At 48.2% G+C, this 57,138-nt stretch carries 56 protein-coding genes (1 of these 56 cut by a window edge); 27 read left to right on the top strand and 29 right to left on the bottom strand.

What is annotated here, in order from left to right:
* Positions 1-369 precede the first annotated feature (369 nt).
* Positions 370-1,599, top strand: coding sequence for a tetratricopeptide repeat protein (locus ACTHUR_RS07360; RefSeq protein WP_004519703.1), 1,230 nt, complete (start codon positions 370-372; stop codon positions 1,597-1,599).
* A 44-nt stretch (positions 1,600-1,643) separates the two neighbouring features.
* Entirely contained in the window at positions 1,644-2,822 is a 1,179-nt protein-coding gene (gene coaBC / locus ACTHUR_RS07355; protein ID WP_039862104.1) for a bifunctional phosphopantothenoylcysteine decarboxylase/phosphopantothenate--cysteine ligase CoaBC, read from the top strand.
* 54 nt (positions 2,823-2,876) lie between these two features.
* Here coaBC and era read toward each other — a convergent pair whose 3' ends face one another.
* Together era and rnc are read right to left on the bottom strand one after the other, a co-directional pair.
* Positions 2,877-3,806 carry a GTPase Era gene (gene era, locus ACTHUR_RS07350; protein ID WP_036493257.1) on the bottom strand — a complete coding sequence of 310 codons (930 nt, stop codon included), beginning with the start codon at positions 3,804-3,806 and terminating at the stop codon, positions 2,877-2,879.
* Positions 3,807-3,870: 64 nt separating this feature from the next.
* The gene (rnc, locus tag ACTHUR_RS07345; protein ID WP_003683027.1) at positions 3,871-4,590 is read right to left on the bottom strand and encodes a ribonuclease III; all 720 of its coding nucleotides are present in this window, start codon (positions 4,588-4,590) and stop codon (positions 3,871-3,873) included.
* A gap of 254 nt (positions 4,591-4,844) precedes the next feature.
* On the opposite strand from rnc, the gene ACTHUR_RS07340 reads away from it, so the two are divergent.
* The 3 genes from ACTHUR_RS07340 (at position 4,845) to nusB (ending at position 6,290) form a co-directional block, all read left to right on the top strand.
* Complete coding sequence (locus tag ACTHUR_RS07340) at positions 4,845-5,168, top strand: DUF2185 domain-containing protein (protein WP_039862122.1); 324 nt, start codon at positions 4,845-4,847, stop codon at positions 5,166-5,168.
* A 93-nt stretch (positions 5,169-5,261) separates the two neighbouring features.
* Complete coding sequence (ribH, locus tag ACTHUR_RS07335; RefSeq protein ID WP_003748562.1) at positions 5,262-5,741, top strand: 6,7-dimethyl-8-ribityllumazine synthase; 480 nt, start codon at positions 5,262-5,264, stop codon at positions 5,739-5,741.
* A 120-nt stretch (positions 5,742-5,861) separates the two neighbouring features.
* Complete coding sequence (nusB, locus tag ACTHUR_RS07330; protein ID WP_004519698.1) at positions 5,862-6,290, top strand: transcription antitermination factor NusB; 429 nt, start codon at positions 5,862-5,864, stop codon at positions 6,288-6,290.
* A gap of 117 nt (positions 6,291-6,407) precedes the next feature.
* Here the strand turns inward: nusB and ACTHUR_RS07325 are convergent, their stop codons facing one another.
* Positions 6,408-6,830 carry a type IV pilin protein gene (locus ACTHUR_RS07325; protein WP_004519697.1) on the bottom strand — a complete coding sequence of 141 codons (423 nt, stop codon included), beginning with the start codon at positions 6,828-6,830 and terminating at the stop codon, positions 6,408-6,410.
* A gap of 289 nt (positions 6,831-7,119) precedes the next feature.
* Here ACTHUR_RS07325 and ACTHUR_RS07320 point away from each other — a divergent pair, with 289 nt between their 5' ends.
* From ACTHUR_RS07320 to nagZ, 10 genes are all read left to right on the top strand, one after another.
* Positions 7,120-8,301 carry an efflux RND transporter periplasmic adaptor subunit gene (locus ACTHUR_RS07320; protein WP_004519696.1) on the top strand — a complete coding sequence of 394 codons (1,182 nt, stop codon included), beginning with the start codon at positions 7,120-7,122 and terminating at the stop codon, positions 8,299-8,301.
* Between the two features lie 81 nt (positions 8,302-8,382).
* Positions 8,383-10,320, top strand: coding sequence for a MacB family efflux pump subunit (locus ACTHUR_RS07315; protein WP_070695414.1), 1,938 nt, complete (start codon positions 8,383-8,385; stop codon positions 10,318-10,320).
* 63 nt (positions 10,321-10,383) lie between these two features.
* Positions 10,384-11,766, top strand: a complete 1,383-nt coding sequence (locus ACTHUR_RS07310; protein WP_039862103.1) for a TolC family protein — start codon at positions 10,384-10,386, stop codon at positions 11,764-11,766.
* Positions 11,767-11,877: 111 nt separating this feature from the next.
* The gene (locus ACTHUR_RS07305; RefSeq protein WP_049344865.1) at positions 11,878-12,744 is read left to right on the top strand and encodes a DUF808 domain-containing protein; all 867 of its coding nucleotides are present in this window, start codon (positions 11,878-11,880) and stop codon (positions 12,742-12,744) included.
* A gap of 55 nt (positions 12,745-12,799) precedes the next feature.
* Positions 12,800-14,347, top strand: coding sequence for an apolipoprotein N-acyltransferase (gene lnt / locus ACTHUR_RS07300; protein ID WP_004519692.1), 1,548 nt, complete (start codon positions 12,800-12,802; stop codon positions 14,345-14,347).
* Positions 14,348-14,626: 279 nt separating this feature from the next.
* Positions 14,627-15,490, top strand: coding sequence for an RNA polymerase sigma factor RpoH (gene rpoH, locus ACTHUR_RS07295; protein ID WP_004519690.1), 864 nt, complete (start codon positions 14,627-14,629; stop codon positions 15,488-15,490).
* Positions 15,491-15,637: 147 nt separating this feature from the next.
* Positions 15,638-16,891, top strand: a complete 1,254-nt coding sequence (gene hemA / locus ACTHUR_RS07290) for a glutamyl-tRNA reductase (RefSeq protein WP_003684306.1) — start codon at positions 15,638-15,640, stop codon at positions 16,889-16,891.
* Between the two features lie 245 nt (positions 16,892-17,136).
* A complete protein-coding gene (locus ACTHUR_RS07285; protein WP_004519688.1) occupies positions 17,137-18,636 on the top strand; it encodes a DegQ family serine endoprotease in 1,500 nt (499 codons plus the stop codon).
* 132 nt (positions 18,637-18,768) lie between these two features.
* Positions 18,769-20,289, top strand: coding sequence for a Na+/H+ antiporter NhaC family protein (locus ACTHUR_RS07280; RefSeq protein ID WP_004519687.1), 1,521 nt, complete (start codon positions 18,769-18,771; stop codon positions 20,287-20,289).
* Positions 20,290-20,386: 97 nt separating this feature from the next.
* Complete coding sequence (gene nagZ, locus ACTHUR_RS07275) at positions 20,387-21,472, top strand: beta-N-acetylhexosaminidase (protein WP_039862102.1); 1,086 nt, start codon at positions 20,387-20,389, stop codon at positions 21,470-21,472.
* A gap of 79 nt (positions 21,473-21,551) precedes the next feature.
* Here the strand turns inward: nagZ and ACTHUR_RS07270 are convergent, their stop codons facing one another.
* Positions 21,552-22,298 carry an amino acid ABC transporter permease gene (locus ACTHUR_RS07270; RefSeq protein ID WP_049344868.1) on the bottom strand — a complete coding sequence of 249 codons (747 nt, stop codon included), beginning with the start codon at positions 22,296-22,298 and terminating at the stop codon, positions 21,552-21,554.
* Between the two features lie 327 nt (positions 22,299-22,625).
* Here ACTHUR_RS07270 and trhP point away from each other — a divergent pair, with 327 nt between their 5' ends.
* Complete coding sequence (gene trhP, locus ACTHUR_RS07265) at positions 22,626-23,981, top strand: prephenate-dependent tRNA uridine(34) hydroxylase TrhP (RefSeq protein ID WP_004519683.1); 1,356 nt, start codon at positions 22,626-22,628, stop codon at positions 23,979-23,981.
* A 67-nt stretch (positions 23,982-24,048) separates the two neighbouring features.
* Here trhP and hemC read toward each other — a convergent pair whose 3' ends face one another.
* A complete protein-coding gene (gene hemC, locus ACTHUR_RS07260; RefSeq protein WP_107848928.1) occupies positions 24,049-24,978 on the bottom strand; it encodes a hydroxymethylbilane synthase in 930 nt (309 codons plus the stop codon).
* A 118-nt stretch (positions 24,979-25,096) separates the two neighbouring features.
* On the opposite strand from hemC, the gene ybeY reads away from it, so the two are divergent.
* The 5 genes from ybeY (at position 25,097) to ACTHUR_RS07235 (ending at position 28,984) form a co-directional block, all read left to right on the top strand.
* On the top strand, positions 25,097-25,612 hold the full coding sequence (gene ybeY / locus ACTHUR_RS07255) for an rRNA maturation RNase YbeY (protein WP_049344870.1): 516 nt from the start codon (positions 25,097-25,099) through the stop codon (positions 25,610-25,612).
* Position 25,613: 1 nt separating this feature from the next.
* Complete coding sequence (locus ACTHUR_RS07250) at positions 25,614-26,456, top strand: HlyC/CorC family transporter (RefSeq protein ID WP_049344871.1); 843 nt, start codon at positions 25,614-25,616, stop codon at positions 26,454-26,456.
* Positions 26,453-27,190 (top strand): methionine ABC transporter ATP-binding protein, encoded by a 738-nt coding sequence (locus ACTHUR_RS07245; protein WP_049322796.1) that lies wholly within the window; start codon positions 26,453-26,455, stop codon positions 27,188-27,190. Before ACTHUR_RS07250 ends, ACTHUR_RS07245 begins: the two co-directional genes overlap by 4 nt.
* Before the next feature lies 1 nt (position 27,191).
* A complete protein-coding gene (locus tag ACTHUR_RS07240; protein ID WP_070587440.1) occupies positions 27,192-27,878 on the top strand; it encodes a methionine ABC transporter permease in 687 nt (228 codons plus the stop codon).
* A gap of 194 nt (positions 27,879-28,072) precedes the next feature.
* Positions 28,073-28,984 (top strand): MetQ/NlpA family ABC transporter substrate-binding protein, encoded by a 912-nt coding sequence (locus ACTHUR_RS07235; protein WP_070695416.1) that lies wholly within the window; start codon positions 28,073-28,075, stop codon positions 28,982-28,984.
* Between the two features lie 595 nt (positions 28,985-29,579).
* Here ACTHUR_RS07235 and ACTHUR_RS07230 read toward each other — a convergent pair.
* The 10 genes from ACTHUR_RS07230 to ACTHUR_RS07185 form a co-directional block, all read right to left on the bottom strand.
* Positions 29,580-30,599: an FAD:protein FMN transferase gene (locus tag ACTHUR_RS07230; protein ID WP_070695418.1), complete on the bottom strand. Its 1,020-nt coding sequence runs from the start codon at positions 30,597-30,599 to the stop codon at positions 29,580-29,582.
* Between the two features lie 119 nt (positions 30,600-30,718).
* Positions 30,719-31,213, bottom strand: coding sequence for a nitrous oxide reductase accessory protein NosL (locus tag ACTHUR_RS07225; protein WP_070695420.1), 495 nt, complete (start codon positions 31,211-31,213; stop codon positions 30,719-30,721).
* Entirely contained in the window at positions 31,210-32,040 is an 831-nt protein-coding gene (locus tag ACTHUR_RS07220) for an ABC transporter permease (RefSeq protein WP_070695422.1), read from the bottom strand. The genes ACTHUR_RS07225 and ACTHUR_RS07220 overlap by 4 nt, the downstream gene beginning before the upstream one ends.
* Entirely contained in the window at positions 32,037-32,936 is a 900-nt protein-coding gene (locus ACTHUR_RS07215) for an ABC transporter ATP-binding protein (RefSeq protein WP_004519672.1), read from the bottom strand. Before ACTHUR_RS07215 ends, ACTHUR_RS07220 begins: the two co-directional genes overlap by 4 nt.
* A 56-nt stretch (positions 32,937-32,992) precedes the next feature.
* Positions 32,993-34,372, bottom strand: a complete 1,380-nt coding sequence (locus ACTHUR_RS07210; RefSeq protein ID WP_440361193.1) for a nitrous oxide reductase family maturation protein NosD — start codon at positions 34,370-34,372, stop codon at positions 32,993-32,995.
* Between the two features lie 198 nt (positions 34,373-34,570).
* On the bottom strand, positions 34,571-36,538 hold the full coding sequence (gene nosZ / locus ACTHUR_RS07205; protein WP_004519669.1) for a TAT-dependent nitrous-oxide reductase: 1,968 nt from the start codon (positions 36,536-36,538) through the stop codon (positions 34,571-34,573).
* 109 nt (positions 36,539-36,647) lie between these two features.
* Positions 36,648-38,942, bottom strand: a complete 2,295-nt coding sequence (locus ACTHUR_RS07200; RefSeq protein ID WP_191620597.1) for a NosR/NirI family protein — start codon at positions 38,940-38,942, stop codon at positions 36,648-36,650.
* 468 nt (positions 38,943-39,410) lie between these two features.
* Positions 39,411-40,472 carry a trimeric porin PorB gene (gene porB / locus ACTHUR_RS07195; RefSeq protein ID WP_070503692.1) on the bottom strand — a complete coding sequence of 354 codons (1,062 nt, stop codon included), beginning with the start codon at positions 40,470-40,472 and terminating at the stop codon, positions 39,411-39,413.
* A 314-nt stretch (positions 40,473-40,786) separates the two neighbouring features.
* Positions 40,787-41,632, bottom strand: a complete 846-nt coding sequence (truA, locus tag ACTHUR_RS07190; RefSeq protein ID WP_004519666.1) for a tRNA pseudouridine(38-40) synthase TruA — start codon at positions 41,630-41,632, stop codon at positions 40,787-40,789.
* 227 nt (positions 41,633-41,859) lie between these two features.
* A complete protein-coding gene (locus ACTHUR_RS07185; protein ID WP_004519665.1) occupies positions 41,860-43,848 on the bottom strand; it encodes a FimV/HubP family polar landmark protein in 1,989 nt (662 codons plus the stop codon).
* A 353-nt stretch (positions 43,849-44,201) separates the two neighbouring features.
* Here ACTHUR_RS07185 and ACTHUR_RS07180 point away from each other — a divergent pair, with 353 nt between their 5' ends.
* From ACTHUR_RS07180 to dtd, 6 genes are all read left to right on the top strand, one after another.
* Positions 44,202-44,735, top strand: a complete 534-nt coding sequence (locus tag ACTHUR_RS07180; protein ID WP_049336720.1) for a septation protein A — start codon at positions 44,202-44,204, stop codon at positions 44,733-44,735.
* Positions 44,735-45,025, top strand: coding sequence for a YciI family protein (locus ACTHUR_RS07175; RefSeq protein ID WP_004519663.1), 291 nt, complete (start codon positions 44,735-44,737; stop codon positions 45,023-45,025). Before ACTHUR_RS07180 ends, ACTHUR_RS07175 begins: the two co-directional genes overlap by 1 nt.
* Positions 45,022-45,294 carry a BolA family protein gene (locus ACTHUR_RS07170; RefSeq protein ID WP_049322785.1) on the top strand — a complete coding sequence of 91 codons (273 nt, stop codon included), beginning with the start codon at positions 45,022-45,024 and terminating at the stop codon, positions 45,292-45,294. The genes ACTHUR_RS07175 and ACTHUR_RS07170 overlap by 4 nt, the downstream gene beginning before the upstream one ends.
* A 68-nt stretch (positions 45,295-45,362) precedes the next feature.
* The gene (locus tag ACTHUR_RS07165; RefSeq protein WP_049336722.1) at positions 45,363-46,235 is read left to right on the top strand and encodes a peptidylprolyl isomerase; all 873 of its coding nucleotides are present in this window, start codon (positions 45,363-45,365) and stop codon (positions 46,233-46,235) included.
* 44 nt (positions 46,236-46,279) lie between these two features.
* On the top strand, positions 46,280-47,044 hold the full coding sequence (locus ACTHUR_RS07160) for a peptidylprolyl isomerase (RefSeq protein ID WP_049336724.1): 765 nt from the start codon (positions 46,280-46,282) through the stop codon (positions 47,042-47,044).
* Positions 47,045-47,142: 98 nt separating this feature from the next.
* Positions 47,143-47,604, top strand: a complete 462-nt coding sequence (gene dtd / locus ACTHUR_RS07155) for a D-aminoacyl-tRNA deacylase (RefSeq protein WP_049336726.1) — start codon at positions 47,143-47,145, stop codon at positions 47,602-47,604.
* 59 nt (positions 47,605-47,663) lie between these two features.
* Here the strand turns inward: dtd and ACTHUR_RS07150 are convergent, their stop codons facing one another.
* From ACTHUR_RS07150 to hisC, 14 genes are all read right to left on the bottom strand, one after another.
* Positions 47,664-48,182 carry a gluconokinase, GntK/IdnK-type gene (locus ACTHUR_RS07150; protein WP_049336727.1) on the bottom strand — a complete coding sequence of 173 codons (519 nt, stop codon included), beginning with the start codon at positions 48,180-48,182 and terminating at the stop codon, positions 47,664-47,666.
* A gap of 91 nt (positions 48,183-48,273) precedes the next feature.
* Positions 48,274-49,659 carry a GntP family permease gene (locus ACTHUR_RS07145; RefSeq protein WP_004519658.1) on the bottom strand — a complete coding sequence of 462 codons (1,386 nt, stop codon included), beginning with the start codon at positions 49,657-49,659 and terminating at the stop codon, positions 48,274-48,276.
* Between the two features lie 557 nt (positions 49,660-50,216).
* Positions 50,217-50,993, bottom strand: coding sequence for a twin-arginine translocase subunit TatC (gene tatC, locus ACTHUR_RS07140; RefSeq protein WP_039862097.1), 777 nt, complete (start codon positions 50,991-50,993; stop codon positions 50,217-50,219).
* Positions 50,994-51,008: 15 nt separating this feature from the next.
* Positions 51,009-51,671: a Sec-independent protein translocase protein TatB gene (gene tatB / locus ACTHUR_RS07135; protein ID WP_440361194.1), complete on the bottom strand. Its 663-nt coding sequence runs from the start codon at positions 51,669-51,671 to the stop codon at positions 51,009-51,011.
* Positions 51,672-51,674: 3 nt separating this feature from the next.
* Entirely contained in the window at positions 51,675-51,878 is a 204-nt protein-coding gene (gene tatA / locus ACTHUR_RS07130; protein ID WP_003679438.1) for a Sec-independent protein translocase subunit TatA, read from the bottom strand.
* Between the two features lie 35 nt (positions 51,879-51,913).
* A complete protein-coding gene (locus ACTHUR_RS07125; RefSeq protein WP_004519654.1) occupies positions 51,914-52,237 on the bottom strand; it encodes a histidine triad nucleotide-binding protein in 324 nt (107 codons plus the stop codon).
* A 118-nt stretch (positions 52,238-52,355) separates the two neighbouring features.
* The gene (locus tag ACTHUR_RS07120) at positions 52,356-52,679 is read right to left on the bottom strand and encodes a phosphoribosyl-ATP diphosphatase (RefSeq protein WP_003679440.1); all 324 of its coding nucleotides are present in this window, start codon (positions 52,677-52,679) and stop codon (positions 52,356-52,358) included.
* A gap of 32 nt (positions 52,680-52,711) precedes the next feature.
* Complete coding sequence (gene hisI, locus ACTHUR_RS07115; protein ID WP_004519653.1) at positions 52,712-53,119, bottom strand: phosphoribosyl-AMP cyclohydrolase; 408 nt, start codon at positions 53,117-53,119, stop codon at positions 52,712-52,714.
* A 43-nt stretch (positions 53,120-53,162) separates the two neighbouring features.
* Positions 53,163-53,930, bottom strand: coding sequence for an imidazole glycerol phosphate synthase subunit HisF (gene hisF, locus ACTHUR_RS07110; protein WP_049336730.1), 768 nt, complete (start codon positions 53,928-53,930; stop codon positions 53,163-53,165).
* Between the two features lie 40 nt (positions 53,931-53,970).
* On the bottom strand, positions 53,971-54,288 hold the full coding sequence (locus ACTHUR_RS07105) for a hypothetical protein (RefSeq protein ID WP_004519651.1): 318 nt from the start codon (positions 54,286-54,288) through the stop codon (positions 53,971-53,973).
* Between the two features lie 178 nt (positions 54,289-54,466).
* Positions 54,467-55,204: a 1-(5-phosphoribosyl)-5-[(5-phosphoribosylamino)methylideneamino]imidazole-4-carboxamide isomerase gene (gene hisA / locus ACTHUR_RS07100; RefSeq protein ID WP_049336731.1), complete on the bottom strand. Its 738-nt coding sequence runs from the start codon at positions 55,202-55,204 to the stop codon at positions 54,467-54,469.
* Positions 55,205-55,276: 72 nt separating this feature from the next.
* On the bottom strand, positions 55,277-55,921 hold the full coding sequence (hisH, locus tag ACTHUR_RS07095) for an imidazole glycerol phosphate synthase subunit HisH (RefSeq protein ID WP_049336732.1): 645 nt from the start codon (positions 55,919-55,921) through the stop codon (positions 55,277-55,279).
* Between the two features lie 169 nt (positions 55,922-56,090).
* Positions 56,091-57,047: an imidazoleglycerol-phosphate dehydratase HisB gene (gene hisB / locus ACTHUR_RS07090; protein WP_070587450.1), complete on the bottom strand. Its 957-nt coding sequence runs from the start codon at positions 57,045-57,047 to the stop codon at positions 56,091-56,093.
* Positions 57,048-57,066: 19 nt separating this feature from the next.
* Positions 57,067-57,138 carry the final stretch of a histidinol-phosphate transaminase gene (gene hisC, locus ACTHUR_RS07085; protein ID WP_049336735.1) on the bottom strand. Its footprint extends 1,014 nt past the window's final position, so the window shows 72 of its 1,086 coding nt (coding positions 1,015-1,086); the start codon falls outside the window, past its right edge; the stop codon is at positions 57,067-57,069.

The raw sequence follows: 57,138 nt of genomic DNA, 5'->3' as shown, positions 1-57,138 counted from the left end.
TTTAGCAAATGTCAACTAAAATTATCGAAAATTCTAACTAACTGTGTTATACTGTCTGCTTCGTTTTCTTCACCGCGTCAGCAGCGAAGAACCGAACTATACGCCTACCTACAAAACCAGTCAACACCCAACTTCAAAAAAATTAAAATTTTTTCACAACTATCTGTATTTAAATAATTTAAAATTTATTGGATTTTATCGTTCGATAGATAAAACAGATATCCAAAGATAAATAGTCCTGCAGTTTTACTCTTAATTGCCACATTCAAACACTCTATATCTCTATACTACTGGCGCTTTAGTCCCATCTACTCTTACAATCTCTACTTTCTCCAATAAAACAATCATAAATTTAGAATAGTCCCTATTATGAATAACGAAAAGATTCAACAAAAATTTGAACAAGCATATCACTCTTTTATCGAAGAGGAAAATTACGAGGAAGCGCTAAAACGTGCCGAGATTCTTTGCCTTCTCAATCCACAATCTGTCGAATTTCATCACAAAGTTGCTTATGCCTATCTGAAGCAGTTGAAATGGGAAAAAGCCATTGAGGCTGAAATGAAAACGTTAGAGCTGGATAGCACCTATATTCCTGCTTTGGATTTACTTGCCCATGCTTACGGCGCCCTAGATAATTGGGAAAAAACCGGGTTTTACGGTCATCAGGCTTTGGTTCTAAAAGACAAAGCCATCCCAGACCTAGAACATGAAATAATTCCGACATCAGCTCCAAAAAACGGCAAACGGATTATCTCCTTTTCTTTATTTGGCAATAATTCCAAATATATTGAGCCTGCCGTCTTAAACACCCAGCTTGCTCCTGTACTTTTCCCCGGTTGGACATGTCGTTTTTATATTGACGATTCTGTATCGGCTGAAGCTATTCAACGATTTAGAAATAACGGTGCAGAAGTGATTAAGGTTGGCGCTCCATTGGACAACTGGCCGGGTACGATGTGGCGCTTTCTTGCCATCAATGATCCCGAGGTTGAATACGTTATTTTCCGTGATGCAGATTCTATTATTTGTTATCGTGATGCAGCGGCCGTATCCGAATGGATAAAAAGTGGTACACTATTCCACACTATTCGTGACTCGGGCTCGCATACTGCCCTAATTCTTGCGGGTATGTGGGGCGCTAAAGCGGGCGCAGTCCCAGATATGCAGGAAAGGATTCAAAACTTTGTCGACGAGGGCTATCCTTCCAGGCATTTTGCCGACCAAGATTTTCTAGAAAAAGAATTGTGGGCCTATATCCGTCAGAATCTGTTTGCACATGACAGATTATTTGATTTCTGTAATGCACACGAAATTCCCGGCGAGTTCTACTCTAATTATCAAATCGCTTTCAGCGAAGGGGTCACCAGCTTTAATGCAACGACTGATTATGAAGACGGCAGTCTGGCAAGATGGACGCTGTACTCCAGTGCTTCGCCTTTGGTCAATCCGGACTACTCGCTCAATGTTGTTCCTGAATTTAAAGTCTGCAGTTATGTGACTGAAGTGAAAAACGGGGTGGTTTCAGCATTCTTACCGAAGAGATATGGCAATGCGATTAAAGCAAAACTGGCCAGGATCAACATCGAACAAATCTAATTTGATTTGATTCCTATATACCTCATTTAATGAACCCATTATTTATGAGCAAACACATTCTCCTCGGCATTACCGGCGGTATTGCGGCGTATAAATCTTGCGAACTGGTCAGACTGCTGAAAAAGCAAGGACATTCTGTATCAGTGGTAATGACAGATTCTGCGACGGAATTTGTCTCCCCACTGACTTTCCAAGCTTTAACCGGCAACCCTGTTTTATCGGATACCTATTCAGGCACTTCCAATAATGGCATGGCGCACATCAATCTGACGCGTGAAGCTGACGCATTTCTTATTGCACCAGCCACTGCCAATACGATCGCCAAAATTGCCAACGGATTGGCTGACAACCTGTTGACTACTTTGGCCGCAGCCAGAAAATGTCCTTTGGCCGTTGCGCCTGCAATGAATGTCGAAATGTGGAACAACCCTGCCAACCTGCGCAATATTGAGCAGCTGGTTTCAGACGGCATTACCGTGTTTTACCCAAACAGCGGCGAACAGGCTTGCGGCGAAACAGGTACCGGCAGAATGGTCGAAGCGGTCGATCTGGCAGATTTGTTAGAGGATTTATGGACACCCAAGCTATTGAGCGGCAAAAAAGTTCTGATTACAGCCGGCGCAACGTTTGAAGCCATCGATCCTGTCCGCGGCATTACCAATATTTCCAGCGGACAAATGGGCATGGCTTTAGCACGTGCGTGCCGTGCTGCCGGAGCGAAAGTCACGCTGATTTACGGTCAAATTCAGATGGCCTTGCCAGCAGGCTTGGCTCATTCCGAACAAGCTGTCAGCGCAGAAGCCATGTATCAGGCAGTTCACCGCCATATCCATGAGCAAGATGTCTTTATTTCCGTTGCAGCCGTTGCAGACTATAAAGTCAAAAACAGCAGCAACGAGAAACTGAAGAAAAACGGCAATCAGCCTCCAATTATCGAACTGACGGAAAATCCGGATATTCTCGCATCCGTTGCCGCCCTACCTTCTCGACCATTCTGCGTCGGCTTTGCTGCCGAAAGCCATCAGGTTTTGGAATTTGCTCGGGCAAAACGTTTGCGCAAAAACGTACCGATGCTGGTAGCCAACCAAGTTTCCGTTTCCATGGGCAAACCAACCAATCAAATCACCATTATTGATGACCTTGCCGAAACCTCATTTCCGGAAACATCCAAACGCCAAGCAGCGGATGAAATCGTCAAACGTCTGACTGAGTTGTTGGCTTGATAAAAAAAGGCCGTCTGAAAATTTTTCAGACGGCCTTTGTTCAAACACATTAAATCACAATCCCAATTCGCGCAGGAAACGAATATCGTCTGCCCAACCGGATTTCACTTTCACCCAAATCTTCAAAAAGACTTTGGTATCAAATAATTTTTCCATATCAAGGCGGGCTTCAGTAGAAATTTTCTTCAATTTCTCCCCACCCTTGCCAATCAAAATCGCCTTTTGGCTGTCTTTATCGACCAACACCGCGATATAAATGCGGAACAGTCCGCTTTCCTCTTCCTCAAACTGCTCCACTTCAACATTCATCGCATACGGCAACTCTTCGCCCAAATAACGGAACAGTTTTTCGCGCACAATCTCCATCGCCAGAAATCGGCTGGATTTATCCGTCACCATATCTTCCGGATACATCGGGATACTTTCCGGCAGATACGGCTTGAGCAATTCCAGCAAATTGGCAATACGCAGACCATGTTTCGCGCTGACTGCCTCGCTGGCGGCAAATTCAAACTCTTGGCGCACTTCATTGATAAAAGCCTCAAGCGCAAATTTGTCTTTGGCTTTATCTTTATCGATTTTATTGACCACCAATACCACAGGCGTATGCTTAGGCAACTGCTTCAGCACCACGCGGTCCGCATCGGTAAAGCGCATGGCTTCCACCACAAAAACCACCACGTCCACGCCGCTCAACGCTTCGGTTACGTTTTGATTAAGACGGTCATTCAAGGCATTGCGGTGATTGGTTTGAAAACCAGGCGTATCGACAAACACAAATTGCGCCGTGTCGTCGGTGTAAATACCGGTTACACGGTTGCGCGTGGTTTGTGCTTTTTTACTGGTAATACTGATTTTCTGACCAATTAAATGGTTCATCAGCGTGGATTTGCCGACATTCGGACGACCCACGATGGCCACAAAGCCGCAACGATAATCCGTCGGGTGTTGCGACTCGTTTTGCAAAAAGGTTTCGATATCCATTTATATATGACTTTCTTGATTGTTTCAGACGGCCTTTGCATTTTTTCAAAGGCCGTCTGAAGTATCATTTTTTAGCTTTTTTCAAAGGGAACTTCTGTTCCAACCACTCTAAAGCTTCACATGCCGCTTTTTGCTCGGCCACTTTCCGACTGCTGCCGCGTGCATTGCAGATGAAACCGAGTTCGCCCAAATCACAGGAAATCACAAACATCGCATCAGCCGTCTGCTCCGCCTGCTCTTCGATTCGGTATTTCGGCAGGGCAAAGCGACGTGCCTGCAAGGCTTCCTGCAAAGCGGTTTTACTGTCTTTCTTGCCGATATTCAAATCCGCACGTTTCACGCGTTCCGCAAACAAATGGCGAACCACTTTTTCCGCCGCAGAAAAATCAGCGTCAAAGCTGACCGCCGCAAACATCGCCTCCATTGCGTCAGCCAAAATCGAAGGCCGTCTGAAACCGCCGCTCTTCAACTCGCCGGCACCCAAATACAAACCGTCGCCGACATTCATTTCCAACGCGATTTCAGCCAATACGCCTTCATTCACCAAAGCCGCGCGCATCCGCGACAACTCGCCTTCCGACAATTTCGGAAACGCGTCAAACAACATCCGCGCCACTGAATAGTTCAAAATCGAATCGCCGACAAATTCAAAACGCTCATTGTGTTTGGCATTGTAGCTGCGGTGAGTCAAAGCCTGCTGAAGCAGCTCCATATTGCGGAACTCATAGCCCAGACGCTTTTGAATCGCTCGATGCGCCTGCTGTTTGAGCAAATCAGGTTTCATTCCATACTTTCAAAAAAACAGCCGGAAAGCACGCCTCATCCGCAGTGAAACAAAATAAAAAGGCTACACCGGCAACTTTTTTATTTTGGCTCATTGTTTCTTGCGTCCCTCAAGCCGATAAACAATCAAAAGCCGTCATGTTCAAACCTGACGGCACTTGCCGACATTGTACCATCAAACCGACCCTGCACACATCCGTGCGGAAAAGCGGCGAATCGTGTAAAATCATGCCAAATCATCTCTTTGCCAACTCCATGAACAAATTTGCCCAAGCATTGGCCGCAGCGCTCGACCGCTGCATTGTTACCAACACCGTCGCCGAACAAGGCAAACCCGTCGGCTTCCTCTACCGCGAAGCCCCCGTATTTGAAAACGACAGCGGCTGGCGTATTTTCAGCGGCGACGAAACCGACGAATACACCGACAATCCCGACAACTTCAGCATTGTCAGCCTCTCCGCCATTACCGCAGACAATCCCGACATCGCGCCCCTGCTGACTCAGGCAGAAGGCAGCGCGTGGGAATTAAACGAAGACGGCGAGTTCCAAGCCGTTGCCGATTGGCAGCCGCAAGAATAATCCATCCCCATTTCGTTTCAGACGGCCTTCCCTATAACCAGGCCGTCTGAAACCGAGCCGAATCCCTATTTCACCAATATTGAAGGAATCATCATGAACATTATCGAACCCCGCCTCGACGGTACCAACTTGCGCATCGGCATCGTTCAGGCCCGCTTCACCAACGAAATCGGCAGCGAAATGGTCAAAGTTTGCTGCCGCACCTTAAAAGAATTGGGCGTAGCCGAAGACAACATCACGCTTGCCACCGTCCCCGGCGCGCTTGAAGTGCCTATCGCGCTGATGAACCTCGCTTCATCCGAACAATTCGATGCCCTGATTGCCATCGGCGTTGTCATTCGCGGCGAAACCTACCACTTTGAATTGGTATCCAATGAATCCGGCGCAGGCGTCAGCCGCGTTGCCCTTGATTACAACATCCCGATCGCCAACGCCATCCTGACGACCGAAAACGACGAACAGGCCGTCGCACGCATCGAAGAAAAAGCCTCCGATGCCGCCAAAGTTGCCGTAGAATGTGCCAACTTGGTCAACCATCTTTTGTCAGAACAATACGAAGACGACGAAGAATAAGTTCTCCCCGTATTGAATACCGCATATTTTCAGACGGCCTCCCAATCATGACATTGAGGCCGTCTGAATCATTCAATATTCAGCCGACAACCATCGGCACCCTCTTCACAAGGAATACCCATGAAAAGCCCACGCCGCCGCGCACGCGAGCTTGCCGTACAAGCCATTTATCAAGCAGGCATCAACAAAACAGCCGCTCCCGAAATCGCCAAAAACATCCGCGAACTGTCCCAAGCGCCCAATATGGATGAAGAGCTGTTCAACAAACTGTTTTTCGGCGCGCAAACCCATGCCGAAGAATACATGGAAAAAATCAGCCCCCTGCTCGACCGCGACGAGAAAGATCTCAGCCCTATCGAACGCGCCGTTTTGCTGGTTGCCTGCCATGAGCTGAGCACCATGCCTGAGACCCCCTATCCTGTCATCATCAACGAAGCCATTGAAGTCACCAAAACTTTCGGCGGCACCGACGGCCATAAATTCGTCAACGGCATCCTCGACCAACTGGCTTCACGCATCCGCCCTGACGAACCGCGCCGCAAAGGCTAAGATGGGCTTCACATCGGGCCGGGATTACCAATCTTTGCCCTGTATAAGCTAATGTGCTTATACAGCCAAACCATCCAAAAGGCCGTCTAAAATTCAGACGGCCTTTTATATTTCGATTTATTCCGATTTTGGTATTTCATAACCGGGGCAGTTTTGTTTATCACTGTTTGCCCAGATGATACCGCTGTCGTTGTAATAAACGGTACAAGTTTCATCGGCATTGGTTTCTCTATTGGGTACAGCCTTCAAAATATAACCTGAATCGGAAGGATCAGGCATAGAATCCGTACCTTCGGAAAAACTAATATTGAAATATTGATTCTGCTGCAAATTTTCGGTAGGAAACCCTACAAAAGTACTTTTTTGAGTATAGTAGCGTTCAAGTTGTTGGGCATTATGCAGCATCTGTGTGCGGACGGATGCGAGACGCGTTTGGCGGATGTAGTTTTGATAAGACGGATAGGCGATGGTAGCGAGAATGGCTGCAATCAAAACGACTATCAGCAGCTCGATAAGCGTGAAGCCTTGTTGGTGTTTCATTTTATTTGTGTCGTTAATAATTGGAATAAGACATGAATATTATAGTCGTTTTCTTGCGGCTTAAATGTTCAGATTCGGAGGGAGTTTGGGAATTTATGTAAACGAGGTACAAGTTCTGAAAAATATCTTCATCCTTTTATTTTTTATTTCAATAAGTTAAACTTCAATTTAAGTTGACCGTCTCTTGGTTGGTCTTGGTCTTTACAGTAAAATCCAGTTGTTTTTTTGTTTCTATCAATACATTGGTTGCTTGTCTGCGACGTTATTTTATTGAATTGGTTCCTTTTATATGTCTAAAGTTTTCAAGTGGGCGGCCGGTACGGCTGTTATCGTGGCTGCGGCTTTCGGCGGCTGGTCTTTGATGAAGCCTGAGCCTCAGTCTTCTTTTATTACGGAAGTGGTCAAACTCGGCGATATCCGTCAAACCGTATCGGCAACCGGCGAAATCTCGCCTTCCAATTTGGTATCCGTAGGCGCGGAAGCTTCAGGCCAGATTAAAAAACTGTATGTGAAACTGGGCCAACAAGTAAAAAAAGGCGATCTGATTGCAGAAATCGACTCAACCAATCAGCTCAACACCTTAAATACCGAAAAATCCAAACTAGAAACTTATCAGGCAAAATTGGTTTCTGCCGAAATCGCACTTTCCAGCGCGGAGAAAAAATATAAGCGCGAACTTGCCTTATGGAAAGAACAGGCCACTTCCAAAGAAGATTTGGAATCTGCACAAGACTCTTTAGCCGCAGCCAAAGCCAATGTCGCCGAACTGAAGGCCTCCATCAAACAATCCAAAATCTCCATCAATACAGCCGAATCCGAACTGGGCCACACGCGGATTACCGCCACCATGGACGGCACCGTAGTCGCCATTCCTGTTGAAGAAGGCCAATCCGTCAATGCGGCGCAATCTACGCCGACCATTATCCAACTGGCCAATCTGGAAACCATGTTAAACAAAATGCAGATTGCCGAAGGCGATATTACGAAAGTCAAAGCCGGTCAGGATATTTCGTTCACCATTTTGTCCGAACCGGACACGCCGATTAAAGCGAAATTGGACAGCGTCGACCCCGGCCTGACCACCATGTCTTTGGGCAGCTACACCAGCAGCACGGACACGACTTCCAATGCAATTTACTACTATGCCCGCGCCTTGGTGCCAAATTCCGACGGCAAACTTTCCATCGGCATGACCACTCAAAACACGATTGAAATCAACGGCGTGAAGAATGTTTTGCTGGTACCGACGCTGACTGTGAAAAAGCATAACGGCAAATCCTATGTCAGCATTTTGGGCGCAGACAATAAAGCGGTAGAACGCGAAGTGACCGTCGGTTTGAAAGACAGCATGAATACCGAAATCAAAAGCGGCTTGAAAGAAGGCGAAAAAGTGATCGTTTCTGAAATGAGCGCAGATGAAAAGAATAAGAGCAGTGAACGCGCGATGATGGGTGGCGGCCCTCCTCGCTGATTGATTAAGGTCGTCTGAAAGGTTTGGCTGTGTTTCAGACGGCCTTAGTTCCTGTATTTCTATTTTTCGCCCGGAAAGATTATGAGTTTAATCGAATGTAAGAATATCAACCGTTTTTTCGGTAGCGGTGAAAACCGTGTACACGTATTGAAAGATGTCAGCCTTTCTATTGAGAAAGGCGACTTTGTAGCGATTATCGGACAGTCCGGCTCAGGCAAATCGACGCTGATGAATATTTTGGGTTGTCTGGATACCGCCACTTCCGGCTCTTATCAAATCGACGGCATCGAAACATCGCAAATGCAGCCGGATGAGCTGGCGGCTTTGCGCCGTGAGCGTTTCGGCTTTATTTTCCAGCGTTACAACCTGTTAAGCTCGCTGACCGCCCGGGACAACGTCGCCCTGCCTGCCGTGTATATGGGCATGGACAGCAAAGAGCGTGCGGAACGTGCGGAAAAACTGTTGGGCGATTTGGGTTTGCAAAATAAAGAAGGCAACAAACCCAGCGAACTTTCCGGCGGTCAGCAACAGCGTGTTTCGATTGCCCGCGCGTTGATGAACGGCGGCGAAATCATCTTTGCCGACGAGCCGACCGGCGCATTGGATACCGCCAGCGGTAAAAACGTGATGGAAATCATCCACAAGCTGCACGAAGACGGGCATACCGTGATTATGGTTACCCACGATCCGGGCATTGCGGCAAACGCAAACCGCGTCATCGAAATCCGCGACGGTCAGATTATTTCGGATACGTCTAAAAATCCTGATATTCCGCCAAGCAAAGTGGAGAGGATTAAAGAAAAAGCTTCTTGGTCGTTTTATTACGATCAATTTATGGAAGCATTCAAAATGTCTGTGCAGGCAATTATGGCGCACAAAATGCGTTCGCTGCTGACCATGCTGGGGATTATCATCGGTATCGCTTCGGTGGTATCGGTAGTGGCATTGGGTAATGGCTCGCAACAAAAAATCTTGGAAGACATCAACTCGATGGGCACAAACACCATCAGCATCTTCCCCGGCCGTGGTTTTGGCGACCGCCGCAGCGGACGGATCAAGACACTGACGATTAATGACGCAAAAGCCATCAGCCAACAAAGTTACGTCGCCTCCGCCACCCCTCAAACCAACTCCAGCGGCACCTTAACCTACCGTAACACCGACCTGACCGCCTCGCTTTACGGCGTAGGCGAACAATATTTCGACGTGCGCGGTTTGAAATTGGAAGAAGGCCGTCTGTTTGATGATGACGATGTAAAAACCGATGACCAAGTCGTCGTCATCGACCAAAACACCAAAACCAAACTCTTCGGCGAAGGTGTCAATCCTTTAGGCAAAACCATCCTTTTCAAAAAACGCCCGTTAACCGTCATCGGCATTATGAAAAAGGATGACAACTCATTTGGCAATTCCGACTCGCTGATGCTTTGGTCGCCTTATACAACGGTCATGCACCAAATTACCGGCGAAAGCTATACCAACTCCATCGTTGTCAAAATCAAAGACGATGCCAACACACAGGTTGCCGAAAAAAGCCTGACCGAGCTGCTGAAAGCACGCCACGGTACAGAAGACTTCTTTATGAACAACAGCGACAGCATCAAAGAAATGGTGGAAAGCACAACCGGCACCATGACGCTGCTGATTTCTTCCATCGCGGTCATCTCTTTGGTGGTCGGCGGTATCGGCGTGATGAACATCATGCTGGTCTCCGTTACCGAGCGCACCAAAGAAATCGGCGTTCGCATGGCAATCGGCGCACGCCGCAACAATATTTTGCAACAGTTCCTGATTGAGGCCGTCTTAATCTGTATCATCGGCGGCCTGTCCGGCGTATTGCTGTCCGCAAGCATCAGCCTGGTGTTCAACTATTTTGTTACCGACTTCCCAATGAGCATTTCCATGACTTCCGTCATCGGCGCAGTCGTCTGCTCCACCGCCATCGGCGTCGCGTTCGGCTTTATGCCTGCCAACAAGGCTTCCAAGCTCAACCCGATTGATGCGCTGGCTCAGGATTGATTATGTTTCAGACGGCCTATTATTTTAGGGCCGTCTGAAATGCTGTTACCCGAAAGATTTTTTATGAAGACGAAACCTTTTTCCCAAGCAGCCTTATCATTGGCTGTTGCCCTTGCCCTAAGTGCGTGCGCCGCGCCTAAAGCCAATCCGAACCTGACGCTGGAAGCGACCGGCCAAGTCATGAGCGCGGCGGAAACTGCCGAACGCTACGATGTAAACGGCAACTGGTGGGAAATCTACCAAAGCCAGCAGCTCAATGCGCTGATGGAGCAGGCGCTGGCGAACAATGTCGATTTGAAACAGGCCGCCATCAGCGTCAACAAAGCTTTGTATCAAGCCAATATTTTGGGCGCGGATTTGGTGCCTTCGTTCAGCGGATCGTTGGGCGCGAACGCTTCTAAAAACCTGAAAACCGGCAGCCATGGCAATACCTTCAGCAGCCAGCTTGGTTTGAGCTACGAATTGGATTTGTGGCGCAAACTCAGTGCCACTGCCGATGCGCAGGTATGGGAATACCAAGCCACGCATGAAGACATGGCCAATACACGCCTGACTTTGATTAATAATGTCGCCGATGCGTATTTCAATATCTCCTACCTGAACGAAGCCATCGAGTTGGCGAAAAAATCGCTGAAGCAATACCAGGAAATCAACCGCATTGCGAATGCCAAGTTCCACTACGGCCGAGCCGACTCAAGCCAGCCGACCCAAGCCAAACAGTCATTGCTGAGCGCAGAAAACAGCCTGTTGTCTTTGCAAAACAATTTGGATACGCAAAAACAGGTTTTGCGTAATTTATTGAATTTAAGGCCGTCTGAAAACATGGCCGCCGATCCGGCACAATTCCGCCTGCTGCCGGTCAAAGGCGTGAACTTGGACGTACCGATTACCGTTTTAGCCAACCGCCCCGACCTGCGCGCCGCCGAATACCGCCTGCAGGCGTCGCAGCAATCGGTCAACGCGCAAAAACGCAGTTGGTATCCGTCGATTACTTTGGGCGCAAGTTTGAGTACGTCTTCCGATAAAGCGAAAAGCACGTTCAATATCCCTATGTTAGGCGGATCGGCCACCATCAATCTGCCTTTCCTTAATTGGCAGATCATGAAATGGAAAGACAAAACCGTACAAGCGGAGATGGACAGTGCCAAGCTGAATTTTGAAAAAGCCCTGACTACCGCGCTCAACGAGGTCAACACCAATTACCTTGCCTACAAAAACGCGCAGGCCAGCCTTGCCAATCAAGAACAGCGTTATCAGTTGGACAAGAAAAACAGCCATTACTATCAAGTACGCTACCAACACGGTAAAAACGAGCTGAAAGACTGGCTGGAGGCTTTGAATTCGGAATACAGCTCGGCGCAAAACCTACTGAACCAACGCTATGAAGCCTTGAAATACGAAAATATGGTGTATAAAGCCATGGCTGGACGTTATACGCCGAAATAGCATTTTCAGACGGCCTTTGGTTAATTTCCGTCAAAGGCCGTCTGAAACCATTCAAGCAACTGAATTTTCATATATAATCGCGCGTTTATTTGATTTTATCCGGACAACATTATGGCCTTCGCCTCTCTCTTTACGCTTTTGGACGACATTACCGCCGTTTTGGACGACGTAGCGATGATGACCAAAGTCGCCGCAAAAAAAACCGCCGGCGTGGTCGGTGACGATTTGGCGCTCAACGCCAATCAGGTAACCGGCGTATCCGCCGAGCGCGAATTGCCGATTATTTGGGCGGTGGCAAAAGGCTCTCTGGTCAATAAGCTGATTCTGGTGCCGCTTGCACTGTTGCTTTCCGCTTTCCTGCCAGCGCTGATTACGCCCTTGTTGATGATCGGCGGTGTTTATTTGTGTTTTGAAGGCGTGGAAAAACTGTTGCACAAATTCTTGCACCGCAATGAACACGAAGACGGACACGATGCCGAGCCTGAAGTCACAGACGAAAAAACAAAAGTGAAAGGCGCGGTCCGCACAGATTTCATCCTCTCCGCCGAAATTATTATTATCGCGCTGGGCGTTGTTGAAAAATATGACCTGATGACGCGTTCTTTGGTTATGGCCGCCATCGGTGTCGGCATGACGGCATTGGTCTATGGTTTGGTCGGCATTATCGTCAAACTTGACGACCTCGGCATGATGTTGATGCGCCAAAAAAGCGTTGCTGTGCAAGGTATCGGACGCAGTTTGATTTCATTTATGCCTTGGTTTATGCGTGGCTTGAGCATTGTCGGCACGCTGGCGATGTTCTTGGTTGGCGGCGGACTGATCACCCACAACCTTGGCTTTTTGCACGATTTCCTCCACGCACAGCATTGGGACAGCGGCATGATGGAACATATCGCCAACTTGGTGGTCGGAGTAGCCGCCGGTGCATTGGCTTGCGCAATCGTCCTGCCTGCAATGAAATTGTTTCAAAAAGACTGATTTTGTTTCCCTGCCGTCTGAAAACTTTTCAGACGGCCTCAATACCATTTAAAGCATGAATATTTTCCGTAAACTCGAACAATATTGGCAACATCCGCTGCTTTACTGGCCGCTGGTCATCTTGATTGCCGCCGCGACACCGTTCACTTTCGCCCCGTATTATCATTTCTGGCTGATGCCGCTGTTGTTTGGCGCGCTGATACGCCTGATTGAATTGCGTCCACGCTTTGCCGTCATGACTGCCTATCTGTTCGGATTAATCGGTTATACGGCGCAGTTTTATTGGATACACACTGCCTTGCATGATGTTTCGGGTTTGCCGGATTCATACGCCATCCCCCTCACCTTCCTGCTGCCGGCATTTCTTGCGCTTTATCCGGCCATCTGTTTTTGGGTGTGGAGAAAATGCAACCTGTCGCGCTGGGCCAAAACCGGCCTCCTGCTGCCGATTTTGTGGACGCTGGCAGAATTTGCCCGCGAACGTTTCCTGACTGGATTCGGCTGGGGTGCAATCGGCTATTCCCAAATCATCAAAGACAGCCCGTTGGCAGGCTTCGCGCCTTTGGGCGGCATTCATATGGTCACGCTGGCAACCGCTTTTCTCAGCGCATGGCTGGTGTTGCTGATTGACAACCACGGCCGTCTGAAACACCGCCTCCTGCCCTTATTCCTTATCGTTGCACTCTGCTCCGTCGGCTACATTTCCCAACAAACCGAATACACCCGCCCTGACGGCAGCACCAGCACGGTTGCCCTGATTCAAGGCAATATCGAGCAAAATCTGAAATGGAAAGAAGAGCAAATCATCCCAACCATTCAGAAATACTACGAACAAATCAGCAAAACCAGTGCTGACATCGTCATCCTGCCCGAGACCGCCCTGCCACTGATGCGCCAAGACCTGCCCGAAGGCATCTTGGAACAATTCGCCGAGCAAGCGCAAAGCAACGGCAGCGCGTTGGCCATCGGTATCAGCCAATATACGCCCGACGGCAACGGCTACGAAAATGCAGTCATCAATTTGAGCGACTATCACAACAGCACTTCCGATACCATCCCCTACTACGCCAAGAACCACCTCGTTCCATTTGGCGAATACAAGCCCTTGCCCACCATTACCGAGCGCCTCTATAAAATGATGGATATGCCTTTGGCCGACTTTCAAAAAGGCGGCGACAACCAAGCGCCTTTGGTGATGAAAGATCAAAAAGTCGCCTTCAATATCTGCTATGAAGACGGTTTCGGCGACGAACTCATTGCAACGGCGAAACGCTCCACCTTGCTTGCCAACATCAGCAATATGGCGTGGTATGGCAAGTCCAATGCCATGTACCAGCAGCTTCAACAGTCCCAAGCGCGTGCAATGGAACTGGGCCGCTACATGGTTCGCGCCACCAATACCGGCGCGACCGCCATTATTTCCCCTAAAGGTACGATTGTTGCCGAAGCCCAACCGGATACAGAAACCGTCCTCGAAGGCCACGTTAAAGGCTATATCGGCGAAACGCCTTATATGAAAGCAGGCGGCTCAACATGGCTTATCAGCATTTTGGCCGTTATCGGCGTATTCCTTATCCTGATTGGCCGGAAAAAACCAGAATAAAAAATTTTTAAGACCTTGTTATACAAGGTCTTTTTTATCACCAAAACTATTTACATACAGAAATGTTTGTAATATACTTAGCCAAAACCTAGCAAATCACTCAAATTTTCTAAGACAATCAACCCTTGCGATTCAAGCAGTAAAAACTATTGGATCTATCGTTAATTTACAGAAAAAATCCAACCCATAACAAAACAAACCACAGGCAGTGTTATACTGCTTGTCACACAATAAACAAAAAGCCGTTTTCAGACGGCCCAATCAAGGAGAGTATCCTTTATGAATAAAGCTTTTGCATTACCCGTTATCCACAGCGGCAACGGTAGCCTCGAGCAATACATTCATACTGTCAACAGCATTCCCATGCTGACTGCCGAAGAAGAAACACAACTGGCCGAACGTCAACAAAAAGGCGATCTCAACGCCGCCAAACAGCTTATTCTGTCTCATCTTCGCGTCGTCGTATCCATTGCACGCGGTTACGACGGCTACGGCCTCAACCAAGCCGACCTGATTCAAGAAGGTAATATCGGCCTGATGAAAGCCGTCAAACGCTACGAACCGAGCCGCGGCGCGCGCCTGTTTTCGTTTGCCGTGCATTGGATTAAAGCCGAAATCCATGAATTCATTTTGCGCAACTGGCGTTTGGTCCGCGTTGCCACAACCAAACCGCAACGCAAACTGTTCTTCAATCTGCGCAGCATGCGTAAAAACCTGAATGCCTTGTCTCCAAAAGAAGCGCAAGAAATCGCCGACGATTTGGGCGTCAAATTGTCCGAAGTCTTGGAAATGGAACAACGCATGACCGGTCACGATATCGGCATCATGGCAGAAAACAACGATGACGAAGACAACTTCGCCCCTATCGACTGGTTGGCCGATCACGATGCAGAGCCTAGCCGCCAGTTGTCCAAACAAGCCCACTACGCCCTGCAAACCGAAGGTCTGCAAAACGCCTTGGCACAACTGGACGACCGCAGCCGCCGTATCGTTGAAAGCCGCTGGTTGCAAGACGATGGCGGTTTGACCCTGCACGAATTGGCTGCCGAATACGGCGTATCTGCCGAACGCATCCGCCAAATCGAAGCCAAAGCTATGCAAAAACTGCGCGGTTTCTTGGCAGAAGAAGCTGAAGCCGTTTAAGCCTTTCTTGATAAAAGGCCGTCTGAATCTTTTCAGACGGCCTTTTCGATGGCAAACCTCATTGCATCTTCTCCCCCAACACATTCATTTTAAAGCCCACTTAAGCTATAATACCCACCACACACACTACCCAGTCATACCATAACCATGCAACTTACCGTCGTCGGACTCAATCACCAAACCGCGCCCTTGAGCATACGCGAAAAACTGGCATTTGCAGCTGCAAATCTGCCGGATGCCGTGTCCAACCTCGCGCGTAGTGAGGCGGCGGAAGAAGCAGTCATTCTTTCTACCTGCAACCGCACCGAGCTTTACTGCGTCGGCGAAACCGAAAAAATCATCGACTGGTTGGCACAATATCACGACCTGCCTGCCGAAGAAATCCGCCCTTACCTCTATACCTTAGATAATAATGAAACCGTCCGCCACGCCTTCCGCGTCGCCTGCGGTTTAGATTCCATGGTCTTGGGCGAACCGCAAATTCTCGGTCAAATCAAAGATGCCGTCCGCGTTGCGCAAGAACAGGAAAGCATCAACACCCACTTAAACGCCCTGTTTCAAAAAACCTTTGCCGTTGCCAAAGAAGTGCGTACCGACACTGCTGTCGGCGAAAACTCCGTCTCCATGGCTTCTGCATCGGTCAAAATGGCAGAGCAAATCTTCCCTTCCATTTCTGATCTGAACGTCCTTTTTATCGGCGCAGGCGAAATGATTGAGCTGGTGGCTACTTATTTTGCCGCCAAAAATCCCAAGCTCATTACCGTTGCCAACCGCACACACCAGCGCGCGCAGGAATTGTGCGACAAACTCGGTGTCAACGCCGAAGCTTGCCTGCTGAACGAATTGCCCGATATTCTTCACGATTACGACGTGGTTGTTTCTTCCACTGCCAGCCAACTCCCACTCGTCGGCAAAGGCATGGTCGAACGCGCATTGAAAAAACGCCACAACATGCCTGTTTTCCTGCTGGATTTGGCTGTTCCGCGCGATATCGAAGCCGAAGTCGGCGAATTGGAAGACGCATATCTCTATACCGTAGACGACATGATGGACATTGTCCAAAGCGGTAAAGATGCGCGCAAAAAAGCAGCGGCGGCGGCTGAAAGCATGGTGGAAGAAAAAGTCAGCGAATTTATCCGCCTACAGAAAAACCGCCAAAGCGTTCCGCTTATCCGCGCCTTGCGCGACGAAGGTGAACGTGCACGCCGCCAAGTATTGGAAAATGCCATGAAGCAACTGGCAAAAGGCGTATCCGCCGAGGATGTCCTCGAACGCCTCTCCATTCAGTTGACCAACAAACTGCTCCACTCTCCGACACGCACGCTCAATAAAGCTGGCTCGGACAACAGCGAATTAATCGATGCCGTGGCACAGATCTACCATTTGGATCAACACGACTGACCACAATTTAAAGGCCGTCTGAAAAAAGCGAACCGACCGACAGGTCATATTCAAAAGTTTTCAGACGGCCTTAAAACAATAAAATCCCAATTATCATTTTTTCATTTAAAATGAAATGCTTGAAAAAAAACCGTTAAAGTGTAAAAATCCTACCTTATACATTTAAACAGCATTCAAACAATAAAACTGCCTGCCGATTCAAACGCATGCCGACAATACGATAGGCACCGGCAAAAGGAACTTTCGTGCATATTAAAACAAACACATATCTGGCCCTTGCTGTCCTCTCAGCTTCCCTTCTTTCAGGTTGCGACAAAGTCAGCACCTTTTTCGACAAAGACGAAAACAAAGAACTCGTTCAACGTATTGAAACCAATACCGATGACGGAAAAGTCGGTATGTTGTTGCCCGACTTCGCCCAACTGGTGCAAAACGAAGGACAGGCCGTCGTCAATATTCAAGCGACACCGGCAAAACGCTCTGCGACACCGGATGACGACCACAGCATGGACCTGAGCCAATTTCCCGACAACGATCCGTTTTACGAGTTCTTCAAACGCCTTGTTCCCAATATGCCAGACATGCCGCAAGAAGATACCGAAAGCGACGATCTGAATTTCGGCTCCGGCTTCATCATCAGCAAAGACGGCTATATCCTGACCAATACCCACGTGGTTGCTGGCATGGGCAATATCAAAGTCCTGCTCAACGACAAACGCGAATACACGGCCAAACTGGTCGGCTCAGACGCCCAATCCGACGTTGCCCTCTTAAAAATTGAGCCGCAAGAAGACTTGCCGGTTGTCAAAATCGGCAATCCGAAAGATTTGAAACCGGGCGAATGGGTAGCCGCCATCGGCGCACCTTTCGGCTTTGACAACAGCGTAACTTCAGGCATCGTCTCCGCTAAAGGCCGCAGCCTGCCGAATGAAAACTACACGCCGTTCATCCAAACCGACGTTGCCATCAACCCCGGCAACTCAGGCGGCCCGTTATTCAACCTCCGCGGCCAAGTAGTCGGCATCAACTCGCAAATTTACAGCCGAAGCGGCGGTTTCATGGGCATTTCGTTTGCCATTCCGATTGATGTTGCCATGAATGTGGCCGATCAATTAAAAGCCAACGGCAAAGTCCAACGCGGTCAATTAGGCGTGGTTATCCAAGAAGTTTCTTACGATTTGGCCAAATCTTTCGGTTTGGACAAAGCAAGCGGCGCGCTGATTGCCAAAATCATGCCGAACAGCGCAGCGCAACAAGCCGGGTTGCAAGTCGGCGATATTGTCCGCAGCGTAAACGGAGAAGAAGTCCGTGCCTCCAGCGACTTGCCGGTCATGGTCGGCTCGATGATGCCGGGCAAAGAAGTGACTTTGAGCATTTGGCGCGGCGGCAAACAAACCGATGTCAAAGTCAAACTTGGCAGCGCAGCCGAACAAACGGAAACTTCTGCAAAAGAAGCCGAACACCCGCAACACGAAGGCGGCCATGACGGATTTACCGTTGAAAATGCAGGCCTAACTTTGCAGGTTGAAAACGCAGACGGCAAACAACGCTTAATCGTTCTGCGCGTTAGCGGTGCGGCCGAACGTGCCGGCCTCAAACGCGGCGACGAAATTATTGCCGTCAGCCAAATCAGCGTCAATGACGAATCCACTTTCCGTAGCGCATTGGAAAGCGCAGGCAAAAACGTACCGCTTTTGGTACAACGCGAAGGCAATACTTTGTTCCTCGCGCTAAATCTGCAATAGCAAGATTTTCAGACGGCATGATGATGCGTTAAATGATAAAATACCCATCTGTCAGAGGCGGTGGGTATTTTGTTATCCGTCTTCCAGTTTAGGCCGTCTGAAAATATTTCACCGCTTATATACAATATAATTATGCAACTTATTAATTATTCGAATTCTATTTTATCCATTATTCCTGCAGCCATCGCGCTTGCCCTGGCCATTGCCACGCGTCGTGTATTGCTGTCCTTGGGTGTCGGCATTATCGTCGGCTCATTCCTGCTGGTAGGCGGTAATCCGCTTGATGCCTTGGTTCACTTGAAAGACATGGCCGTCAGCCTGACTTGGGCGGACGGCGATTGGTCTTTGGGCAAACCCAAAATCCTGCTCTTCTTAGTGCTTTTGGGGATTTTCACTTCCCTGCTGACGCATTCAGGCAGTAACCAAGCATTTGCCGATTGGGCAAAACAGCACATCAAAGGCCGCCGTGGTGCGAAGCTGCTGACTGCCTGCCTGGTATTCGTTACCTTTATTGACGACTATTTCCACAGCCTTGCCGTCGGCGCGATTGCCCGCCCTGTAACCGACAAATTCAAAGTTTCCCGCGCCAAACTGGCTTATATCCTTGACTCCACTGCCGCGCCGATGTGCGTTTTGATGCCTGTATCCAGCTGGGGGGCATCGATTATTGCTACTTTGGCAGGCCTTTTGGTGACTTACAACATCACAGACTACACACCAATGGGCGCATTCGTGGCCATGAGCCTGATGAATTACTACGCCGTCTTCGCATTGATTATGGTGTTTGTCGTGGCCTGGTTCTCCTTCGACATCGGCTCCATGGCCCGTTTGGAACGCGCCGCTTTGAATGAAATTCATGATGAAACCGTTGAAACAGGCCATCCCAACGGTCGCGTATTCGCTCTGATTGTGCCGGTTTTGGTACTGATCGTCGCCACTGTTTCCGCCATGATTTACACTGGCGCACAAGCTTCTGAAACCTTCTCTTTGCTCAGCGCATTTGAAAATACCGATGTAAACACTTCCCTCGTATTCGGCGGCACCTGCGGCGTATTGGCCGTCATCCTCTGCACCATCGGCACCATCAAAACCGGCGATTACCCTAAAGCCATTTGGCAGGGCATCATCTCTATGCGCGGTGCCATTACCATCTTAATTTTGGCATGGATCATCAGCACCGTTGTCAGCGAGATGCACACCGGCGAATACCTCTCCACTTTGGTGGCAGGCAATATCCACGCAGGCTTCCTACCCGTGATTTTGTTTATGCTCGCAGGCGTGATGGCCTTCGCTACCGGCACAAGCTGGGGCACATTCGGCATCATGTTGCCGATTGCCGCCGCCATGGCCGTCAAAGTCGAACCTTCGCTGATTATCCCTTGCATGTCTGCCGTAATGGCCGGTGCCGTATTTGGCGACCACTGCTCGCCAATTTCCGATACCACTATCCTCTCTTCTACCGGCGCACACTGTAACCACATCGACCACGTTACCTCGCAATTCCCTTATGCGCTGACCGTAGCCGCATCTGCTGCCACAGGCTACCTCGCACTGGGCATGACCGGCTCTGCGCCTTTAGGTTTTGTGGTAACCGGCATCGTGATGGTTGTGTTGGTTTTCATCTTAAAAGACAAGAAAAAAGCAACTGCCTAATTCAAAACCAATATTCAGACGGCCTGAGATATTCTTACACTCTCAGGCCGTCTGAACATAACGATTATCCAATAGATACATTATTCAGGACAAAACAATGAATACGCCTCATCTTCCACGCGGCCCAGTCATGGCCGACGTCGCTGCCTATCATCTGACCGAAGAAGAAAAACAACGCCTGCTCGACCCTGCCGTCGGTGGCGTTATTTTGTTCCGCCGCAACTTTGAAAACGTTTCCCAGCTCAAAGCTTTGGTTCAAGAAATCAAAGCCGTCCGTACACCTGAACTTATCATCGCCGTCGACCACGAAGGCGGACGGGTTCAACGTTTTATTGACGGCTTCACCCGCCTGCCTGCCATGAATGTATTGGGCGAAATTTGGGATAACGAAGGCCAAGAAGCCGCCTGTACCCAAGCAGAACAAGTCGGCTGGGTTTTGGCAACCGAACTCTCCGCCTGCGGTATCGACCTATCCTTTACGCCTGTATTGGATTTGGACTGGGGTCAATGCGCCGTCATCGGCAACCGCAGTTTCCACCGCGACGCCAACATCGTTACCCAGCTTGCCCTTGCCCTGCAAAAAGGTCTGAACAAAGGCGGCATGAAATCTTGCGGCAAACACTTCCCCGGCCACGGCTTTGTCGAAGGCGACAGCCATCACGTCCTGCCTTGCGACGAACGCAGCCGAGAAGAGCTAGAAGCCGCAGACCTTATCCCCTTCCGAGCATTGAGCCAAGCAGGCATGGCCGCAGTCATGCCTGCCCACGTCGTATACCCGCAAACCGACAGCCAACCTGCCGGCTTCTCCGAAAAATGGCTGAAACAAATCCTGCGCCAAGAAATCGGATTTAACGGCGTTATCTTTTCAGACGACCTGACCATGGAAGGCGCATGCGGTGTCGGCGGTATTAAAGAACGCGCCCGCCTTTCTTTTGAAGCAGGCTGCGATATTGTACTGGTGTGCAACCGTCCCGATTTGGTAGATGAATTGCGAGACGGTTTCCACGCACCGGCAAACGCCGACTTGGCAGCGCGTTGGCAATACATGGCCAACACATTGACCGTACAAGAAGCCGCCGACATCATGGCAACCGAAGCATTCCAAGCCGCCCAACAAGCAACTGCCAAACTGGCAACGCCAAAAGACATCGCTGGCGGTGTCAAAGTCGGTGAAGCATTCTGATTCAAGGCCGTCTGAAACATTGACAGCAAATAAAAAAAGGAAGACTTGAAAAAGTCTTCCTTTTTTTGATTTAAAGCGATTAGCGGTGTTGCGGATTGTAACGGTTTTCCAATCGCAGGAATACCCAACCCAAAAAGCTTGTCAGCACCAAATAAATCAGCGCAATTGTATAAAGCGGCTCTTCATAGACAGAATAGCGGCCGGTAATCGTGCTTTGTACATAAGCCAACTCTGCCACGCCAATGACGGAAAGCAATGAGCTGTCTTTCAACAACGTAATAAACTCACTGGCCAATGGCGGCAACATACGGCGCAAAGCTTGCGGCAAAATCACATAACGCATCGCCTGAGTATAGGTCAGCCCCAAAGAACGCGCAGCTTCCATTTGGCCTTTATCAATCGATTGAATACCGGCACGGAAAATTTCACAAATATACGCACCCGAGTTCGCAACCAAAGCCAAAGAACCGGCAATCAGCGCACCATAAGAACGGCGCAGATCAACAGCTGCTTCGCCGCTAATCAGCACACCGTCGGCCGGGTGAACGAAAAATGGGAACCAAACATAAGCCCAAATCACAATTTGTACAAACAATGGCGTACCGCGGAACAGCGTAACATACCAAAAAGAAATCTTACGCAACACCCAAGCCAAGGCACGCATCGGCACACCGGCTTTTTCCGGATTGATCAAACGCGCCAATGCCAACAGCAAACCCAAAACCGAGCCACCTGCCGTTGCAACCACCGTCAGTCCCAGCGTTGTCAACACGCCGTATAAAAACATCCAGCGGTATTCATAAATAATGTCAAAACGAAAATCCATAAACCTTCCGTCGGTCAAAATCGGTAACTAATCCGAATATTTTTTAAAATGAAGCTTGATATTTTACAAGAAAATACATTGCTTGAACGGTTTTTTGTTAAATTATTCCGCCCAACCCTGCTTTTTTTACATTTCTAATAAATTAAAGCCCCTTTTCACCTTTGCCCATATAGGACATTTTCCGTATAAAAAACAAAGCGCAAACCCGACACAAAATTGACCGAAACACAAAAACAGCGGATAATCCGCCCATTCTTCAAACATCTTTCAGACGGCCTTCCCTCTTTCCTTAAGGGCCGTCTGAAAACATTTTAAAAAGCATAAAACATGAAAGTACCCGAACTCTTATTGCCTGCAGGCGGCCTCGAACGCATGCGCGCCGCCTACGATTACGGCGCAGATGCCGTTTACGCCGGCAGCCCGCGTTACTCCCTGCGCGCCCGCAACAACGAATTTGCCAAACTCGACGTCCTCGAGCAAGGCATTAAAGAAGCGCACGAGCGCAACAAAAAATTCTTCCTGACCGTCAATACGCTGCCGCACAACTCCAAACTCAAAACCTTTGTTTCCGATATGGAGCCCTTGATTGCCATGAAACCCGACGCGTTGATTATGGCGGATCCGGGTTTGATTATGACTGTGCGCGAAAAATGGCCGGAAATGCCGATTCACCTGTCCGTACAGGCAAACACCACCAACTACTGGGGCGTGAAATTCTGGCAAAACATCGGCGTTGAGCGCATTATTCTGTCGCGCGAATTGAGCATGGAAGAAATCGCCGAAATCCGCCAAGAATGCCCCGACATCGAACTCGAAGTCTTCATTCACGGCGCATTGTGTATCGCCTACTCCGGCCGCTGCCTGCTCTCCGGCTATTTCAACCATCGCGACCCCAACCAAGGCACCTGCACCAACTCCTGCCGTTGGGACTACAAGGTTCACAACGCCACTGAAAGCGATGCAGGCGACGCCCAACTTCTGCAAGGTTTCAACTTTGAAAAAGCTCAAGAAGAAGCCAACCAAAACTTTGAAGGCATCAATGGTCAAAAACGCCATCCCTACGCCGACAAAGTTTTCCTGATTGAAGAGTCCAACCGCCCGGGCGAAATGATGCCGATTATGGAAGATGAACACGGCACCTACATCATGAACTCCAAAGACCTTCGCGGCATTGAAGTGGTTGAGAAACTGGCAAAAATTGGTGTGGACAGCCTCAAAGTCGAAGGCCGTACCAAATCGCTCTATTATGTTGCACGCGTGGCCCAGTCCTACCGCAAAGCGATTGACGATGCCGTTGCAGGCCGTCCGTTTGATTACAGCCTGTTGAGCGAACTCGAAGGCCTCGCCAACCGTGGCTACACCAGCGGCTTCCTCGAACGCCACCAAACTCAAGACTACCAAAACTACCTCAGCGGCCATTCCACCGCCAAACAAAGCCAATACGTCGGCCACGTTACCGAAATTGATGAAAACGGCTGGGCGACAATCGAAGTTAAAAACCGCTTCGCTGTCGGCGATTCACTCGAAATCATCCACCCGAGCGGCAACCAAACCATCAAATTGGAACAAATGACCCGCAAAGGCCAGCCTGTCGATGTTGCCCCAGGCAACGGCATTCAGGTCAAAATCCCGAATATGCAAGGCAAAGAAAAAGCTTTGGTTGCGCGGATTATGAATCCTTAAGCATCAAAAAATAAAGGCCGTCTGAAAGTTTCAGACGGCCTTTTAAATGATCTATGCTGTTTTAAGCCTATTCTTGCAATACGGCAGCAATCAATTCTTCCGCACCATCATCTGCCAGTTTTTTGGCGACTGCACGACCCAAGGCATCGGCGTATTCGGCAGGGGCTTGCGCATCCGCCTGCAAAATTACCGAACCGTCAGGATGACCGACCAAGCCGCGCAAGGTCAGCAAGCCGTTTTCTTCAGTGCAATATGCGGCCAGCGGCACTTGGCAACTTCCACCCAAAGCGCGCGCCAACGCACGTTCGGCCGTAACGCAGGCGTGTGTGGTATCGTGGTTCAAAGGCTTTAAGACTTCGTACAAATCTTCGCGATGCGCTGCAATTTCAATACCCAATGCGCCTTGTCCGGCGGCAGGCAGACTGTCGGATTCCGACAAAATCATGCGGATGCGTTCGTCCAATTCCAGACGCTGCAAACCGGCGGCAGCCAAAATAATCGCGTCGTATTCGCCGTTATCGAGTTTGGACAAACGGGTTTGCACATTGCCGCGCAAAGGTTTGATAACCAAATGCGGATAGCGCACGCGCAACTGGGCTTCGCGGCGCAGGCTGGATGTGCCGACGACAGCGCCTTTGGGCATTTCTTCCAAACGCGCGTATTGGTTGGACACAAATGCGTCAAACGGATTGGCGCGTTCGCCGATGGCCGCAAGCGTAAAACCTTCAGGTAAATCCATCGGCACGTCTTTAATCGAATGCACGGCCAAGTCGGCCCGGCCGTCATACAAAGCCTGCTCCAACTCTTTGACAAACAAGCCTTTACCGCCGACTTTTGACAAAGTTCTGTCCAAAATCTGGTCGCCGCGCGTGGTCATGCCCAAAATCTCGACTTCGCAATCGGGATACAGGGCTTTCAGACGGCCTTGGATGTGTTTTGCCTGCCACATGGCAAGCAGGCTTTCGCGACTGGCGATAACGAGTTTTTTCGGGTTCATAATGGTTGCCTGAAAGATGGAAAACGGCATGAAGTCTATCATATTTTGGGCGTTTTTTCAGACGGCATGGGGGTGAATATGTTATATTTACGCCTAAAAACCAAATTTTCCGGACAACATGAAACGCGCCAAGAAATATCCTTTTTTATCCTTACAGCGGCAACGTTTTCATCTGAGCTTTGAAAACGCTTCTTCCGCCGCCAACCTTCCGTCAGAGAACGACTTCTACCGCTGGGCGTGGTCGGCCTTGAAAAATGAATACCGCCGCGCAGACATCAGCCTGATTCTTCTGGACGAAGAAGAAGCCCGCGCCTACAACCGCGACTACCGCGGCAAGGATTACGCCACCAATGTATTGAGTTTCGCGCTCAACGAAGGCGAAATCCTGCCCGACCAGTTTTCAGACGGCTTGTATGGCGATTTGGTAATTTGTCCGCAAGTGGTTTTGAAAGAGGCCGCCGAACAAGGCAAAACACCTGAGCAGCATTTTGCCCACCTGACCATACACGGTACTTTACACCTGATGGGCTACGACCACATCGAAGACAATGAAGCCGAAATAATGGAAGCCGAAGAAATCCGCCTGATGCTGGCGGCAGGCTTCCCCAACCCCTACCAAGAGGACGAATATTAAAATGGACGGTACGCAGTCGAAACCCAAGTTTTTCGAACGCCTAATCTCCCGACTTGCCGGCGAGCCTGATTCCGCCGAAGACGTATTGACCCTGCTGCGCCAAGCGCACGAGCAGGAAGTTTTTGATGCCGACACACTGACCCGGCTGGAAAAAGTATTGGACTTTGCCGAGCTGGAAGTGCGCGATGCCATGATTACGCGCAGCCGCATGAACGTATTGAAAGAAAACGACAGCATCGAGCGCATCACGGCCTACATCATCGAAACCGCCCATTCGCGTTTCCCCGTCATCGGCGAAGACAAAGACGAAGTTTTGGGCATTTTGCACGCCAAAGACCTGCTCAAATATATGTTCAACCCCGAGCAGTTCCACCTGAAATCCGTCTTGCGCCCTGCCGTTTTCGTCCCCGAAGGCAAATCACTGGCCTCCCTTTTAAAAGAATTCCGCGAACAACGCAACCACATGGCGATTGTCATTGACGAATACGGCGGTACATCCGGCCTGGTAACCTTTGAAGACATCATCGAGCAAATCGTCGGCGACATCGAAGACGAATTTGATGAAGACGACAGCGCCGACAATATCCACGCCGTTTCTTCCGAACGCTGGCGCATCCACGCTGCCACCGAAATCAAAGACATCAACACCTTCTTCGGTACGGAATACAGCAGCGAAGAAGCCGATACCATCGGTGGCCTGGTCATTCAAGAATTGGGACACCTGCCCGTACGCGGCGAAAAAGTCATCATCGGCAGCCTGCAATTTACCGTCGCACGCGCCGACAACCGCCGTCTGCACACCCTGATGGCCACACGAATTAAAGAAAACACGGATAAACCATGATTATTCTGGATCACGTCTCCAAACACTATCAAACACGCGACAACAAAGACTTTGTCGCCGTCGAGCCGACCAGCCTCGAAATCAAACAGGGTGAAATCTTTGGCTTGATGGGCTATTCCGGCGCAGGCAAATCCACCCTGCTGCGCCTGATTAACTTATTGGAACGTCCGGATACAGGTACCGTCAGCGTGTGCGGCCAAGAGCTGACCGCACTCAACGCCACGCAACTGCGCCACGCCCGACAAAACATCGGCATGGTATTCCAACAGTTCAACCTATTGAGCAACCGTACCGTTGCCGAAAACGTCGCCTTCCCTTTAGAAATTGCCAAATGGCCGTCTAAAAAAATCCAAGCGCGTGTTGAAGAATGTTTGGAAATTGTCGACTTGCAAGACCGTGCCAACCATTACCCGTCCCAACTTTCCGGCGGTCAAAAACAACGTGTCGGCATTGCCCGTGCGCTGGCGCCGCAACCTCAAGTCATCCTCGCCGACGAACCCACTTCCGCCCTCGACCCCGCCACTACGCGCAGCGTTTTGAAATGTTTGGAAGACATCAACCGACGTTTCAACGTAACCATCGTCATCGTTACCCACGAAATGAGCGTTATCCGCCGCCTGTGCGACCGTGCCGCCCTCTTGGATAAAGGCCGTCTGCTGGAAATCGTTGAAGTACACGGCAACCAAATCCATGCCCAATCCAAAATCGGGCAAGAGCTGATTCGAGAGGACTAATATGGCAGATTTAACATTTGAAAGTGCTGTTGAGACCATCGTCAGCATGAAGGGCGAAATTATCCAAGCCTTGGGCGAAACCTTTATTATGGTCGGCCTATCGACTACTTTCGCCGTTATCTTCGGTACGATTTTGGGCGTATTGCTGTTTGTGACGTCAAGCCATCAGTTGCACTACAACAAACAGCTGAATTTGTTTTTGGACAACCTGGTCAACCTGATGCGCGCATTCCCTTTCGTCATCCTGATGATTGCCATGATTCCTGTTACACGCGCCATCATCGGCACGACCATCGGCCCGGTTGCCGCCTCATTGGTATTGAGCGTATCCGGCCTATTCTACTTCGCCCGTCTGGTTGAGCAAAACCTGCGCGAAGTACCCAGAGGCGTAATTGAAGCGGCCTCCGCAATGGGTGCCTCACCCATGAGCATCATCTGCAAAGTGCTTTTGAATGAAGCGCGCGCAGGTATGGTTTCCAGCATTACCGTACTGGCTATTGGCCTTTTGTCGTACAGCGCGGCGGCAGGTATGATTGGCGGCGGCGGTTTGGGCGACCTTGCTATCCGTTACGGCTACTACCGCTATCAAATGGAAGTCATCATCTTCATCGTTGCCATCCTGGTTTTACTCGTTATCCTGATTCAAGGTATCGGCAACAGATTGGCGCGCAAACTGGATAAACGTTAAACAAACCAGGCCGTCTGAAATGGACTTACTATTTTTCAGACGGCCTGTTATCTATTTAGAACATATTAGGATATACCAAATAAATCTACAAAAAACACCCTCATATTCCCAAAATAGATTTACAATTCCTCTTTTTTTGACGGCGGCAGCTTAAGGCCGTCTGAAACCGTTTTATCATCCATCTGGAGCAAAATATGAAAACCAACACATTCTTCAAAACCCTTTCTGCTGCTGCGCTGGCCATCGTACTGGCTGCCTGCGGCGGTCAAAAAGACAGCGCGCCTGCTGCCTCTGCTGCTTCTTCTGCCGACAACGGCGCAGAGAAAAAAGAAATCGTCTTCGGTACAACCGTCGGCGACTTCGGCGATATGGTTAAAGACCAAATCCAACCGGCTTTGGAGAAAAAAGGCTATAAAGTCAAACTGATCGAATTTACCGACTATGTGCGCCCCAACCTTGCTTTGGCTGAAGGCGAATTGGACATCAACATCTTCCAACACAAACCTTATCTGGACGACTTCAAAAAAGAACACAAACTGGACATCATTGAAGCCTTCCAAGTACCGACTGCACCTTTGGGCCTCTATCCTGGCAAACTGAAATCTTTGGACGAATTGAAAGACGGCGTCAGCGTTTCTGCACCTAACGACCCATCTAACTTTGCCCGTGCATTGGTTATGTTGAACGAATTGGGCTGGATTAAACTGAAAGCCGACGTTGATCCGCTGACTGCCTCTAAAAACGATATTGCCGAAAATCCAAAAAACATCCAAATCGTAGAACTTGAAGCCGCCCAACTGCCACGCAGCCGTGCCGACGTTGACTTTGCCATCGTTAACGGCAACTACGCCATGAGCAGCGGCATGAAACTGACCGAAGCCCTATTCCAAGAGCCAAGCTTCGCCTACGTTAACTGGTCTGCCGTCCGCACTGCCGACAAAGACAGCCAATGGCTGAAAGATGTAACCGAAGCCTACAACTCTGACGAGTTCAAAGCTTACTCACAAAAACGCTTTGCCGGTTACAAATACCCTGCGGCATGGGGTGAAAACGCAGCAGCAGGTGCTCAAGCCGAAGCCGCCTCTACTGCTTCTGCAACCAAATAAATCGCTCTTTGAAAAAAGGCCGTCTGAACGTTCAGACGGCCTTTTTCTATTGATTATCTCTTCTCAAAGCTCAAAATAAGTTTTTTGATTAACGCCAAATACTTACGTAATTCCCTTTTTAAAACCAAATCAATATGTTGTAAAAAAGTTCAATAAGAAATCATGTTTTTATTCAATAGAATCAATCACTAAATGAATTATTCTACTTTTTTATAATATTCACTAGTAATGTTCCGCTTATCCTGATATTATACCGTTCATCTAAAGACATCCGGTTATCTGCATTACAGACCGCTCATCTGAATTGCTTCAAACCACTTTGTCGGATTTTCCCATATATGTTGTGTTTCTCCGTATCGAAGGGGTTTGAGCGGTCGAAATACCGTTTTGCTTAGATATTAAAGCTTCGTGCTTTGAAATGAGTGAATTTTTGTTTTAAGTGTCGTAATCTCTTGCTAATTACTCCCAGCTGCAAGAGTTTCAGGGTTGCCCCTTGGGCAGCCCTTCTTTTTTTATATTTCATTATTTCAATATCTTAGACTTTCCCTTATTCATATATTCAAACCAACTGGCAAAACCATTCTTTTTCTCAATCTCAAATCTTCTTCAATTCATTATTCGGCATCACCAGCCAAACCTGTGCCTTTTTAACTTGGGCCGCTGCTCGGATGGCCGCTTCATCCATAATAGAAAATGCGGTAGAAAAAGCATCGGCAACCGCCGCACTCTCCGCCATGACGCTCATGCTTTTATAGCGCGGCTGGCTTCCGCCTGTGCGCGGGTCAAACAGATGGGTAAATTTGCCTGCCTCGTCCATTACCGTGCCATAGCCGCCCGATGTGGCAAACGCTTGATTTTTCATGGCAATAGTGGTCAGGATTTGGTCTTCTTGGTCGGGATTGCGAATGCTGACATTCCACTCGCGCTGGTTAGCATTATCAAAGCCGTAAATCTCCCCCATATCAATCAATGCCTGGGTAACGCCTTGCTGCTTCAACAATTCAGCTACTTTGTCGGTGATATAGCCCTGCGCAATGCCGTTGAGCGACAGGCCCATGCCTCTTTGGGCAAAACGGATTTCTTTGGTATCAAAATCGACTTTGTTGAAATCCACTAATTTGAGCGTGTCTTTGATACTGCGTTCAGATGGCGGCGTTTCGGTTTTAGGGTTTCGTCTGAAATGATCGGCATACAGATTCCACAATGGCTGAATGCTGGGATCAAATGCACCCTGCGTCAGCTGATGGATATCTCGGCTGATACTGAGCAGCTGTAAAAAATCAGATGGCGGATTTTTCAGACGGCCTTCTCGGTTTAAACGGCTGATCAGGCTGTCGTCCCGATACAGGCTGAAGATTTTTTCCAACCGTAAAACTTCCGCCAATACTTTGTTGACTAATATTTCTGCCTGCTTGCGCTCAACGCCGAACAAACGCAACTCCGCGCCCGAACCCAATGCAATGCCTCTCCAAATAACTGGCTGCTCTTCTTGATTTGGGCTGGTCGGATGAGTCGGTTGATTGGTTTTGCGGCTGATGGCAAAAGGAATGCCGACACCGGCGGCAAGGGTGGCAGCTATGGCAAGGAAACGGCGGCGCGTTAAAGGGGTGGACATAAAGTATTCCTTAGATTTTTTATCTTTACATTGAAAGCCGCATTCATTAAATCATCAATCGGCAGCTTCCAATACAAAGGCCGTCTGAAACTGTTTCAGACGGCCTTCTATTGATTGTTTTATTTGAAAATGTATTCGTCGGGCATCTCTGCAAAACCGACTACTCTGCCGCCTTTTTCTTTGGCGAATTTTTCAGCCTGAGCCTTGTCGGCAAACGGAAGTGCGTCTTCCGCACCCATGCCGCCGATAAAGCTGCTTTCGATGACGTAATAGGCTTTTTTCGCATCTATCCATTCGGCGTCAGCATTGGGTTTTTCCCAATCTTTGACTTTGCCCATATCGGTAACATAGATGACATGAATGCCTTTAGGCTCTTCGGGCAGCTTTGTATAACCGAACATCTGCTTAATGGTGGAAAACCAAACTGGTTTGTCAGGTTTGCCGTTCAAGAAGATTTGCGCTTTAGGGCCGTTGTGTTCGGTCAAATTCATGCTGCAGTAATGACCGACTGCGCTGTCGCTGATTTGTTGGGGCGCAGGCGGAGGGCTGTTATCCTGCTTACTGCAGGCTGCCAATGCGATGAGTGTGAAGGTTGTCAATAATATTTTTCTCATATTTGTCGCTTTCCGAAAATCCAGGCGGCTAAGACCAAAGGAATGATAACCCATAATACCTGCGCCGTCAGCAAAATAGGCATACTCAGGCTGATTTGATCGCTCAAACCTGCCATGCCGGCATACATGGCTGTATTTTCGTAACCCGTCAGGTTCAGCAGGCGATAAATGTCTGCGGGGTTGAACAGAAGAACGGTTTCCACTACAGGCGCGGTAATGACTTGTTCGGTATCGGCAACCAAAACACCCAAAAGCGCCATATCGAAAATAACGACAAAAAACAGCCATACGCCGATGGCGATACCGGCGGCTGTACCGCGTTCTTTAACTTTTGCGCTGATCAAATAGCCCATGGACAAAAAGGCTGCGCCAAGAATCACGCTGGCAGCAATCAAAAGGGCGAAAGGTTGCCATGCGGCAATATCAAAACCGCCGTTGGCAAGCTGAAGGGTAATACCTGCCAATCCGTAGCCTGCGGTGGTAGCAAGGGCAAGAATGATGAGGTGGCCGATAAATTTACCGGCAAGGATTTGGTTGCGCGAGATGGGGTAACTTAGCAACAACGCCATTGTACCGCGCTCGATTTCGCCGATCAGTGCATCATAAGAGAGCAACATCGCAATCAGCGGGATCAAGAAGATAGACAGGCTGGACAGACTGACTACAGTTACCGTCAAGGGATCAACCTTGACCGAACCGGTAGGCGAGCTGCCGAGAAAGCCTAATGACAGTGCCAATGCGGCAAGCAAAAGTGCGGCGGCAAGAACCCAACGGTTGCGCAGGCTGTCTCGGACTTCTTTGCCGGTAATAATCCAAACGGGGTTCATACGTCTTCCCTCTTCAAGAATTGCGCGTACATATCATCAAGTGTTGGCGTGTGGATATCGATGTAGGCAAGACTGCCCAAATCACCCAATTCGCTCAAAAGTCCCATACGCTCTTCGGCTTTACATTGCGCTTTATACGACAGGCCGTCTGAAAGCGGATGCCAACGCTCGCTCAACGGGCGCGCTTCTTTCAAGCGGACGTTGACGGTCAGCGGTAGACCGCTTTGAACATGCAACTCATCCATGCTGCCGTCAGCAACTTTCACGCCGTTTTTCATAACGATGATGCGGTCGGCGTGGCCGTCAAGCTCGGCCAGTGCATGGGTGCTGAGCAATACGGTTGCGCCGCGCCCATTGAGTTCGCGCACAACTTCGTAAAACATTTGACGTGAAGCCGGATCAAGGCCGGTAGTTGGCTCGTCAAACAATAAAACTTTAGGCTCGCCCAACAAGGCTTGTGCCAAAGCGAGGCGTTGACGCATACCTTTAGAGTAAGTGCCGACACGGCGGCGTGCGGCCTGGGAAATGCCGACACGCTCGAGCAATTCGCGGTTTTTACTCAGGGGCTGTTTTTTTAGTTTGGCATAGAAATCCATGGTTTCGATACCGGTCAATGAAGGGTGCAATGCAACCGTTTCAGGCAGGTAACCGATTTGGCTGCGACGCTGCGCCCCTGCTTTACTGCCGGTCGGCTCTCCCAAAAGCATCACTTCGCCCTCGGTCGGCGTAATCAGGCCGAGTATCAGCTTCATAATGGTAGATTTGCCTGCACCGTTGTGTCCTGCCATGCCGACGCTCTCGCCAGCCTTGAGAACCAGATCGACTTGGTTGACGGCCTTTTGGCTGCCAAACTGCTTGGTCACGTTTCTTAATTCAACGTGGTTGGTACTGCTCATGGATATTCCTCTAGTGAATGTTTCAGACGGCCTTTGATATTGGGCCGTCTGAAAGGTTACATATTGGCATTTCCGCCTGTCAACGCACCGTTTTCGGCATTACCCCATTCGGATTGGTGCGTTTTTGCTTCATGCAGCAATTCGTCCTTCATGGCTTCGTATTTGGTTGTCGTTTTATTGCGGACAGGGTTCATCAAAGGCTTGCTGTCAATTACGCCGCCGGGCAGGATGGCGGGAAATTGAGATTGCGCCCATTTGACAATGCTGATGGCAGGGCTGTTCATCAATAACCGGGCGACGGGTGCGCGCCAGATGATTTGGTCGATAATCCCATTGGGACGGTAGGCACTGTCGCCGAAGCCGTCGCCGTCAAGGTCAAAGGCGCTGTTATCGCTCCAATAGTTGCCGCGACCACCCTCGCCCCAATCAAGGAAACGGGTGCTGACGTATTTGACTTGGCTTTCGTTGTTGATAAACGAATTATTGAACAGGCTTGTGCCTTCAATGGCCGCGGTAAAGTGAATACCGATTTGACAGTTTTCAAAATGGTTGTCGAAAATTTTATCGTAGTTGGCATTGTAGGCAAACACACATTTGCCCGCCTTATTGATCACATTATCGTGAATTTCGGAATAATTGACGTAGTTGAGCATAATGCCTTGGTCGCGACTGCCAACGGCAATGTTGCCATACACTTTCAGGCGTTCAGAAAACATCAGCACATAACCCATATTGTTGCCAACGGAGATATTGTTGCTGACTTCGCTGTCATTGGTATACATATAATGGACGGCAAAGCGCAAGTCGCTAAAACGGTTGCCTTTGTAGGTATTATGGGTACTGGTATTTGAAAAAATACCGTCACGGCCTTTGGAAATATCGTTATCGACCACTTGCGCACCGGGCGCATTCCAGACGGTTACGCCGTTGCCGCGTTCATTGACGCGCAGGGTTGCATCGCCGATGATTTTATTTTCCCGCACCATGGATTCTGCCGCACCGTGAATATACACGCCGACGGAATTGTCGATGATGTTGTTATGCTCCACCAGCGCGCGCGTTGCCGTCTCTTCTAAATAGATACCGGCATCCATTGCCGGCAAACTCATGCCGGAATGGGAAACGGTCAGATTGCGCAAAGTTACATCAGGCGCATGAACGGCAACCGTCCTCCCGCTCCGGTCGCCGACAATCTTGGCGGAACGGTCGGCAGGGCCTTCGATGGTAATGGGTTTGTCGATATAGAGTTTGGTTTTGTATGTACCGGAGGCAAGCTTGAGCGTATCGCCGGCTTGGGCGCGCGCCAAAGCATCATTGAGATTGTCTTGTGCGGATACGTTGATGACTGCGGCAAAGGCCGTCTGAACCATGCTGCCAAGCAGCAATACGAGTGCGGCACGTTGCCATTTGGAACGATGGATTTGTGTGTGCGTCATAATCATATCTCTGTTTCAGACGGCCTGCTTGCCGCATGATAAACCGATGCGGAAACAGGTATTTTGGTGTTATAGCAAAGCTGTCTGATGATGGCTTTCATTTTGTGGCCATATCGGCCGACAAACAACTTTGCTATAAAGGCCGTCTGAAAGAATGTTTTTTCAGACGGCCTGAAGAATTAAATCATCAAACCGAAATTATTTTGGTTTAACAATCATTTGGCCAGACATTTCCATGTGCAATGCGTGGCAGAACCATTGGCAGTAGTACCAGTGTACGCCTGGACGGACAGCCTTGAAGGTTACAGAAGATGTAGCTTGCGGGCCAATCTCCATAGCAATGCCATAACCTTCCAAAGTAAAGCCGTGAGTCAAGTCTTCAATGGTCTCAACGTTGGTTACATATACGGTAACTTCGTCGCCTTGGTTCACTTCAAATTGAGGAACGCTGTAAGCAGGCGCAACGGCAGTCATGTACACGCGTACTTTGTTGCCTTCACGTACGACTTTGGCAGCTTTTTCCAGCTCAACACCGTCTTTTTGAGCTTGTTCCAAAGCTTCTTGCCAGAACCATGGGTCTTTGCGGTCCCAAGTTTTGCTTGGGTTCACTTTAGACGCAGCAACCAAGCACAAGTCGTGTGGTTCGGCAAAAGTCGGATTGTCATGCACCAGACGCATTTCGTCGCCGGAGATGTCGATCAATTGGTCACACTCAGGTTTCAAAGGACCGGCATTCAAGAAGCGGTCTTTAGAGAACTTGTTCAAAGATACCAACCATTTACCGTCGGCTTCTTTGGTTTCGCCCATGGTAGTGTGGTTGTGACCCGGTTGATAGTGAACGTCGAGTTTTTGTTTGATCGGATCGATTTTCTCGCCTTTATAGGCTTTAATCGCGTCGTCGATGTTCCATTTCACCATTTGACTGTCGATAAACAATGTAGTATAGGCATTGCCGCGACCGTCAAATGCAGTGTGTAATGGGCCAAGACCCAGTTGAGGCTCGGCTACGACAACATCGCGCTCTTTGATTTTACCTGCAAACAAGTCATCCAGTTTGCTAACATCCAATACGGTAACGGTTGGAGACAGTTTACCGTTGAGCATGATGTATTTGCCGTCAGGGCTTGCATTACAACCGTGAGGAGAGTTAGGAACCGGGATGTAACGAGTGTATGGAGAGTTGGCTTCCGCACGACCGTCCAACATTTTTACGCCGTTAACTTCTTTGAAGTCGCCTTTTTTGATGCCTTCTTCGATGGCGGCCAGGTTAAATACTACACACCAGTCTTGTTCGTTAGAAGATGCACCTTGTACAGTCAGAGCGCGCTCAGAGTTATAGCAGGTAGAGAAAGAGTATTTACCTTGGTAGTCGGCATCGCCATTATCCAAGTTACCGTCTACCAATACTTGCCATGCGATGTCCATGGTTTCGCCATCAACTGCAGTATAAACGGCATTCCAAGTTTTAGGATCATCCCATTTGCCTACGCCGTCAACAGGAACGATATGCTCACCGTTGGCAAATACGTAGCCAGTTTTCGGATAGCGTTGAGGACGCAGACCGTGGATACCTGAAGCATTAGGAATATCGATGATTTTATCAGTTTTCATCACATCCAAGCGGATACGGCAAACACGGGTGTTTGCTTTATCGTTGGCGTAAGCATAACGGCCATCGTAAGTTTGGTCGGTGAAAGACAAGTGCGGGTGGTGCAAGTCGCCGTTAGGGTAGCAACGCAGACCGCTGTCTTGCAGGAATTTACGGGTTTCCGGCGTAATTTTTTCATTCAAAATACGCAGGCTCTCGTTGGTACGACCCCAACCGGTAGCGCTGTCCATATTGAACACAGGGATACGCATCAACTCACGCATAGAAGGTACGCCGATCAAGCGCATTTCACCTGATTGACCGCCTGACAAGAAACCGTAGTATTGGTCAAGTTCGCCTGGACCAACTTCGGAAGTTTGTTTGCCCGGTTCGGCAGAATGAGCAGCGGCTTTTTCGGCAGGTGCAGCACCGGAAGCAGCAGCTTTATCACCCTCGCCGTTAGAGCAACCGGCCAAGCCCAACAAACCGGCACCAGCAATACCCGCACCGGAAGCAGCGGCAGTACCTAAGAATGAACGACGGCTTAAGCCGTTTTGTTCTAATTTTTCGTCTGACATACGACACTCCTTGGATAAAATCCGGCGGCCGATTTTTCAGACGGCCTGCCGATGAAAAACTTTCTAAGTCAGGCTGCCGATACAGCCCTCTTTTTTTATTGATAAATTACTACTTGTCGACACTGATTGCCGATTCTTTTTTAACAAACTGGACGACTTGTTCTTGAGCATTTTGCGTCACTGCCGCATCATGCTGTTCAGCTTTTGCCGCCGCTTGTTTTTGTTTTTTCTTATTCGTTGCCACTACTTGGGGACAACGCGTATCGTGATGATACATTACCTGACAATGCAGACATTGGATACATTCGTTCGGATGAATGTCGCCTTCAGGTGCGATTGCCTGTACGGGACATTCGTGTGTACAAATCTGGCATGGGTTACCGCACATTTTATAACGGCGCAGCCAATCAAACACACGGAAGCGGCCCGGCAATGCAATACCTGCACCCAAAGGACACAGATAACGGCAGAAGAAACGTTCGATGAACAAGCCTGCAATCAGCAAAGCGGCGGCGAACAGAACAAACCACCATTCACGCATGAATTTCAAAATAATTGCAGTTTTGAAAGGCTCAATTTCAGCAAATTTTTCAGCCGTACCCAAATCGTACAGGGAAATTGCCAGCAAAGCGAAGAAAATTACATATTTAATCGCACTCAGACGGGTATGCAACAAGTGTGGCACTGTAATTTGTTTCAGACCCAATTTTTTAGCGATACGGTTGGTTAACTCTTGCAATGCACCGAAAGGGCACAGCCATCCACAGAATGTACCGCGGTTCCACAACAGCATGGTCGCCGCTGTAAAGAGCCACAGAATGAATACCAGCGGATCCATCAGGAAAAATTCCCAGTGGAACTCAGTCAAAACAGCTGAGAACAACGTCAAAGTATTCACTACCGATAATTGTGCCTGAGCATACCAGCCGATATAAAACAGCGTAAAGGTCAGGAAACAGAGACGGAATCGGTCATACCATTTTTCGTAACGGACAATCCAATCTTGGAACAGGAATACCAACAGAAGAATTGTCAAAGCAATACCGACAACCACGATTTGACCTTGTTTGGCTTTCCAAACCTGTTTCCAAAGTTGGTTGGATACGCCTTCCTCAGCCGTTGCATCTTCTGCAATACCTGTACTTTCTTCCGGAGCAGAGGCTGCCACAGCCACCGGCTCAACCGGTGCACTAATTTCAACCGGCGGTGCTTTAGGATCGTCAACGTAGTAGCCTTTTGGCAATTCGTAATCCAAATCTGCAGTTACGAAAGCCTTATCGTTAACACTCAACACACGTTGAATCATCAGTTGTAAACGCCATGGTTCAGCACCATCAAATTCCACACCTTCGGGGATAGTGAACCAAGAAACTTCTTTAAATGCAGGCGCACCTTCGGCGGATAAAGCAACTACACGTTCATGTTGCGCATCGGTAAAGCGGAAGCTGGTATCGCCTTGAATCATTTCAATACGGTCAAAGATACCACCGCGAACATAACCCGAACCTTTCCAAGAATAGCGACCTTCGCCGGCCACCATCACGGCTTCTTGGCCAGGTTTCAAACGTTTTTGCAGGTTGTTCCAACCGGCTTCACCTAAAAGGCTTTTACCGATGGAAGGCTGGCTGACCAAGGCAACATACAGATCAATAAATGTATCGTTACCATCACCCTGCTCCGCATGATCTGCCACACCTGCTTTACCGCTTTTCTCAAACAGTTTATTGATTTCGTCGATAGAAATATGCAGATGACCGACGGCTTTTTGTTCCAAAAGCGCATTCCATGACAGGATATCTTGTTTGTCTTGATTGGCAACACGACGCGGACGGGTTTGAACGGCAGGCTCGGCAGACTGTTCGTCGGAAGCAGCTGCCGTACCGGCTTGAACTGCTTTATCTGTACCCAAATGATATTGATGGATTACTGCTTTAACAGAGCGCTGAATACTGTCATTGATGACCATCAGGGTCACAGTCGCACCACTAATAATATCCCCTGGTGCAACACCTGGTTGAGGCGGGTTTTTAATAAAATTTAAGCCGATATATTTGTCAATGAATTTATCGACACGGGATTGCGGGATACCGATCAGCATAATCGGCTCATGGTGCTCAACCAATTTTGCGCCGGCAATAGTGCCATCATTGGCCAATGCAACCATCGTATCGATCGGTTTGCTCGAATAACCGCGCGTATTGACCACGTCAGTCGTGATATAAACCAAGCCAAGCTGCTCTTCGCCCTTGTACACGCGAGCAACCAAGGGCTTACCTTCAGGCTTACCGTAGCGGTCAGCACCTGGGAAAATTTCAGACGGCTGAACTTTTGCCAAGAAATCAGGCAAGCGTTCCGCGTAAGCAGGCAGGCTTACCATCATCACGAAAAATACAGCAAACAGCATAAGGATTCGTTTCCAAATGCCACTTAAGCACTTCATTTCAAGACAGGACATGGCTATTCCCGATATATCGATACTCTAAACACTTATATTATATGAATCATCTATCAGCAATAATTTGATTAAAATCAAGTTTACAAATCTTAAAACCAGATTCTACATACTAATAATACTTTAGAACTACATTAGATGAACCTTTTATTATTAGGCATGAAACATAGGAAAATCAACTCAATCCAAGAATCATCCCCATATTATTAACTTATTTATAATAATACTCAAAACAATTTCTGAAATTTCATTTAGCATATATTAAATAGAATAGAACCTGACTTAAATTTCCATAGGCCGCCTGAAAACGAATATCGAAAATACTTTAACCTACCCCTACAATGACAAAATACATTTCTTACAAAAACAAAAAGAGCCTATATAAAACAGGCTCTTTTTTCAGACTAATCTTAAGTCAGATTAGAATTTGTGACGCAGGCCAACAGTACCAGCAGTTTTCTCGTATTTGTAGTCGCCTTTGCCTTCTTTCAACCAGCCGGCAGACAACAGGGCAGAAGTGCGTTTAGAGAAGTCGTAGTCAGCACCAACGATAACTTGGTTGTAAGCGCTATTTTTTTGTTTTACGCCATCTTCTTTAGCTTTGAAGCCGTGAGCGTAAGAAACACGAGGAGTTACGTTGCCGAAGCGGTAAGCAGCAGTTGCACCAACTTCAGTACGTTCGTTTTTCTTAGCACCAGCTACGTCAGCTTTGAAGCCTTCGTATTGACCTACAACAGCAACCATCAGGTTGTTAGCATCGTAACCAGCAGTCAGACGGTGTGCTTGGTGATCTTTGTAAGCACCAGCAGCCAAAGTAGTGTTGCCGTTGAATGCATCCAAGTAGCCAGCATCCAAGTCAGCACGTTTAGCATAAGAACCAGCATAGCGACCGAAGAAGCCAGAGTTTTCGTAGTTCAGGCCCAAATCGTAAGATTCACGGCTTTTCACAGTGTGAGTGTATTTATCGCCAGGGTTAGCATTGTCGCGAGGTTGGTATTGTACGCTTGCACTGAAACCACCAAATACAGGAGTGTCGTAACGTACAGATACTTTACGAGTATCTACACGTTTAATTTTACCCAGTTGCAGAGCATCTGCGTTAGCGGCACCAGATTCCCAAGGGTCGAAGCTGTCGCTACTGTCTTTCAGAGCAGTGTTCAGGTTACCGGCACGAACTTTACCGAAACCACCTTCCAAACCAATGAAAGATTCACGGTTAGCAAAACCAGAGTCACCACCGGCGATAGAAGTGTTTTGTTCAACTTGCCAAATAGCATTCAAGTTGCTACCCAAGTGTTCGTGGCCTTTGAAGCCGATGCGAGAACCGTAGTCAGCAATCTCAGTAGCAGTTTTAGAAGTAGCTTTACCCACTTTTACTTTAGAAATTTCAACGCCGGCTTTAACTTGACCGTACAGAGTCACATCAGCCATAGCTGCAACAGGCAGAGCTGCCAAAGTCAGAGCAATCAGAGATTTTTTCATTGCTGTATTCCTTTTCTATTGTGAAGAAATAACTTAAGCAGACCGGACAATCCGCTTAGGCTTACATTATCGCTGGAATCAGCGATTCCATGACTGTTACTATAATTGCTCCTCTCTAAAAAAACAAACTTTATTCAATCCACCCCCACCACCCTTGAAACCCAGCAAAGGCAAACACAGCCTAAAAAAATGAAATTTATTATTTAAAATCAATGATAAATTTCTTTTAAAACCAATTGTGCATTTTTACAACACTTTATTAATTTACACATCAATCCAGCTATTTTGTTGCTTTTATACCAACAATCCGCCAATTAGGCCGTCTGAAAAACGTTACCCGAAACATTCATCCACTCAGGCAGAGGCAGTCTTACCACCCCAAACTCATCAGGATAATCAACGCCTGTCAAATATAGACCGTCAGACATAAAGGTCGGAGGCGCTTTCAATCTGCTTCTTGCATAAAAGATTGACTGAAATTCATCCACACTAATCCTACCACTTCCCACATATACCAATGCGCCCATAATATTGCGCACCATATGATGCAAGAATGCATTTCCATGCAAATCAAGGCACAAATAACGAGGAGTCCCACTAATACTTGCCCTATATAGCGTTTTTATAGGCGATTTTGCCTGGCACTCAGCCGCACGAAAGCTGGAGAAGTCATGTTCACCCTCCAATAAAGCAGCAGCCTGCCTCATCAGATTTAAATCTAATTTCAAATGTGTCCACCCCACCCTGCCAACCAACAACGGAGAACAAACCGGAGATGACTCCAGCAAATAACGGTAATGCCGGCCATAAGCATCAAATCGAGCATTAAAATGAGGTGCAACTTTTTGCGCAAGCAATACAGCCACACCGTCAGGCAAATGCGCATTGACTCCACGCACCCACGCTTGCTCCGGACGGCTTACAGATGTATCAAAGTGTACGACCTGAGCTGTCGCATGTACACCCGTATCTGTCCTTCCTGCAACAATAGTATTAATCTGCTCTCCTGCTATTGAAGTTAATGCCTGCTCTAAGGCCGTCTGAACAGTCGGCAAATCTCCAGCCTGTTTTTGCCAACCATAAAAACGACTACCGTCATAAGAGAGGGTCAAAGCCCAGCGCTGCACCAGATGTCCTGTTGTATTTACTTGTTCAGTCATTTCTTATACTTCTTGTAAATTGATATTGTTGCCTACGCTCAAGTAACAAATATTAAAAAGGCGTGATTAACACACGCCTCCATTTTGTATTTCAGACGGCCTTCATCTTCAACCATCATATAAAGCTGAAATCTTACCCAACCAATAATAGACTCAGATAAAATCTTGCTTTTTAATTTACCATAAAAAAGATGCCGTCTGAAACGGCATCTTCATTTGACTAGCACTTACGCGCCAAGTTCTTTCATCAGTTTTTGGGCTTTATGCAGAATATCGCCTTCAGCCTCCTCAATCAGCCCTTGCAATGTTTCTCGAGCCGCTTCAGGATCACCGATTTCGATATACATCTTAGCCAAATCATATTTGGCTTCAAGCGGTGCAGTCATGCCAACTGATTCTGAAACAAAGCCTCTTTCACTATTGCTTTTATCGGCGGCTACTGAAACATCTTCAGCTCCCCATTCCAATGCACCTTCTTCAATCACAAACTCAGAAGCAGCTTCTTCTTTCTCTACTTCTTCTTTGGTTCCTTGAATTTGCAAGTCTTGATCTTGCTTGATCTCGAATGGCAACGCATGGCCGTCTGAAGCTTCAGGGGTTTCTACCGTAAACTCGAGTGGCTCTTCATTTCTTGACTCGGAGACTTTTTTCTCTGCCGCCAAATCAAACTCAGCAAATGTATTTGCCTGCTCTTCTTTACGTTCAGGCATAACAACGGATACCGGCTGATATGGATTTTCTGGTTCAGGTTCGTACACGCTTTCTGTTGATTCGATATTGTCCCAATCAGCATGGCGACGTTGTTCTGTCTCAACATCATGCGTTACTGCACCTGAAAGAATACCTGCCTGACTATTGTCAATCTTACCTAAATCAAGTTTGACATCATCGATATTGGAAGATTCTTCTACTTCATTGATAACCACATCATCTTCAAAATCGTCTTCGATAAGCAGGCCATCTTGAGTTTTTTCAGACGGCATTACTTTAGTTGCAGCAACCGCAGCAGCTGAAGCAGCAACATCTTTCTGTACAGCCTTCTCTTCATCCATACGGCTTACAGGTGCTGCTTCAGGCTCGTCTTTACGTTTACCCGCAGCTTTTAACAACAACCAAGCAGCAATAAGGGCTGCACCGCCTGCCAATAACCATTTCCATAAATTGCCATTTGATTCGCCCTCTGTTTGCTCCGCGATAGAATCAGTGGTTGCAACAGACTCAGAAGCCACTACATTCTCTTGAGCATCAGAAGAAGCCATAGCTTCTTGAATATCGGATGCAGGAACAGTCGATGCGGCATTTTCATTAACCGCTGCAGATGCTGCTTGTTCTGTTTGTTCAGCTGAAGCTTGTTTTACTTCTTCCTGTTGCTGTGTATTTACGCCAGCATCTTTAACCTGGGCTTCAGTTTGAGCCTCAGGCTGAACAACAGGTTTTTCTGTTTTAGCCTCTGTTGCATTAGCGGTTTCATTGGCTTTTTCTGTTGCCGTATTAGTTTTAGCAGGAGCAGAAGCAGCCAAACGTTGCAATTCGCTACGGTTTGGAATATTCAGCACCTTACCTGCCAACATACGGTTGGCATTGTTATCGATAAACACATCCGGATTGGCATTAACCAATGCTTGAATGGTTTGATCCAAGGTCATACCTTGCGGACGGATGCTGGACGCAATGGCAATCAGGGTTTCACCCGTACGCACCAAATGCTGTCTACCTGAACGTGCAGCTGTGTCGTTTTTAGCAGAGGCCGTCTGAACTTGTTTTTTCTCAGCCTTACGCTGCACATCCTTACGCGCTTGAGCTGCCTGATTACCTACTGCTTTATTGTTTTTAGTTGCAGGCTGTTGGGCATTGCGTGTCGGCTCGAAGGATTGGGATTCGGCAGTTTGACGGGGGCGGACGGATGCCGCATCTTTAGCGTCGTATCCGGCCGGATCGATGATAGCAGTGTATTCACGCGATTGCGCGCCGACACCTACTTGGAAAACCAAAACAGGATCTTTGATGGCTTTAGAGGAACGAATGGTAACGACTGCCTTATCGCCTGATTTGCGTACCGCCGCGCGCAAATTACCATTTGAAATAGTGGCCTTACCGCCATTAAGCAGAGCCTGAGCTTCCTCGCCAGTCACAGTGATACTGCCTGTAAAAGGCTCACCCAAATGAGATTGAACGTTCAAACCGCCCAAACCTGCAGAAGCGCTGAGCGATGTCATTAAAGCGATAGAAGCTGTAATTAATTTAATATTGTGATGTTTTTTCAAAACTGATCCCCTGTTCGGAAATTATGGTACTAACCAATGTGCGCGCATTTAACCATATATTTACTAGATATTACGTCATGATATATTTTTAACCCATTTCTGCCAAGCAATACAGGCTATTCAGCCTGAAATTCCTTGGTAAATCTATTACTTTTGCATGCTTGTGTTTCTTTTTTACAAATTTCGCCAACCCAAAACAAATATCTCATATGGATATATGTGGTATTAAAGTCATGGGGAAAGGTGCAAAAAAACACATCTCCCTGTATGATTAGCATTTACTCAATTAGTTTCATCATTAATATATGAAGGTTTTGAGCGACTTATTCGCCGTATTCTTATTTTTCATCACATACATCATCACCAAAGACATGATTGCCGCAACGGCTGTTGCGGTTATAGTCGGTATTGCCCAAGCTGCGCTGACCTTTTGGAAACACCGCAAACTGGACACCATGCAATGGGTCAGTCTGATTTTGATTGTCTTTTTTGGCGGTGCAACGATTCTGCTGAAAGACAACCGCTTTATCATGTGGAAACCGACCGTTCTGTTTTGGATCGGCGCAATCGTCATGCTGTTTAGCCATCTTGCCGGTAAAAACGGGCTAAAAGCCGTGATGGGTAAAGAAATGCAGCTTCCTGATTTTGTATGGACGCGCCTGACTTATGCATGGATTGGCTTCCTGATTTTTATGGGGGCTGCCAATCTCTTTGTCTTTACGTATTTTCCAGACCAATGGGTCAATTACAAATTGTTCGGCACATTGGGTTTCACAATCATTTTTTCTATCGCACAGGGCATGTATCTGATGCGTTTCCAGCCTAAGGAGGATCAATAATGGAATATTTCATGCTTTTGGCCACTGATGCCGAAGATGTCCACGAAGCACGCATGGCAGCCCGCCCTGCTCATTTGGCACGCTTGGAAGAATTGAAAGCGCAAGGCCGTCTGCTGACTGCCGGCCCCAATCCTCTACCAGACAATCCGGAACGCGTTTCCGGCAGCCTGATTGTGGCTCAATTTGAATCTTTGGACGCAGCACAAGAATGGGCTGAACAAGACCCTTACGTCGATGCCGGCGTATACGCAGAAGTATTGATTAAACCCTTTAAAGCCGTGTTCAAATGAGCAATATGCGTCAAATTATCGAGGAACGCCTGCAGGCACTTGAGCCTGAGTTCTTCGATTTTGAAGATGAGAGCCATCTGCACGCCGGCCATGCCGGCAATAAAGGCGGCGGGCATTATGCGATATTGGTGGTCAGCAACGCATTTGAAAATATCGGTCGCCTCCAGCGGCAACGTATGATTAAGCAGCTTTTGCAAGACTTGTTTTCAGACGGCCTGATTCATGCACTCAGTATCAAAGCGGCCACGCCGGACGAATACTTCCATTAAGATTACTACTTAAACTTTGATTTCTAATCATTAATTTATTTCCAATCATTATTTAAAAGAGAAATACGATGAAAAAAACCTACTTTGCTTCAGCCTTGATGCTTGCCCTGACTACCGGCACCCTGTTTGCCCAAACTTTGGTGACCGTCAACGGTCAAGCCATCGACAGCAGCGTTATCGATGACCAAGTTGCTTCCGTACGCGCCAGCAACCCGAACGTTCAAGACACTCCTGAATTGCGTCAAATGCTGACTGAACGCCAAGTTATCAGCACTGTTGTTACCCAAGAAGCTAAAAAATTAAAACTGGATCAAAGCGCTGAATTCAAAACTGCATTGGAGCAAGCGCGTGCCGATGCCGCCAAGCAAGGTGCAGATAAAAAAGCCACATTCAAAACCGAATGGGCAGTTTTCGAAAATGATTTGTTAGGCCAAGCTTTCGCGGCGCATATCGTCCGTCAATATCCTGTTCAAGAAAAAGATGTCAAAGCCGCTTACAACGACTTCAGCAACTTCTATAAAGGTACTCAGGAAGTCCAAATGGGCGAAATCGTGACTGACAGCAGCAGCAATGCCCAAAAAGCCATTGCCGATTTGGATGCGAAAAAAAGCTTTGTTTCGGTATTGAACCAATACTCAATTGACGAAGCGGCCAAAAAAGCCGGCGGTATCCCTAAAGCTTATGTTCCGCTTAAAGATTTGCAAGAATCAGCGCCTCCGCTTTACGCAGCTGTCAAAGACCTGAAAAAAGGTGCGCACACTAAAACGCCGCTGCAAAACGGTAATTTGTACGCCGTTTTCTACGTCAATGACCGCCGTAACGTTACCGTACCTTCTTACGAAGCCTCTAAAAACGAGATTGGCAGCGACTTACAGGCAGCCCGTGTTGATGCGGCCATTCAATCATTGCTGAAAAAAGCCAGCATCAAAGTCAACAAATAATATAACGTGCCCGCCGTGATAACGGCGGGCAATAAGGAACTCACATGAACATCAAGCCCAAAACTGCCGTTTTGGCTATCCTCGCCCTATCAACCATCGGCTTGGCAACTGCCAAAGCACCTGAAATCGATCCCGCCCGTATCGACAGCATGGTTGCCGAAGTATTGAGACAAGCCGATCAACATCCCAACCAGACTGCCAAACCCGATGGTCAGGCAATCCGCAAAGATGTGGTTACACGTTTGCAGACTTTGGAAATTTTGAAAAATGAAGCCATCCAGGCTGGTTTGGACAAAGATGCAGAAGTGCAGAATCAGCTTAAAAACGTTGAAGCTGAGTTTTATGCCAACCAATACGCTGCTTATCTAGAACGTCAAACCGCGGTTGACGATGCTGAGTTGCGCCGTTTCTACGACCATCAAACACGCATTATCAAGCTGCAACAAGTCAGCTTTGCTTCAGCCGACGAAGTACGCGCCGCGCGAGAGCTGCTGCTAAAAGGCTTGTCATTTGAAGAGCTGATGAAACGCTATCCAAACCCCGAACAAGAGTTCGACGGCTTCATCTCTCCGCAGCAGCTCTCTCCTCAACTGGCTACCGCTTTTGCCGACATGAACCGAGGCGATGTAACGCATGAGCCGATTCAAATGGAAAACCGTTTTTATCTGTTTAAACTCAGTGCAGTAGAACACGATCCCAATGCCGAACCTTTCGAACTGGTACGCAATCAGATTGCCCAAGCTGTTAAACGACAAAAAGTCGAGAATCAGATCGAACGTATCTTAAAAGAAAACGGCATTAATCCGTAAATTGATTCAATGGTTTCAGGCCGTCTGAAACCATACTCCAACCCAAAGGGCGTGTCTTTTACGCCCTTTTTTACAAACTTCTTTTATTCAAAAACATCATGCGCGCTGTTATCCAAAAAGTTACCCAAGCCAAAGTTGACGTTTTGTCCGAAAACTCCTGCGAAACCTGCGGCAAAATCGACAACGGATTTATGATATTGCTCGGCGTTACCCACACCGATACAGAAACAGACGCCAAATACATTGCGGATAAAACCGCCAACCTGCGTATCTTTGAAGACGAAAACGGCAAATTAAATTTATCGCTCAAAGATGTCGGTGGCTCGATATTACTGGTTTCCCAGTTTACCCTTTACGCTGATGCGCGCAGCGGCCGCCGCCCATCTTTCTCCAATGCTGCCCCTGCCGAACAAGCGGATAAGCTTTATCAATATACCGCGCAACTTTTGCGCAAACATGGATTGACTGTCGAAACCGGCAGATTCCAAACCCATATGCAGGTTTCCCTTTGCAATGACGGGCCGGTTACCTTATTGCTTGACTCGCAAAAAACATTCTAAATCCCATCAAAAAAGGCCGTCTGAAATATTTCAGACGGCCTTTCCATTTCTGATCATTACTAAATCAAGCCTTGCGCTTTCACCCAGTTCACAATATCTGCCTCAACGGCTTCAGGCGAACCCGGATTGTCAATTTTAACGCCGTACTCATCCGCACCCAGCTCTTCCAAAATCTCCAGCTGCGAATCCAGCATTCCGGCTTTCATATAATGCCCCTGACGCGACAGCATACGTTCAAGATTGATTGCTTGAGGCGGAGTCAGATGAATAAAAGCCACCTTCCCTTCTGCACCACGCAGAATATCGCGATAGTGATGCTTGAGTGCGGAACAAGTAACAATGGAATATTTTTCCCCGTTTTTTGCCTGCTCTGTCATCCAGTCACGCAAATTGCCCAGCCAAGGATAGCGGTCTTCGTCCGTCAACGGAATACCGGCACCCATTTTGTCGCGGTTGGCTTGAGTATGGAAATCATCGCCTTCGGCATATGGGCATTGGTTGAGATGTTTTTGCAAAGACAATGCGGCAGTGGTTTTACCGCAACCGCACACGCCCATCATGACAAAATGTGTCGTCATTTTTCTACTCCTTGTTTATCTAGATTTTAACGGTATTTGAAAACAGGCGGATTGTGTTATCTCAAAAACACTATCCGCCGGCCATTTTCGATTAAACCAAGATAAACAACACTGACGATAAAGCAAAACCGATGAGTGCGATAAGTGTTTGGTTGACCGTCCATGTCTTCAAGGTCGTCGGCACATCCATATCCAACAGACGGCCGACAAGCCAGAAGCCTGAGTCGTTAAAGTGGCTGCAACCAACGGAACCTGCCGCCGTCGCCAATACCACGCAAGTAATCTGCCAATCGCTGAAACCTGCCGCCGCAACGGCCGGTGCCATCAACGCGGCAGCGGTAGTCAGGGCAACAGTCGCAGAACCTTGCGCAATACGCAAAGCCAAAGCTACCAAGAAACAGCCCAGTAAAACAGGAATACCCAAGTCAGCCATGCTGTCGGCCAAAGCCTTACCGATACCGGAAGCACGCAATACGCCGCCGAACATACCGCCTGCACCGGTAATCAAAATAACCGAGCAAACCGGGCCCAATGCGCCATCAATGGTTTTCTCCAAAGCGCTGGCTTTTTCACCACGTTTACTGCCCAATACATACAGGGCTACCAAAACAGAAATCAGCAAAGCAATTGGTGTCGAACCGAGCATTCGTGCAAACTGCACCCAGCCTTCATCCGCACTGACCATTTTCTCGCTGATCAGAGTAGACAAACCAGTATTCAAGAAAATCAACAACATAGGAATTAGCATAATGCCAATGACCGTAGATGCCTTTGCAGGCGCTTTCGGTTGGTCGTTATCTTGCGTACCGCCGCTGAGCAAATCAGGAACGGGCACATGAATGCTGCGGCCCAAAATCTTACCCAATAAATAGCCGCTGAAATACCAAGTAATCAAGGTAACAGGCAAACCCAAAATCAGCAGTTGACCAATATTTGCGCCATAAAATTCAGAAGCTGCAATCGGGCCGGGATGTGGCGGCAGGAAGACGTGCATGACGGAAAATGCGCCAATAGATGCCAACGCATAGGGCAAAACAGTTTGCTTCATGCGGCGTGCCGTTGCAAACACAATCGGCAACATCACCACCAAACCGGCATCAAAGAAAATCGGAAAACCGAAAATCAAAGAAGCCACGCCTAAGGCAAACGGCGCACGATTCTCACCAAAAATCCGAATCAGCGCATCTGCCAAAGACTGAGCACCGCCGGAAGTTTCCACCAAACGGCCAAGCATTGCACCCAAACCAACCAACAACGCCACGCTGCCAAGTGTACCGCCGAAGTTTTTGACCAATACATCATTAACAATGCTGCCCATAGGCAGACCTGTTACGATGGCAGTCAGCAAGCTGACCAATACCAACGTCAGCAAGGCATGAACGCGCAGTTTTACAATCAAAATCAAGATCAGCAAAATCGCTGCCGCGGCGATACCGAGCAAAGTACCGGCACTCAGCGTTTGAGTCCATCCATCCATTTTGAAGCCTTTCTCTGTAAGAAAAATACAAACTTATTAATGTTTCTTAACACACGTAGATAAGATAACACATTTCACTATGGATTCATACGGCTGGATTTAGTCAAAATATAAACTTCTCTTTTTCAAAACCCTTTTTGTAAGATGCTTGATAAATAAGGATTACAACGAAAAACAAGGGTGACAAAAAGGCCGTCTGAAACGTAGTTAATTTTCAGACGGCCTGACATCATTCTTCTCGATAAAATAGAAACGAATATTTTTTCAATTACCTAAAATCAAGTATTTTCGGCTTATGCCTTGGTAAAAATCACCCCATTTCCCAAACGTAATTCCGGCAGTTTGGTATTAAAATCCAGCCCATTGAGGCATGAGGGACTGTTACGCATTACTGCTTCGATTTCGGCAAAATCCTCGGTCAAAAATTTTAGCCGAATCAAAAGAATCTGGACAGTAATGTTTTACGATTCCCCGAACATTCATCATGCTTTTTCTTAAAAACTGAAAGTGCCATGATACAAAGGCCGTCTGAAAAATTCTTCAGACGGCCTTGATTCTTAAACTTCTGCCGGTGGTTGCGGTGTATCCTCATCTTCCTGCTGCGTTTTCGCTTTGGCAAAACGGCTGAACCAAATACCAGCTTCGTAGAGCAGAATCAGCGGAACGGCAAGCAGGGTTTGGGAAATTACGTCAGGCGGCGTGATGATTGCGGCCACGATAAACGCACCGACAATCACATACGGACGCGCATTCTTAAGCTGTGCAGTCGAAACAATGCCCATTTTGGCAAGCAACACCACAACGACGGGAACTTCAAACGTCGTACCGAATGCAACAAACATGCCCAAAATAAAGGACAGGTATTTATCGATATCGGTCGCCATATTGACACCGACAGGGGTTACACCGGCCAAGAATTTGAAAATAACGGGAAATACCAGAAAATAGGCAAACGCCATACCAACAAAGAAGAGCGTCACGCTGGACAACACCAGCGGCGTAATCAAACGCTTTTCGTTTTGGTATAAAGCCGGGGCGACAAACGCCCAGACTTGATACAGCGTGTGCGGCAACGACAGCAGAAACGCCGCCATCAAGGTAACCTTTACCGGCACAAAAAACGGCGCGATCACATCGGTCGCAATCATGCTGGTATCTTTAGGCAGATTGGCCATCAATGGTTCGGCAACAAAAGTATAGAGCTGCTGGGCAAACGGCATCATGCCCAAAAAGCAGACAACGATACCGATGACGATCCACATCATTCGGCGGCGCAGCTCGAGAAGATGCTCGATAAGCGGTTGGACGGGTTGTTCGTGTTGAGGTTCGGACACCGGTTGACTCACTTTTTACTTACGGACGCGCAGTTTGGGCTTGGCGTGGAATTTCGGGCGCATATCGCGTTTGCGGCTCATCGCCTGCTTACGCAAAGAAGTCGTATGCAGCGGAGGAACATCGGCAGCAGGAGCTTCGACATAGCTGACTTCAACCGCCGGTGCGGGGGAAACCGATGCGGTCAAATACTCACGCCAAGCGCGGTCTTGCTCGGACTCGGCATTTTCAGCTCCGACAGGCTCTTGAGTTTGCGCTGTTCCACCCTCTTCAGGAACTTGGGCCGCACTTTCATTTTCAGTGCTGCTTGAAGCCAAATCAGGCAGAGGATTACCGAACTCGTCCACGCCAAAATCAGCTGGCGTTTTTTGTTCGGGCAGGCGCTCCCAAGGCTTGAGGCCATCTGAAATATCATTCAGATTTTTTTGTGCATCATCGCCTAAGTCTTTGATACCGTCGCGAAACTCCGAAGCGGCGGCTTCAAATTCCTGCTTCACCTTGCGCAATTCGTCCAACTCAGCCTGAGTATTGAGCTCCTGCTTGACGTTGTTGACGAAGCCTTGCAATTTGCCGACCAAACGCCCGGCCGTGCGCGCGGCTTGCGGCAGACGTTCTGGACCCAGCACTATTAGGGCGACAACGCCGACCAGCAGCAATTCGCCCAAACCGAAATCAAACATGGATTATGCTTTGTCTTCGTCTTTTTTGTGTTCGATGACTTCGTCTTTTTTGGCATCTTTGCCGTCTGTACCTTCATTCAGGCCTTGTTTGAAGTCATGCACTGCACCGCCGAGGTCTTTGCCGACATTGCGCAATTTTTTGGTACCGAATACCAAAACGACGATAATCAGTACGATAATCCAGTGCCAGAGAGAGAAGCTACCCATGATAAATCCTTGAATTTATTAAAAATAGATGATAGTTATGCAGGCGTACCCATGATATGTATATGCAGGTGGAATACTTCTTGTCCACCGCCTTTGCCTGTGTTGATCAGGGTTTTGAAACCGTCGGTCAAACCTGCCTCTTGGGCGATTTGAGGGACTTTCAACATCATTTTCCCCAACAGGGTTTGATGTTCGGCGGTTGCGTGTGCCAGTGAATCGAAGTGTACTTTCGGAATCAGCAGCAGATGCACCGGCGCAGCAGGACGGATGTCTTTGAAACAAAGCATCTCATCGTCTTCGTAAACAGTTTGTGCCGGAATATCTTTGGTTGCGATTTTGCAGAAAATACAATTATCCATAATGGCTCCAATGGCCGTCTGAAAACGGGTATAACGAGTTTCACCCCAAAAAGGGAAATCGTTTTTGCCCTAAGAGACGGATTCTGAAACAGGTCAAATACGGGATTGTAATATAAATTCAAGATTCTTTGCGAGAAGCTTTTTCCACTAATCCCGACAAACCTTGACGGCGCGCAAGCTCGTTTACTACATCTTCGGCACGCAATCCGTGATGCGCCAATAAAACCATGGTATGAAACCACAAATCCGCCACTTCGTAAACCAAATGTTCGCCACCGCCATCTTTAGAGGCCATCAAGGTTTCACCCGCTTCCTCGATGACTTTTTTCAGAATCTTGTCTTCGCCTTTGTGCAGCAGCTGGGCAACGTAAGAAGCATCGGGATCGCCGCCTTTGCGCGAATCGATGACGTTTTGAATTTGGGTAAGGATAGTATCGGTCATGGTCAGTTTCTCTTATTTTCTTTCAGACGGCCTTAAGGATGTTTATGTCCGTAAATCGCCTCTTCGTCTTTCAACACGGCATCGACTGTCTGCCATGCGCCGTCTTGCCAAACTTTGTAAAAACAGCTTTCGCGCCCAGTATGACAGGCAATGCCGCCGTTTTGTTCAATCAACATGACCACTGCGTCGCCATCGCAATCCAGGCGCAATTCATGTACTTTTTGCGTATGCCCTGACTCTTCGCCCTTCATCCATTGTTTTTGGCGGGAACGGCTGTAATAGTGGGCAAACCCGGTTTCTACGGTTTTTTGCAGGGCTTCGGCGTTCATCCAGGCAACCATCAGCACACGGTGTGTCTGCCAATCTTGGGCAATCGCGCAAACCAAACCTTTTTCATCAAATTTTACGGCATTCAGCAGCGTTTCGTTTATGTTCGACATTCGCATTTTTTTCCCATATTTTCAGACGGCCTTTGGATAGTAATCACAAACGCACTTCAATTCCTGCTTCACGCATGGCCAGTTTTGCTTCGCGGATGCTCGCTTCGCCAAAGTGGAAAATACTGGCGGCCAATACCGCATCGGCCTTCCCGTCCTTAATGCCGTCCACCAAGTGTTGAACAGAACCGACGCCGCCAGAAGCAATGACCGGAATATCGACCGCTTCGCTGACCGCGCGTGTCAAAGGCAGGTTGAAACCTTGCTTGGTGCCGTCTCGGTCCATACTGGTCAGCAAAATCTCGCCTGCACCGCGCCGCTGCATTTCGACAGCCCATTCCACCGCATCCAAACCGGTCGGATTACGTCCTCCGTGGGTAAAGATTTCCCAACGGGTGTTTTCAGGGTTAACCGCTTTGGCATCCACGGCAACAACAATCGCTTGCGAACCAAAAAAACCGGCCGCTTCGTTTACCAAATCAGGATTGGTTACAGCGGCCGTATTGATGCTGGTCTTATCGGCACCGGCATTAAGCAGACGACGGATATCGGCAACCGTACGGACACCGCCGCCGACGGTTAATGGAATAAAAACTTGTGAAGCGACTGCCTCAATAACGTGCAAAATAGTGTCGCGATTGTCGCTGGAGGCAGTGATGTCCAAAAAGGTCAACTCATCCGCGCCTTCATCGTTGTAGCGTTTGGCAACGTCAACCGGATTGCCTGCATCGCGCAGACCCAAAAAGTTGACACCTTTTACCACGCGACCGTCTTTTACATCCAGACAAGGAATAATTCGTTTTGCCAATGCCATACTCAATACCTATTATCCGTTATCAGGCCGTCTGAAACCGTCAGGCCAAAAATTTGCTCAACCAATCCGGCAAATGTTGCAACAGCTGAAAATAACCAATGCCGGCTATCATCGCCAAAACACAGGAAATAATGAAATTGCTGTCAATGCGGCCGACAATGGAAAAAATTAAACCGGCAAATGCCCAGATTATCCCGTTGAAAATCATCCAATAGGTATCGATAATCGGCAAATCAAACGCCGTCAGCTGCCGCAATATCACTGCAATCAGTGTAAACCACAAACTTTCGCTTAGCGGATACACTTCGCGGTCGGATGACCAGATAATCCAAAAACCCAAAACAAACGCTTCAAGCATACCAATCCCTTAATAAAATAAGATATTGAGTGAGTTGTTTTTTTATAATTATTTCAGACAGATTTTAAGTCTAAGGACTTTGCAAAATGCCGCTTTTGAAGGCATTTTCAGCTATACGCCAACTCCTGCGCTGTTACACCTTGCAAAGCCCCAATCTGCATAATTAAACGCACTTAGGTCAAGCCAAAGAATCGGCCATTTTTTGTGCCTGTGCGAAATCAATACTTCCCTCATAAATTGCGCGGCCGGTAATCGCACCGCTCACACCCTCTTTTTCGACGGCACACAATGCGTGGATATCGTCCAAATTCGTCAAGCCGCCGGAAGCGATAATCGGGATATTCACTGATTGAGCCAATTTGACGGTGGCTTCGATATTCACGCCGCTCATCATACCGTCGCGACCGATATCGGTATAAATAATGCTGTTGACGCCATCGTCTTCAAAACGCTTGGCCAAATCGACGACATGGTGTTCCGTTACCGTTGCCCAACCGTCTATCGCCACCATACCGTCTTTGGCATCCAAGCCGACGATAATCTGACCCGGAAAGGCCTTACATGCTTCGCGCACAAATTCAGGATTTTTTACCGCGGCCGTACCGATAATCACATCGGTCAGACCCAAATCCAAATACTTTTCGATGGTGCCCAAATCACGGATACCGCCGCCAAGCTGTACCGGAATATCTTTAACCACGGCGGCCAAAATTTCTTTAATCGCCGGAAAATTTTGAGGAACGCCTGCGAATGCGCCGTTCAAATCAACCAAATGCAAACGGCGTGCGCCTTGATTGCGCCAATGCAACGCCATCTCTGCCGGCGAGTCGGAAAACACCGTCGCCTGCTCCATCAAACCTTGTTTTAAGCGAACACAGCGTCCTTCTTTCAAATCAATGGCAGGTACCAACAGCATTTTCTTCTCCTCTATTCAATTTCAGTATATTTTACACAAATTAGCGATTTTTAGCAGATTTATGTTAAAGCCTCAAATCTGCCAATTTAAAAAATTACGCAGCAGCAGCAATCCTGCCTGATGGCTTTTTTCCGTGTGGAATTGTGTGGCAAATACATTGTCCTTACCGACAATGCAGGCAAATTCATTCGGATATTCACTGACACCTAAAATAATCTCTTCATTTTTCGGTGCAAAATAATAGCTATGGACAAAATAGAAATACTCGTTCTGCCCAATGTCTTGAAATAAAGGATGCGGACGGGTTTGGCGCACTGTATTCCAACCCATATGCGGCACTTTCAGACGGCCTCCCTGTGCATCGGTTTGATTGGGCAAAAACCGTTTTACTTGTCCTTCAAACCAACCCAAACCATCTGTATCGCCTTCTTCGCTGTGTTCGAACAATAATTGCGCACCTACGCAAATTCCAAAAAACGGCTTGTTTTTCAGGCCGTCTGAAACCGCCTCGCCCAAACCGCTTGCCTTCAGCGCCGACATACAATCCGGCATGGCGCCCTGCCCCGGAAAGATAACCTTATCCGCCGCCATCACCTCTTCAGGCCGCGAAGTCAGATAAATTTCAGCATTTTGATTGGACAAGGCCTGCGCCGCCTGAACAGATTTCAATACTGAGTGCAGGTTTCCCATTCCATAATCGACAATCGCTACTTTCATTGTTTCTCCTCAGGCCGTCTGAAAACATTTAATGATTAATATAATAATAAGAATGATTGTAGCAAAAGATGGTTTAAAACAAAATATTGCCACTATACAAGACAAATAATAAAAGGCCGTCTGAAATCCCAATCGGTTTCAGACGGCCTTTATTCATTCACACGATGCCTTATTCTTCAGACGCGGCTTCCGCTTCTTCTTGAACAGATTCTTCACTCAGCGTGCCTTTGGTAGAAGGTGTTTGACCCATCATGCGCGGATCGTATTCGACCGCCATGCGCAAGGCGCGGCCGAAGGCTTTAAAAACGGTCTCGGCTTGATGATGTGCATTACGGCCGCTCAAATTATCGATGTGCAAGGTCATCATACTGTGATTCACAAGGCCGTGGAAAAATTCTTCAAACAAATCAACATCAAAACGGCCAATCAGGGCGCGGGTAAAGTCGATGTTATACACCAAACCAGGACGGCCGGAAAGATCGATGACCACGCGGCTCAACGCTTCATCCAGCGGAACATAGGCATGACCGTAACGGGTAATGCCGGCTTTATTGCCAAGCGCCTGTTTCAAGGCCTGACCCACCACGATACCGATGTCTTCAACCGTGTGATGGTCGTCAATGTGCAAATCGCCTTTACAGGTAATATCCAAGTCAATCAAACCATGGCGCGCCACTTGGGCAAGCATGTGTTCAAGGAAAGGAACGCCGGTATCCAAGCGGTATTTACCGGTACCGTCAAGGTTGAGGCTGACGGTGATTTGGGTTTCGCAGGTATTGCGGGTAACGGTAACAAAACGGTCTTCGGTTGAAACACCAGCTTCGACTGCTTCGACAGTTTGTTTTTCCAAACGCGCCACTTCAACCGCTGCTGCTTTTTCTTGGTCTTTGCTGTGATCACGGTTCAGCCAGCCTTTGCGTTTGTGCATGCCGGATTCCAACTTCGCAGCCAGGCTCGGACGAATGCCGCGTGCAGACTCATCGCCTGCTTGTTGTTCCAAACGGCGTTTGAGCTGAGACAAAGAGGCGGAGTTTTCATAACCGCACGCGCGTGCAAGCTTGGTCAATGAACCGGCTTCTTCAACCAGTAACAGAAAATTGGTCAAATGCAGTTGAGCTTTGTTCATAATGGTAGTTTCCTTGGAATCAAAGATTGGGGTAAAGGTTTCTAATAACGGCCAAGACAGCATCATTTTGCGCTGCCGAGCCTATGGTTAT

The organism is Neisseria sp. P0021.S007, assembly GCF_051956855.1.
The sequence above is the reverse complement of the archived record's forward strand: the minus strand, read 5'-3'. Positions and strand labels throughout refer to the sequence as shown.

What these genes read in the sequence shown, in the direction of transcription:
- ACTHUR_RS07360 (WP_004519703.1), top strand. Translation starts at nt 370, where the DNA reads ATGAATAACGAAAAGATTCAACAAAAATTTGAACAAGCATATCACTCT.
- coaBC (WP_039862104.1), top strand. Translation starts at nt 1,644, where the DNA reads ATGAGCAAACACATTCTCCTCGGCATTACCGGCGGTATTGCGGCGTAT.
- era (WP_036493257.1), bottom strand. Translation starts at nt 3,806, where the DNA reads ATGGATATCGAAACCTTTTTGCAAAACGAGTCGCAACACCCGACGGAT.
- rnc (WP_003683027.1), bottom strand. Translation starts at nt 4,590, where the DNA reads ATGAAACCTGATTTGCTCAAACAGCAGGCGCATCGAGCGATTCAAAAG.
- ACTHUR_RS07340 (WP_039862122.1), top strand. Translation starts at nt 4,845, where the DNA reads ATGAACAAATTTGCCCAAGCATTGGCCGCAGCGCTCGACCGCTGCATT.
- ribH (WP_003748562.1), top strand. Translation starts at nt 5,262, where the DNA reads ATGAACATTATCGAACCCCGCCTCGACGGTACCAACTTGCGCATCGGC.
- nusB (WP_004519698.1), top strand. Translation starts at nt 5,862, where the DNA reads ATGAAAAGCCCACGCCGCCGCGCACGCGAGCTTGCCGTACAAGCCATT.
- ACTHUR_RS07325 (WP_004519697.1), bottom strand. Translation starts at nt 6,830, where the DNA reads ATGAAACACCAACAAGGCTTCACGCTTATCGAGCTGCTGATAGTCGTT.
- ACTHUR_RS07320 (WP_004519696.1), top strand. Translation starts at nt 7,120, where the DNA reads ATGTCTAAAGTTTTCAAGTGGGCGGCCGGTACGGCTGTTATCGTGGCT.
- ACTHUR_RS07315 (WP_070695414.1), top strand. Translation starts at nt 8,383, where the DNA reads ATGAGTTTAATCGAATGTAAGAATATCAACCGTTTTTTCGGTAGCGGT.
- ACTHUR_RS07310 (WP_039862103.1), top strand. Translation starts at nt 10,384, where the DNA reads ATGAAGACGAAACCTTTTTCCCAAGCAGCCTTATCATTGGCTGTTGCC.
- ACTHUR_RS07305 (WP_049344865.1), top strand. Translation starts at nt 11,878, where the DNA reads ATGGCCTTCGCCTCTCTCTTTACGCTTTTGGACGACATTACCGCCGTT.
- lnt (WP_004519692.1), top strand. Translation starts at nt 12,800, where the DNA reads ATGAATATTTTCCGTAAACTCGAACAATATTGGCAACATCCGCTGCTT.
- rpoH (WP_004519690.1), top strand. Translation starts at nt 14,627, where the DNA reads ATGAATAAAGCTTTTGCATTACCCGTTATCCACAGCGGCAACGGTAGC.
- hemA (WP_003684306.1), top strand. Translation starts at nt 15,638, where the DNA reads ATGCAACTTACCGTCGTCGGACTCAATCACCAAACCGCGCCCTTGAGC.
- ACTHUR_RS07280 (WP_004519687.1), top strand. Translation starts at nt 18,769, where the DNA reads ATGCAACTTATTAATTATTCGAATTCTATTTTATCCATTATTCCTGCA.
- nagZ (WP_039862102.1), top strand. Translation starts at nt 20,387, where the DNA reads ATGAATACGCCTCATCTTCCACGCGGCCCAGTCATGGCCGACGTCGCT.
- ACTHUR_RS07270 (WP_049344868.1), bottom strand. Translation starts at nt 22,298, where the DNA reads ATGGATTTTCGTTTTGACATTATTTATGAATACCGCTGGATGTTTTTA.
- trhP (WP_004519683.1), top strand. Translation starts at nt 22,626, where the DNA reads ATGAAAGTACCCGAACTCTTATTGCCTGCAGGCGGCCTCGAACGCATG.
- hemC (WP_107848928.1), bottom strand. Translation starts at nt 24,978, where the DNA reads ATGAACCCGAAAAAACTCGTTATCGCCAGTCGCGAAAGCCTGCTTGCC.
- ybeY (WP_049344870.1), top strand. Translation starts at nt 25,097, where the DNA reads ATGAAACGCGCCAAGAAATATCCTTTTTTATCCTTACAGCGGCAACGT.
- ACTHUR_RS07250 (WP_049344871.1), top strand. Translation starts at nt 25,614, where the DNA reads ATGGACGGTACGCAGTCGAAACCCAAGTTTTTCGAACGCCTAATCTCC.
- ACTHUR_RS07245 (WP_049322796.1), top strand. Translation starts at nt 26,453, where the DNA reads ATGATTATTCTGGATCACGTCTCCAAACACTATCAAACACGCGACAAC.
- ACTHUR_RS07240 (WP_070587440.1), top strand. Translation starts at nt 27,192, where the DNA reads ATGGCAGATTTAACATTTGAAAGTGCTGTTGAGACCATCGTCAGCATG.
- ACTHUR_RS07235 (WP_070695416.1), top strand. Translation starts at nt 28,073, where the DNA reads ATGAAAACCAACACATTCTTCAAAACCCTTTCTGCTGCTGCGCTGGCC.
- ACTHUR_RS07230 (WP_070695418.1), bottom strand. Translation starts at nt 30,599, where the DNA reads ATGTCCACCCCTTTAACGCGCCGCCGTTTCCTTGCCATAGCTGCCACC.
- ACTHUR_RS07225 (WP_070695420.1), bottom strand. Translation starts at nt 31,213, where the DNA reads ATGAGAAAAATATTATTGACAACCTTCACACTCATCGCATTGGCAGCC.
- ACTHUR_RS07220 (WP_070695422.1), bottom strand. Translation starts at nt 32,040, where the DNA reads ATGAACCCCGTTTGGATTATTACCGGCAAAGAAGTCCGAGACAGCCTG.
- ACTHUR_RS07215 (WP_004519672.1), bottom strand. Translation starts at nt 32,936, where the DNA reads ATGAGCAGTACCAACCACGTTGAATTAAGAAACGTGACCAAGCAGTTT.
- ACTHUR_RS07210 (WP_440361193.1), bottom strand. Translation starts at nt 34,372, where the DNA reads ATGACGCACACACAAATCCATCGTTCCAAATGGCAACGTGCCGCACTC.
- nosZ (WP_004519669.1), bottom strand. Translation starts at nt 36,538, where the DNA reads ATGTCAGACGAAAAATTAGAACAAAACGGCTTAAGCCGTCGTTCATTC.
- ACTHUR_RS07200 (WP_191620597.1), bottom strand. Translation starts at nt 38,942, where the DNA reads ATGCTGTTTGCTGTATTTTTCGTGATGATGGTAAGCCTGCCTGCTTAC.
- porB (WP_070503692.1), bottom strand. Translation starts at nt 40,472, where the DNA reads ATGAAAAAATCTCTGATTGCTCTGACTTTGGCAGCTCTGCCTGTTGCA.
- truA (WP_004519666.1), bottom strand. Translation starts at nt 41,632, where the DNA reads ATGACTGAACAAGTAAATACAACAGGACATCTGGTGCAGCGCTGGGCT.
- ACTHUR_RS07185 (WP_004519665.1), bottom strand. Translation starts at nt 43,848, where the DNA reads ATGACATCGCTCAGCGCTTCTGCAGGTTTGGGCGGTTTGAACGTTCAA.
- ACTHUR_RS07180 (WP_049336720.1), top strand. Translation starts at nt 44,202, where the DNA reads ATGAAGGTTTTGAGCGACTTATTCGCCGTATTCTTATTTTTCATCACA.
- ACTHUR_RS07175 (WP_004519663.1), top strand. Translation starts at nt 44,735, where the DNA reads ATGGAATATTTCATGCTTTTGGCCACTGATGCCGAAGATGTCCACGAA.
- ACTHUR_RS07170 (WP_049322785.1), top strand. Translation starts at nt 45,022, where the DNA reads ATGAGCAATATGCGTCAAATTATCGAGGAACGCCTGCAGGCACTTGAG.
- ACTHUR_RS07165 (WP_049336722.1), top strand. Translation starts at nt 45,363, where the DNA reads ATGAAAAAAACCTACTTTGCTTCAGCCTTGATGCTTGCCCTGACTACC.
- ACTHUR_RS07160 (WP_049336724.1), top strand. Translation starts at nt 46,280, where the DNA reads ATGAACATCAAGCCCAAAACTGCCGTTTTGGCTATCCTCGCCCTATCA.
- dtd (WP_049336726.1), top strand. Translation starts at nt 47,143, where the DNA reads ATGCGCGCTGTTATCCAAAAAGTTACCCAAGCCAAAGTTGACGTTTTG.
- ACTHUR_RS07150 (WP_049336727.1), bottom strand. Translation starts at nt 48,182, where the DNA reads ATGACGACACATTTTGTCATGATGGGCGTGTGCGGTTGCGGTAAAACC.
- ACTHUR_RS07145 (WP_004519658.1), bottom strand. Translation starts at nt 49,659, where the DNA reads ATGGATGGATGGACTCAAACGCTGAGTGCCGGTACTTTGCTCGGTATC.
- tatB (WP_440361194.1), bottom strand. Translation starts at nt 51,671, where the DNA reads ATGTTTGATTTCGGTTTGGGCGAATTGCTGCTGGTCGGCGTTGTCGCC.
- tatA (WP_003679438.1), bottom strand. Translation starts at nt 51,878, where the DNA reads ATGGGTAGCTTCTCTCTCTGGCACTGGATTATCGTACTGATTATCGTC.
- ACTHUR_RS07125 (WP_004519654.1), bottom strand. Translation starts at nt 52,237, where the DNA reads ATGGATAATTGTATTTTCTGCAAAATCGCAACCAAAGATATTCCGGCA.
- ACTHUR_RS07120 (WP_003679440.1), bottom strand. Translation starts at nt 52,679, where the DNA reads ATGACCGATACTATCCTTACCCAAATTCAAAACGTCATCGATTCGCGC.
- hisI (WP_004519653.1), bottom strand. Translation starts at nt 53,119, where the DNA reads ATGTCGAACATAAACGAAACGCTGCTGAATGCCGTAAAATTTGATGAA.
- hisF (WP_049336730.1), bottom strand. Translation starts at nt 53,930, where the DNA reads ATGGCATTGGCAAAACGAATTATTCCTTGTCTGGATGTAAAAGACGGT.
- ACTHUR_RS07105 (WP_004519651.1), bottom strand. Translation starts at nt 54,288, where the DNA reads ATGCTTGAAGCGTTTGTTTTGGGTTTTTGGATTATCTGGTCATCCGAC.
- hisA (WP_049336731.1), bottom strand. Translation starts at nt 55,204, where the DNA reads ATGCTGTTGGTACCTGCCATTGATTTGAAAGAAGGACGCTGTGTTCGC.
- hisH (WP_049336732.1), bottom strand. Translation starts at nt 55,921, where the DNA reads ATGAAAGTAGCGATTGTCGATTATGGAATGGGAAACCTGCACTCAGTA.
- hisB (WP_070587450.1), bottom strand. Translation starts at nt 57,047, where the DNA reads ATGAACAAAGCTCAACTGCATTTGACCAATTTTCTGTTACTGGTTGAA.